We start from the raw sequence: 57,671 nt of genomic DNA, 5'->3' as shown, positions 1-57,671 counted from the left end.
TACAACTTTTGTAGTAGTGTGACCGGACTAAAATCTTGCAATGAATTTTCTTTTTGTGTGGGCATTTTGGCCTCACTGGAAGGGCTAGATGCCCTTCCTACAAGAATTTGCTAACGCACAATTTTAGCTCTGTCACGCTAATACTAAACAAAAGTTTAGTACTTTATTTAATCCACATTACTGAGACTGTTATGAGATCTACCAATAATTTTGTTATCCAACGAGCGTTATTTCATAATTTTTCCTATTTTTCAAGTTTTGTTTTCACTGGTTTATATTTACGTAAGTATGTATTTTTGATACTCAGAAAATAAAAAATTACCCACAATATTGTTGTAGTTTAGATATTTTTATCTTTAACATAAAGCTTCATTTAATATTATATGGCAAATTAAAGATCGGTTGTTTGATTGGCATAGGTATAAATCTGTAGATAGAATAAGTCAACATATGACTAATAGTTACAATATTTAATTTTTATTTGTAAAGATAGCAATTTTTTATGTCAACCCCTGATGTGGCAGATTTAAGATTGTCCATAACTCTAAAGGTTATATTTGTCACAACTTATTTTTTATAGATATTAATGTAAAAAAGGTAAAAAGTCAGAGGCAAGTTTTTGCCTTTTTACCTTTTACCTTGTTGCTAATCTTCGTCGTGTAAAGAAAAGCAGCTAGCCAACATCATCGTGGGCAAAGCGGTTAAAGAGAAAGTCTAGGGCATAGTTACGCAGTTGGTAATATTGTGGATCTTCCATGATGCGGGCGCGATCGCGGGGACGCGCAAAGGGTATTTCCATGACTTCACCAATCTTTGCATGTGGCCCGTTGGTCATCATCACCAATTTGTCTGCTAAAAATAGCGCTTCATCAATGTCGTGGGTAATCATCAACACTGTACAGCGATTTTCATTCCAAATTTTCAGCAGTTCTTCTTGTAACTCTTCTTTGGTGATGGCGTCTAACGCCCCGAAAGGTTCGTCTAAAATTAAGACTTTGGGGCGAATTGCCAAAGCACGGGCGATGGAAACTCTTTGTCTCATACCGCCGGACATTTGCATTGGTTTCTTTTCCATCGCATCAGCCAGTCCCACCATTGCTAAATGATCGCGCACGATCGCTCTTTTTTCAGCTTGTGGTTTATTGGGATAAACGGCGTTCACAGCTAAGTAAATATTTTCAAAAGCAGTCCGCCACGGTAGCAAGGCATAGTTTTGGAAGACAACCATTCTGTCTGGGCCTGGTTTGGTAATGGGCTGTCCTTCCAGTAATACTTGCCCGGAGGTGGGAAAGTTAAAACCGGATACCATGTTTAATAGCGTGGATTTACCGCAGCCAGAGTGACCGATGACACAAATAAACTCGCCTTGTTCGACGTTGAGGTTAACGCCATCGAGTACGGTGAAAGGGCCTTTTTTTGTGGGATAGACTTTGGTAACGTCTTTGATTTCTAAAAAGGGCTGGCGGGTGGTGGCTGTATTTCCTAATGGCTTTCTGAGGTCGGTAACTGTTGAGTTGCGGTTTTGCATGGTGATTTGGTTATTGGGTATTGGGGATTAGGGAGTGGTAAGGTTCAAAGACTTTAGCACTTAGGCAAAAACTCTCTGAAATTTTTATTTCTTTGCGTTCTTTGCGTCCTTTGCGGTTCGTTTTTCGATCGTTTTGCGTAAGTCTTGAGTTGCGAATGGAGTTCAGAGGTTCATTAATGGAGTTCAAAGAATTGTGGGTAATGTCCTACTTCTTCCACTGCCTCTTTCTCTCACCATTGTTTTATGAGGCGAGTTTTCTTCTTGGCGCATCAAGAATAACTTCGGCAACTGAAAAATCACGTTTAATTTTCAAGCTGTTGAGATAGGCAATTGGGTCGTCGGCGTTGAAGGGAGTACCATCGAACAGTTGGATGGGTTGGCGGATGTAGCTAATATCTAAGCCTAATTCCCGTGCGGCTGTGCTGAAAACTCGGACTCGACAGACGCGTTCGACAACTTCCACCCAATTTCTGGGGAAGGGAGTGTCACCCCAACGCGCTAATTGACTCATAATCCAAATTTGTTCGGTGCGGCTGGGGCGGTTAATGGCAGACTCGGAATAAAACTGGTGGTGGGCGTAGTCTCGCAGGGGATGGTTGATGTCGCAGGTGAGGCTGTCTGGATCTTCGAGTTGGATGTATTCTAAATCGGTGCTGACATACTCTCGCCCTGCTAAAATTTGCCGAATTTCTAGCGCATTGTCGGGATTTGCACAGTATTGACAAGCTTCTAGCAACGCTTTGGTTAAGGCAATGTGGGTATTGGGATAAGTTTCTGCCCAGTCTTCCCGCACTCCCAGAACTTTACCGGGGTGTCCTAGCCAAACTTCCAAGTCGGTAGCGATTGTAAAGCCGACATTTTCGGCAGCGGCGCGATAGTTCCAAGGTTCGCCGACACAGTAACCATCAATGCTTCCGGCTTGCAAGTCAGCAACCATCTGGGCTGGGGGAATGGTCTTCATGTCTACATCGCCGTCGGGGTCTACTCCACCAGCGGCTAGCCAGTAACGCAGGAGTAAGTTGTGCATAGACGCGGGATGCACTACTCCCATTGTGTGTCTTTGGTCGCGGGTACTCAGCAGATATCTCTTGAAGTCTGATAAGCTTTGCACGCCTTGGTCGTAAAAGCGTTTTGCTAAGGTAATGGCGTTACCATTGCGGGTCATGGTGAGGGCGGTGACAACGGGGAAAGGTTGGTTGTTGTTTCCTCCCAAAGTTAGCCACATGGGCATTCCTGAAGGCATTTGCGCCGCATCCAAATAACCGCCAGTCATGCCGTCAACGATACCACGCCAGCTACTTTCGCGCACGAGGTGAACTTCATCTAAACCATGTTTGGTAAAGAAGCCTTTTTCTTTGGCAACTGCTAAGGGGGCGCAAGCGGTGAGGGGTAAAAAGCCGATTTCTAAGTTAACTTTTTCTAAGCCGTGACGGGAAATGTCGGCAGTTTTTCTGGCGCGAATTTTCTTAATGCGTTTTTGCTGATTCAGGAAGTAAATCATCTCACTCCGCAAGCTGTAGTAGCTGGGATGTTCTACAACTTCCATGCGCTTGCGGGGTCTGGGAATATCTACTTCTAAAATGTCACCAATTTTCGATTCGGGGCCGTTGGTGAGCATGACAATTCTGTCAGATAATAGCACCGCTTCGTCTACATCATGGGTAACCATGACAGCAGTAACTTCATTTTCTTCGCAGATTTGCATGAGTTGTTCTTGCAAATTACCGCGAGTGAGTGCATCTAAAGCGCCGAAGGGTTCATCCAATAATAATAACTTGGGGCGAATCGCTAAAGCGCGGGCGATCGCTACACGTTGCTTTTGTCCCCCAGATAACATTCCCGGCTGTTTGTCAGCATGGGGACGCAAGCCTACCATGTCTATATGTTTTTCGACAATAGCGTTGCGTTCGGCTGCGGGTACGCCTTTCATTACTGAGTCTACCGCTAGGGCGATATTTTCTCTCACTGTCCGCCAAGGTAATAGCGAATAGTTTTGAAAAACTACCATTCTATCGGGGCCAGGTTGGCTGATTCTTTGCCCTTCTAGAGTGACAATACCTTCGCTAGGCAAATCCAAGCCTGCAATCATATTTAATAATGTAGATTTGCCGCAACCGGAGTGACCAATTAAAGAAACAAATTCTCCTTTTTTAATTTCGAGGTCAATTCCTTTGAGGGCAATGTATTTACCACCACCGGTTAATTCAAAAACTTTATCAATGCGATCGACAGCAACAAATGTAGACATGGTAGTTTGGCTATTGAGGGTTGAGTTTTAAACGCAAAGGAACGCTGAGGTTGGCGCAAAGGAGCGCAAAGTTTTAGGGTTAATAATAGCTGCCGGATTTACGATATTCGAGGGCGGTTAAGCCATCGGTTTCTAATACTTCTCCTTTATCGACTACGGCGTAAATTAACCATCTGTCACCACATTTCATTTGATTTTGTACGGTACATTCTAAATAGGACAATGCTTCGCTGAGAATCAGGCAACCATTCTCAGCAGTTTGTGTGGAGAGATTAATAAAAGGATTGTTTCCTAAAACGCTATTACGAGAAAAATAGCGGCGGACATTTCTGCCTTCTTTGAGAATATTCAATACAAATTGATCGCCGGGATGACACATTAAATCTGCATTTTGTTCGTCAGCAATGGCAATCATAATTCCCGGTGGATTAAAAGTTGCTTGAGATACCCAAGAAGTTAAAACCCCTTTGTGACTTTCTTCGTCACGAGTTGTTAAAACACATAAAGAACCAATAATTCGCCCCACAGCTTGTTCTGTGCGATCTACTTTGGCTTCTGTGACAACTTGACGCGCAGTCCGCAATTTTTTAGTTTTCTTCAAGTTTTGGGCAAAGGCAGCGCCCGCTTCTTGACACTGTTGCAGAATTTCAGATGTAGGTGTAAAACGGACTCGAATTGTTTCAAATCCTAAACGATAATTGGCATCTTTGAGCTTACTTTCAAGTAAATCAATTGCTTCTCCACTCCAGCCAAATGAACCGAAAACTCCTGCTAATTTTGTTTTCGCTGCTGTGGCTAGAACTATTCCTAAAGCAGTTTGAATTTGGGTTGGTGCATGGCCGCCCAAGGTGGGCGAACCAATAATAAATCCGTCGCAAGCTTCAATAATGCGGGTAATTTCTGTTGGTTCTGCGAGTTCGCAATTAATGGATTCTACATTGACGCCATTTTGAATTAAACCTTGAGCGATCGCATTAGCTACAATTGCCGTATTTCCATAAGCGGAGGCATAAAGTAAAGCAACACTCAATTCTTGTAATTTTTGTCCTTGGCACCATTGACGATAATCAAAATTAAATCGGCTGAGGCTGTAACGAACAATGGGGCCATGGGCAGGAGCATAACATTTTGCGGGGAAAATTGAAAGCTTTTCTAAAGCAACTTCGACTTGTTTGGCTTGGGCTGCGTGGAGACAATCAAAATAGTAATGACGTTCAGCATCTAAACGTTTCCAGTCTTCATCGAAGAGGGTATCCTCGCAAATGTGAGCGCCAAAAAATTTGTCTGTATAGAGAATTTTGGTAGCAGAATCATAGGTACACAATCCATCTGCCCACCGAGGAGTAGGTACAGTAATAAATGTGAGATGATGTCCTTGTCCTAAATCCAGAGTATCCTCTGAGCGCACAGCTTGAATGCGCGATTCCCATTCTGGAAAAGCAATTTTGAGAGCGTTAGCAGCGGGGCGAGAACAAATTAAAGTAGCTTGAGTAGCTTGAGAAAACAATACTTGTAGGGTAGCTCTGCGGTTCGGATTTACATGACCGAGAACAATGTAATCTAAGGTAGTTAAATCTAGATGTTGTGCTAATTCTTGGAGATAAATTTCCGTAAAAGATTCCCCAGGAGGATCGATTAAAGCTTTTTTATCAGCTTGAATTAGATAAGAATTTGCCGTAGTTCCGCGTTGGCGGGAATACTCAACTTCAAATTTTAGTCTCTCCCAAGTCCGCGATCGCAAAACCAGCGTATCTTTACCAATTTCAGCAACCTGCACGTCTCTCGGACGGCTGGTAATTAAAGTATTAGCAGACATAGTAACCTCTCTTTGGGTATGGGCATGGGGTATGAGGCATTGGTAATTAACAATCTCTCCATTTCCTTATTTCCTCATCACCCCATCTTTCCTTTCTAGTTGCCGTTGCTTTCGATTAATTCGGATTTGGATCGATTTTTATAGCGTTTAGATATTGCTTGTTCGGGGTCGATACCATCAAAGGTGGGAGGTAGCCAAACTCGAACAACTAGTATTACTCCTAAAACTAATAAAAAGGCACAAGTGGCTAAAATTTGACTCCAATTAGTTTCTAAAACTCCTTTAACAATGACTTCTCTTAAGGCAGAAACAATGGAAACTTCGACGGCTACACCAATAGATATTCGTTGTTCTTGTAAGTAAATAATCAGCAGTCGAAATAACTCAACTAAAATGAGTAAAAAGAGAATATCGGCAGTAACAACATGAAAATCCAGTGGAGGAAGCAGAGAGAAAAACATATCTCTCACCTGAATTACCATGAAGCAAAATAAACCGAGACACAGAGAAACGACAATCAAATCTTGAATCAATTCCAAGCTTTTTACGATGCGTTTCCGATGGATTTCATAGGTGAGAATTGGGCTATCTTGAGCAGGTTTATACATAGCTTTGTGTGTGGGGAGGGGAGGGGGGAGACGCGGGGACACGGAGACGCGGGGACGCGGAGAAAGACCAATGACTAATGACCAATGACCAATGACAAATTTAGTAATGATTGCCAATTTTGCGGTGATGGACAGCGGTGAGTCCGTTGACTTTGGCGACTCTTCCAGTTTGGACGGTGCTATAAATAACCCAATGGTCGCCACAATCCATACGGCTAGTAATTTCACATTCGAGATAAGCCAGGGCTTCGGCTAAAATGGGGGATTCGTTGGTAGCAGCCGGATAGGTTTTGACGCCGGCAAAGCGGTCTGCACCGGGAGCAAAACGCTTGAGGAAATGTTTCATTAATCCTTGATATCTGCCTTCTTCTAAAATATTTAGAACAAAGCGATCGCCAACGTGCATCAATGATTCTATTGCCCGATCTTTAGCTACAGCTATCGCTACACCTAAAGGATTCAAACTTGCTTGCGTTACCCAAGAAGCCAGCATTGCACTTTGAACTTCTTCTTTTTTGGCGGTGATAATATACAATCCTGTGCTAATCCGCCCCAAGGATTTTTCTAATTCGTTATCAATGGATTTGATTTGTTTGATTGTGCGATCGCGGTTCAACCATTGACCCATATCTGTCCCCGCTTCATCACACAATTGTTCTGTAACTTTGGTGGGAGTTTCCTTAACTAAAATTGGCGTAAAGGCTTCAATTAATCCCAATTCTTGAAACTTATTCCGCAATGGGAAAACAGGTTCGTCTTCTCCTCCTCCCGACTCTAATAAACCAATGGCTTGTTTATTATGAGCAGCAGCTAAGATAGTCTTTAAAGCTGCCTGAGGAACATCTGATGATTGGGGAGGCATTCCAATAACTAAACCAGCAGCTTGGTCAACTAATTCTCTGACTTCTTGAGGCTCAGCATTATTCAAAGCTACTAATTCTACTGCCACACCTGTTTTTGCAATTCCATGTGCGATCGCTCTTACTAAATACTCGCTATGCCCGTAATCTTCAACGTAAAATAAAGCTACTAGTGTCTCAGTTTTGGCTTGTTCTGAACTCCAATTTTGATAACGTCCCAGCCATTCGGAAATATACTCTTTTAGTAAAGGCCCGTGTCCTGTAGCAACTGTTTTGATTTCTAACTTTTCAATTCGCTTTAAAGCTGCCAATACAGACCGAGCATTAGGAGCCATCAGGCAATCATAGTAATATTTAAAATCTTCTTCGATGATGGCGAGATTTTCATCATAAGTATGGTCATCACAGTAGTGCATTCCAAACACATCGCAGGTATAAAGAGTGCCTGTTTTGCGGTCATAAGTCAAGATTGTATCGGGCCAATGTAAGTTAGGAGCCGAAATAAATTCTAATTGATGCCCGTCGCCTAAATCTAATAATTCTCCACTTTTTACCAGCTTTGATTTAAAAGGCTGGTGAATCATATTTCCCAAAAATTGAATCGCTATCTTCGCACCAACAACGGTAATCTCAGGAGCTAGTTGTAAAATATTTTTGACTAAGCCACTATGGTCTGGCTCGGTGTGACTAATAATCAAGTAATCTATCTTAGTTGGGTCAATTAATCCTGTCACTATCTCCAGATATAACTCCTCAAACTTGCCGTGAGAAGTATCAACTAAAGCTACTTTTTCTCCTTGAATTAAGAAAGAATTATAGGTCGTGCCATTCCGTAAACCAAACTCCACATCAAAACGTTCTCTATCCCAATCGAGACAACGAATAGCAGTTGTTTCAGGAGCAATTTCAACAGTTTCAATTGTTAAACGTCCTGTGTTGGGAATAACTTGAGTAGGCTGTGTGAGTGCGACCATTGGGTTTCTCCTATCAAGGGATTATCTAGAGCAAGTTTGCTTATTTCTTATATTTACTTGAAACGTTTGATTAGTAAAATGCCAATTTCTAAAGCTAGCTATCAAAAATATTTATTGTTATTTTTTCTTGATTTATCATTGAATAATTAAATGGTTATCATTATTTTTTTAACAAAGTTTGCATCTACTGCAAGAAAAATACACTTGGGTTAGTGATATTTAGCCTCGGAAGAGTTCCCCAGCTTCCTTTAAAAGTGAGACTTATATTTCTTCCTTTTTAAGGAAGCTTTGCTAGAATCAAGCCTTAACCCAAGCGTATTAATTTAAGGAGCGGTGAAAAATTTACAACGGATTGCAATTATTGAACTACGAACCTAAATTTGGTAACTCGGTGCAAAGACTGTTTGACTTCCAATTCTGAGTTCTGACTCCTGAATTCTGAATTTTACCGCTCGTTACTTCTATTCTGCTGGTAAAATCTTGTTTTGCAGCCAAGCCATAGCTTTATCTAGAAGTAAGCCAACGACACCGATATAAACTAGAGCCAAAATCACTTCGCTAACGTTGTTATTTTGATACGCATCCCAGATAAAGAAGCCAATTCCCACAATACCAGACATGACGATTTCAGCAGCAATAATCGCTAACCAAGCTAAACCGATCGCAATTCTCAAACCTGTGAAAATATAAGGTAGTGCCGCAGGAATCAAGATATTAGTAAAGTATTCTTTGCGGCTAAGTTGTAGAACTTTGGCGACGTTATTGTAATCTTGGGGAATTTGAGTAACACCGACAGCAGTGTTAATTAAAATCGGCCAAATTGCAGTAATGAAAATTACGAATAATGCGGCGGGTTCGTTTTGTCGTAAAGCTGCTAAAGAAATTGGCACCCAAGCTAGAGGAGGTACTGTCCGCAGTAATTGAAAGATAGGATCTAAAGCTTTGGACATGGTTTTATTCACACCAATTAAAATGCCCAAACCAATACCTGCAACTGCCGCTAAACTATAACTAATAGCGACTCGTTGCAGACTAGCTAAAATCTGCCAAAACAAACCTTTATCAATACCACCCCGGTCATAAAATGGCCAGAAAATGAGTATCCAAGTGTCTTGTATAACCTGTATCGGCCCTGGTAATGTTGCGCCGGGAGTCCAAGCAAATAATTGCCAGAGAACGAGAAAAATAATGATGGCAATAATTGGTGGTACAAGGTCAGGAAATTGCTTTTGCAGACGAGATATAAAACCATTATTAAGTCTAGGGGTTGCAGGGCGCTTTTGGGCTAATGTCATAATTGGCGTTCTCCTCAAATTTTTTGTTGTTAGTTATTAGTCACTACTTATTGGTCATTAGTCATTGGTCATTCTCTCTTAATACCCAATGCCCCATGCCCAATTAAATATTTACCTTCTTGATTTTCAAACTCTTGAGATATTCTTCTGGCTTTTCGGGGTCGAATTTCGTGCCATCAAAAAACTCTTCTACACCACGGGATGTATTTGTGGGAATGTCAGCAGTAGCAATACCAGCTTCTTTAGCTGCTTCTTTCCAAATATCTTCGCGGTTGACTTTATTAATTAGTTCCTTAGCTTTAGCAGCATTATTGGCAACGTAATCTTTGGGTAAAAATCCCCAACGAACATTTTCCACTATGAACCATAAATCATGGCTCTTGTAGGGATAAGAAACATTACCTTTTTCATCTTTCCAGTATAAAGCTGCCATTGATTTATCATCAATTTTGCGACCATCACCCATGTCATATTTACCTTGGAATGGATCTGCAAGAATCTCAGGTGACGCAAGATTAAAATAATTTCGTCCAGCAAGAATTTCAGCTGCTTCTTTACGGTTGTCAAAATTATCTAACCATTGTTGGGCTTCTATAATGCCTTTTAAAAGTGCTTTGGTTGCTTTAGGATTTTTATCAACCCAGTCAGCTCTCATGGCAAGATATTCTTCAGGATGATTCTTCCAAATTTCTGCGGTTAATGCTGCTACGTAGCCAATTTTGTCTTGAACAAGGCGATAAGGCCAGGGGTCACCTGTACTAAAGGCATCCATTGTTCCTGTTTTCATATTGGCAACAGTTTGTGCTGATGGTACTGTGAGCAATTTCACATCTACATCTGGGTCTAAACCACCTGCTGCTAACCAGTAGCGAATCCACAAATCTTGGTTAACGTGGGGAAAGGTGAATGCTGCGGTGAAGGGTGTTGAGGATTTGAGTTCGGTGAACAGAGATTTAGCGCTAGCCAGTTGTAAACTGATACCTTTGCCTTGGTGCTTGCTGGCGATCGCAATTCCATTTCCATGTGTAATTAATTGGCATAATACATACATGGGAATTTTTTGATTCCCTTTGGTAATTAAACCTTCTGTAATTAAATGTGGCATTGGCATTTGCCATTGACCACCATCAATACCACCACCCGCAGAACCAATTTCTACGTTATCTCTAGCCGCACCCCAAGAAGCTTGCTTAGAAAGCTCAACTTTTGTCATGCCATATTTAGCAAAAAAGCCTTTTTCTTTAGCAATAATTAAAGGAGCCGCTTCTACAATCGGAATATATCCAAGCTTGACTGTAGTAGTTTCTGGTGTTTGTTCGGGACTAATATTAACAACTGACTGAGCTGTTGGTGTCGTTTGAGTGCTATCACCAGTCAAGTTCTCAGGAGGATTGCCCAAACAGCCTTTGAGGAATACAGTACCCGCAGAAGCCCCAGCTGTTAAGATAAATTTACGGCGGGAAAATTGATGAAATAATTTTGTCATCATATCTCCTAAAAACGGTATTTAAGTTTTTGTAAGCACAATAATTAAGGCAAGAAAAACATTGTTTTCTTGCATCAGCAATGAACATTTAAAGTTATAACTAGTCAACAAAACTAGCTTTATAATTGAAAAAAGCTAGTTCTGGTAACTGGAGCTTAACTTTGATGAATTGATGACTTTAACTTGGCTGTGATGTCGATGTATCTCTCGATTGGATTGAAATTAGTTTACAGGTTTTAAAGCTAAAGTGGTTAACTTTTAGTCAGAAAGTCTTAAATAAATATTAGATTAATCCTATAAGTAAATACTTATCATTTGGCTTGAAGTTAGCCAGCATTTTTGAATATATCAATGATAGTTGATAATAACTATTATATGAATACAATGATTGACTAGACTTTAGACTAAATGAGGAATGAACAAGAAAAAAAGGGGAGTCTGATTGAACACAGACCCCCTTTTGGCAGAAGCTGAGAGAAGAACTACCTACCCTCACCTGCCAAATAGCACCATTGCTTGGATACCAGAGGATTCAGGTAGTTGGGCATTACCCTTAAGGCATGAACGAATTACCAGTTGGGAAAACCCGATACAGAGAGCAACTTGGCAACTACAACAAGTGTGTGAGAATTTACCAACCAGACCAATTTCAGTTTGGGATAGTGAGTATGGCTGCGCCCCTTTCGTTTTGAAGACGGCCAATATCAAAGCAGACATCCTTGTGCGTTTGCGTTCAAACCTGTGTTTGTGGGGTCCACCGCCACCATATTCAGGCAAGGGGCGACCCAGCTGGAGTTTTTACCAACTTGAAATCCGCTGTCAAAGCATTTTTTATACCTCTTTGCAGTCGAAAGTGAAACTTGATAATTCACGCGCTCTGCTTCTGTCAGAGGTAGGATGAAGGGAATAATGAATTAAGCTTTGCTCGTAATGACTCTGGCTGAAACTCCCAACCACCAAAATTCTCACAATCCACTTCTCACCCTTAACTACGAACCAGCTTTGGAATCTTTGGGTGATGATTACTACGACGAAGTTGCAGCAGAGGAATTTCCCCAACACATTCTGCGCTGGCGCAATGATGCACTGTTACCTTATTTAGGACTAGACCCTCAAGCAGTTGCAGACGAACATTTTATCACCGCTTTTAGTAAATTTCAGGGACGTAAACCATTGTTAGCACTGCGTTACCACGGCTATCAATTCGGTGAATATAATCCTAATTTGGGTGATGGTAGAGGTTTTCTTTACGGGCAAATACGTGCGACTAATGGCGAACTGTACGACTTTGGCACGAAAGGTTCTGGTAGAACACCCTACTCTCGTGGTGGCGACGGGATGCTTACACTCAAAGGCGGAGTGCGAGAAGTTCTGGCGGCAGAAGCACTGCACCAGTTGGGGGTTCGCACTTCCCGCTGCTTAAGCATGATTGAAACTGGTTTATCTCTCTGGCGCGGTGATGAACCTTCGCCTACCCGTTCATCTGTCATGGTCAGGATGAACAGTTCTCACATTCGCTTTGGTACTTTTGAACGCTTGCACTATCTCCAGCGTCCAGATTTAAGCAAAAAGCTGTTAGACCATGTAATTGAATATTACTATCAACACTTAGCCAAAGAACCAGATAACTATGCTTTATTCTATGCAGAATTAGTCAAACGGGTCGCAGAACTAGTAGCACAGTGGATGGCAGCGGGTTTTTGTCATGCAGTCCTCAATACTGACAATATGTCGATTACTGGGGAGAGTTTTGACTATGGCCCTTACGCGTTTATTCCTACTTATGACCCATACTTTACAGCTGCATATTTTGACTATTACGGACGCTACTGTTACGGCCATCAACCAAGTATTTGTCAGTTGAATTTAGAAATGCTCCAAGAACCGCTCAAGACGATTATTAATAAAGCTGACCTAGAAGTGGGATTAGCAAGTTTTAATGAACATTATCATGCTAAATACCGCTGTTTAATGTTAAAAAAACTGGGTTTTGAGGAGTTGTCGTATCCCGAAGCCAATGAACTTTTACATCTAACTATTCAATTTTTACAAGATAGCCAAGTTGGATATCACCAGTTCTTCTATGAGATGGCTTGTACCTTTTCACCCAAATGGCGAGACGAGCCAGCATTTGTAATGAATTCTTCAGATATTGTACCAGTACCCGGAGCATCAGCAATTTTTGATAACTGGTGCATACTGTACCATAAGATTTTAAATAATTTTGATCGCGATCGCCTGGATGCCATTGCCAAAACTTTAGCTGAGAATAACCCCAAAATAGCGTTATTAAGACCCGTCATTGAATCGATTTGGGAACCAATATTCCAGGAGGATAATTGGCAACCTTTTTATGAGTTAGTTCAAATGATTCAGTCTCGGAGTTAGTTGTCAGGTGTCAACTGCTATTTTCCTCTAGTGACTTGCTCCCTTGTGCTTCCGCCTCCTCATCCTTAGCAATCATCTCCAAACTAGTGAATCAATATGATGGCTTAACAATCAAATAGATTCTACTGGTTAAACTCATTTAATTAGTAACTCATTTGTAGACATAGCAATCCAATTTGATTCTTGAAATTTCTTGCGTAGGGAGGGAATAGGGAACAGAAAAAAAGGGGACAGATCTTTACTGAGTTTTTTCAAAAATCAAATATGAGTCCTATATAGCAATCCTAAATTATTTGTGAGAATTTGAGATTGTTGTGACCCCCTTGTCTTTTCTGTTGGTAATGACGACCACTGCGTCCTGGCGGTTCTCAAGGTATTCCTTTGGACAGCCTTGCTGACAGTCGGGCAAGTGGCCTGGGGCAGCGTTAGCTGGGGAGTGAATTTTCTAACAACTTATTTAAGATTCTTCTATTTGACTTGTGAGAATTGCAATTTACAGATTCTTCACTTCTTTAAGAAATCATACCGTTTCACTTTGAGGTTGATACACTTAGGCAAGCAGGGGAGCAGAGGGGCAGAGCAGAAATTATTTGTATCTTTTATTTGGTGAAATTGTATCAAGGATATTTATTCTAACGAATAATTTTTCATTGCTATATATTTCCAGCACATATATTATTTATTTTAGCTCTAACTCAGCATGTTAATAACAACATGCATATTTATAAACAACATATTTGCTTGATTTATTTGGTTATAAATAGATAGATTTAATAGTTTAAAAAGTATAGCTACTTTAAAGATATATAAAACTTTCTTGCTATATTTTTACATATAATTTAATCTAGCTTTTACAGAAAAGCTGGGCTGCTTAGGGCAAATTTTAATCTATGCAAATCAATCGATTCAGGAGAGCTTATATCTAATTTGAGAATTTTTGCTTAGAAAAATCTTTTCCGTAATTGCCCCATGGTAAATGATATTTTAATTACTTATTTTAAATATTTGCAAGTAACAGTTATTACGATGATTACTAATAGTGCTGGAGGACGAATCAGTGGGTAGACAGCACAGATATCATCGGTTCCGATCTGTGAACCTTTTGAGCAAACGAGTGTTGCTGCCATTTTTTGTTGGTATTTTAGTCTCGATCGCGGTAGTTATACTTTGGCAGAGACTACTAATAGAAGAAAAGACCGACATCAAACAGCTAATTCAACAGCAGGCGATCGCAATTAAAACAGAATTAACCAGCGAACTGAATTCTCACATCATGGCATTGGAGCGAATGCAAAGACACTGGGAACTGCATGACGGCATTCCGCAAAAGCAATGGGAAGCGCAGGCAGCAGACCATGTCAAAGATTACAAGGGATATCAGGCAATCGAACGAGTTGACTCATCATTGCGAGTACGCTGGATTGTACCATTAGCCGGGAACGAAGCTGCTCAAAATCTCGATTTAAGCCAGGAACCTCGGCGACGGGCGGCATTAGAAGTAGCACGCGATCGCCATCAAATTACTTTGACTCACACAATCAACCTCGTCCAAGGTGGCAAGGGATTTTTAGCATATCTCCCTGTATTTGTAGAAAACAAGTTTGATGGATTTATATTAGGAGTTTTTCAGCATCAAGCTTTGCTAGATGCAGTTGTACACATACCATATGGGTACAAAATTAAAGTCTTTGACAATCAAGAATTAATTTACAGCAATAATTCACCAGAGGTAGAGGGGCAGAGGGGAGGACACTTCCGTGCGGGGGTTCCCCCCGTTGAGGAAAGTGTCCATCGCAGAGGGACAGGGGGGCACAGAGGCAGGGGAAAAGCACTCAGCACTCCAGAATCTCTTTGGCAGCAAGAAGTAAACTTAGACTTGTATGGAATTAATTGGCGAATACAGGTTTACCCGACTCCAGAGTTATTAACAAATTTACGCTCACCCTTACCAAGGGTCGTATTAGTTGCAGGACTTTTGGTTGCTGGGATGCTGACTTTATCTATCTATTTTGCCCAAGCTACAAAATTGAGCAACCAAGTGATAGCAGCAATAAATCAAGAGCTAGCTCAAAAGATTTTGGAGCAAGAACAGACAGAAATTGCTCTGCGTGCCAGTGAAACTCGCCTGCGGCAGTTACTGGAAACGGTCAAAGTTATTCCTTGGGAAGTAGACTTAAAAACTTGGCGATTTACCTATGTCGGGCCGCAAGCAGAAGCCTTGCTAAATTATCCCATTGAAGAATGGTATCAGGAAAATTTTTGGCTCGATCGCGTGCATCCACATGACCGAGAAAAGTCTCTGAAGTTTTGCTTAGAAGCAATTGCAAGGGGCGAGAATCACGAATTTGAATACCGCATGTTAGCTGCCGACGGGCGAGTGATTTGGCTGCGAGACATTGTAAGTGTAGTCCAAGAAGCAGGAACTCCTAGCATACTACGGGGGTTCATGTTTGACATCACCGATCTGAAACTGGTTGAAGAAACCTTGAGATTAAGAGAAAGGGCACTTGCTGCTACCAATAATGGAATTGTAATTGCCGATGCCAGACTTGCCAATAATCCAGTTATTTACGTCAACTCTGCCTTTGAACAAATCACAGGCTATAGTGCTACTGAAGTAATTGGGCATAACTGTCGATTTTTGCAAAGCACAGATATTCAGCAGCAACCAATAATCAATGAACTGCGCTCAGCTATCAAAACTGGAAAGAGTTGCAAAGTTATTCTGCGTAACTACCGTAAAGATGGCATCTTATTCTGGAATGAATTGAGTATCTCTCCGATTCATGACGAAAATGGCCAGTTAACCCACTTCATTGGCATTCAAAATGATATTAGCGATCGCGCTTTTGCAGAAGCAGCCTTGAGAGAAAAAGAGGAGCGTTGGCAACTAGCACTCCAAGGCAATAACGATGGTATTTGGGACTGGAACGTCAAAACACAGGAAGTATTTTTCTCACCTCGCTGGAAAGATATTTTGGGGTATGAAGAACACGAAATTTGTCACCATGTGGAAGAATGGGCAAAGCGAGTTCATCCAGATGACATGGAAACGGTTCTTTTGCTGATTCGAGATCATTTCGCCAAAAAAACCCCTTTCTACATTAGCGAGCATCGAGTGCGGTGTAAAAACGGTAGCTATAAATGGATACTGGATCGGGGACAGGCACTCTGGGATGAACAAGGAAATGCTGTGCGGATGGTGGGATCTTATACTGATATCACCATCCGCAAACAAATGGAAGAAGCATTAAAAGAAAGCGAAGCCCGATTTCGCACTATGGCAGACAGTGCCCCCGTATTATTGTGGGTTTCTGACACGAATGCACTGCGAACCTTTTTCAATCAAACTTGGCTAAATTTTACTGGACGAACCCTAGAACAAGAACTAGGTCATGGTTGGGCAGAAGGAATACATCCCGAAGACTTGCAAAACAGCCTAGATAACTATTTCAGCGCCTTTGCTGCCAGACAACCATTTGAGATGGAGTTGCAACTGCGTCGTGCTGACGGAGAGTATCGTTGGATTTTAGATACTGGAGTACCGCGATTTAACCCTGATAGTAGCTTTGCGGGGTTTATTGGTTCCTGTGTAGATATTAGCGATCGCCAAGCCGCACTGCGCGATCGCAAACAAGCAGAAGCATCTCTGCGTCGCCAAGCCCTCACCTTTGAAAATATGTATGATGGCGTAATCATCACCGATTTGAGAGGAAATATTATTGACTGGAATTCTGCTGCCGAGAGAATGTTTGGCTATACCAAAGCAGAAGTTTTGGGTAAAACTCCTAGTATCTTGCATAAACCCGAACAAGCCGCAACACTAACTTCCACAATTCTCGAAGAAATCAGTCAGCAAGGACGCTGGTCAGGTGAAATAATCTTTATTCGCAAAGATGGGAATGAGGGCATTTGCGAAACAACAATACTAGCCTTGCAAGATGAATACGGTGAAACTTTTGCTACCATTGGTGTGAATCATGACATTACAGAACGCAAACGCGCGGAAGTAGCACTACGCGAAAGTGAAGAGCGTTGGCAACTAGTCATCGAGGCCAACCAAGATGCAATTTGGGATTGGAACATCATCACAAATCAAACTTTTCACTCTGCCAAGTGGGCTGAACTGGTAGGAGAACCAGCGCATCAACTCATTAGCGATGATGATTGGTTCAACCACATTCATCCTGATGATTACGACTGGGTAATGGCTATTAGGCAAGAATATCTCAATCGGCAAATACCTAATTATATTGTTGAGTATCGTCTGCGCTGTCATGATGGCAGCTATAAATGGGTACTAGTACATGCCATAGCTCAATGGGATGAACAGGGCAATCCGGTGCGGATGGTTGGCTCAACTAAAGACATCACCGAACGCGTACAGGCACAGGAGGCACTGCGACGACAATTACATCGCACACTGCTGCTCGAACAAATCACTCAGAAAATTCGTCAAAGTCTCGACACCAGAGAAATTTTTGAAACTGCTGCCACCCAAATTGGACGGGCGTTTGGTGTTAGTCGCTGTTTGATCCACTCTTATATTAGCAGCCCAACACCACGAATACCCATAGTGGCAGAGTATGTTGTCTCTGGTTACTGCTCCATGCTGAACATGGAGATTCCTATGACTGATAATCCCCATATTCAACAGTTGATGGCACAAGATACTGCCATGTCTCACGATCAGCCCTGTGGGTTCGGGGGTGACGCTCCTAACGTCGCTAACGCTACGCTAACGACGGGAACTGCCAAGACTGCGACCCCCTCACCGCTTTGCGTCTATGCCTCTCCAGATGTGTGCGTTGATGCTTTACGCCCAGCGACCGACCCAAGCTGCCAAGAAATTGAGCTGAAGTCCATGCTGTCAGTCCGCACTTCCTATCAAGGACAACCCAATGGAGCAATTAGCTTACACCAGTGCAGTTATGTTCGCCAGTGGACTCCGGACGAAATTGAATTACTAGAGGCAGTTGCTATTCAACTAGGCATCGCTCTAGTACAAGCTCACTTGTTAGAGCAAGAAACTCAGCGACGAGAAGAACTCACCTGGAAAAACTTTGCCTTAGAACAGGCAAAACGCCAGGCAGAAGCCGCAAATCGGGCAAAAAGTGAGTTTTTAGCAATGATGAGCCATGAAATTCGCACCCCCATGAATGCCGTTATTGGCATGACCGAACTGCTACTGGATACTGACCTGACTCCCCAACAGCAAGACTTTGTGGAAACAGTGCGTACTAGCGGCGAAGCTTTGCTCACAATCATCAACGACATTCTGGATTTCTCCAAAATAGAGTCGGGTAAATTAGATCTGGAAAAACAACCGTTTGATTTGAGAGATTGTGTAGAGCAAGTAATTGACCTCTTAGCCCCGAAAGCAGCCCAAAAAGATATTGAATTAGCTTATTTGATTTATCCCCAAGTACCCGTGCAGATTGTTGGTGATTTGACCCGTCTGCGTCAAGTTTTAATGAACCTTCTCAACAATGCTATTAAGTTCACCAAAGAGGGAGAAGTTGTACTTTCTGTGCGTGCCCAGCAACTTGCAAGCAGGAGAGCAGAGAATTTTACAGAAATTCTATTCAGTATTGAAGACACAGGCATTGGCATCGCACCAGAGAAAATGGAGCGGTTATTCCAACCCTTCACTCAGGCAGATGCTTCTATGACTCGACAATATGGTGGCACAGGACTAGGACTGGTAATTAGCAAACGCTTAGGTGATATGATGGGCGGCAGCCTTTGGGTTAAAAGCCAAGGTTGTGTCGGAGGTAATCCCTCTCCCAGGTGGCAAGGTGAACAGCTAGTCTCATCAACTCACTCTTCTTGTGGTTCTACCTTCTACTTCACTATTACTGTCCAAGTGGCTGCTAATCAAGACTCAGGTGAATTTTACACTTCCACATCTGAGCTTGTTGGTAGACGCTTGTTGATTGTGGACAACAACCCCACCACTCGTAAAATACTGAGGATGCAAGCCGAGTTTTGGCAGATGCAAACTTGTACTGCCAAATCTGGGGAAGAAGCTTTAGCTCTACTTAACAAGGGAATGCAGTTTGATATTGCCATTGTGGACATGCAGATGCCCAAGATGAACGGCTTAACCCTAGCTCGGAAAATCCGTAAGCATGCTGGCTATCAAAATATACCCCTAGTCATGTTGACTCCCTTGGGCAAACCAGATGGCTCAGACTTCTATGATGTGGAATTTGCTACTTGTTTAAGCAAACCTATCAAACAATCTCAACTCTACGATGTTCTAGTCCATACTTTAGGCAATCAGCCATTGCGAGCTAGTATCTCTCGTCCTCATCCACCTGTAGTTACTTCCCATGCATTAGAGCAACTGCCACTGCGGATTCTTCTAGCAGAAGATACAATCATTAATCAAAAAGTTGCTTTGTTAATGCTACAGAAAATCGGTTACCAAGCAGATGTAGTAGCCAATGGTTTAGAAGTACTCAAAGCATTACAACAGCAGCCATACGACGTAATATTAATGGATGTCAACATGCCGGAAATGGATGGACTGGAAGCAAGTCGGAGAATCTGTCAGGGATGGGAAATCAGTTCTCGTCCTTATATTATCGCCATGACAGCCAATGCAATGCGGGGCGATCGCGAATCCTGTCTGGCTGCTGGTATGGACGACTACATTAGCAAACCCGTTCAGATTAAGGACTTAAGTCAAGCACTCAGCAAATGCCGCCCCCGAATTAGTTCAAAATTAACTTCTATAAACAAGCAAAGTACAAAAAGTTTTCAAAATATACTATGGGAAGGGCAAAACCCCACAAAATCTCAAACTGACAATTTAAAACTTGCCACCATTGATACTAAAGTTCTGCAATCTTTGCGCGACATGGTAGGAGGAGAAGTAGCATTTGCAGAACTGCTAGACTGTTATCTTATAGAAACCCCTAAGCTCATACACAATATTAACGCAGCAGTCACTAATCAAGATGCCCAAACTTTATGGAAAACCGCCCATAACCTCAAGTCTAGCAGTGCCTCAGTGGGAGCAACTAGCCTAGCTCAGCTTTGCAAGCAGCTAGAAACACAAGGACGAAGTAACAATCTCCAAGGATGTGTAGAAATTTACTTACGACTTCACAACGAATTTGAGCAAGTCAAAATTGCTTTGCAAACAGAACTGGAGAAAGAGGTATAATGAACACCATTCTTCAAGCAGACCAATCTTTAGTTCTAATTGTTGATGATGAACCATTTATTCGGACGCAGTTGCGACTTTCCCTACAGTGTGAAGGCTATCAAACAGCAGAAGCTCAAGATGGCAGAGAAGCTTTAACTGTTTTTGACCAGTTGCACCCTGATATAGTATTACTTGACGCAATCATGCCGGATATGGATGGATTCGATTGTTGCACGCAGTTGCAGTCTCTTGATTCGGGTAAAAATACTCCAATTTTGATGATTACAGGATTGGAGGATCAAGAATCAGTAGACCGTGCATTTGAAGTAGGTGCAATCGATTATGTAACCAAACCAATTCATTGGCCGGTTTTGCGTCAGCGGGTAAGACGTTTGATTCAGCAATCTCAGTTGCAGCAACAGCTAGAAGCAGCTAACCGAGAGTTGCAGCGATTAGTTACTATCGATGAGTTAACTCAAGTAGCTAATCGCCGCCGCTTCGAGGAGTATTGTGCCCAAGAGTGGCAACGCATGGCACGGGAACAACTGCCTCTGTCTCTGATTCTTTGCGACGTTGATTTCTTCAAATCATACAACGATACTTATGGACATCAAGCAGGCGATCGCTGTCTTCAAGAGATTGCAAAAGCTATTAGAAATACCGTTAAACGTCCAGCGGATTTAGTTGCCCGTTATGGAGGAGAAGAATTTGTTGTGATTTTGCCGACAACAAATTCTGAAGGTGCTATTGTCCTAGCTGAGACAATTTGCTCTGCTGTCAAAATCTTGGCAATTCCCCATAGGAACTCACAAGTCAGTTCTTATGTGACGATTAGTGCCGGGGTATCTACAGAAATTCCTGGGACAGATTCGGACTTTCAAGCAATGATTACCGCCGCCGATCGCGCATTATATCAAGCAAAGACAGAAGGACGCGATCGTGTTAAGCCCTACAGTAAGCAATCATCCTCTACAATTCCCATCTACCCTTTTCTTCCTTAATTTTCAACAATTAAATTTACAGAATTCCAAAAAATAAATTATCCTGCTTGAAATTCTTGACAGTCATCAAGAGCCAGTGCGTTGCGGAGGACACTGTGTTGGGTGGTGAGTCCAGTGCTGCAAAGAGAAGTTGCCATAGCGTAGCATTAGCGAGTCATTGAGCGTCGGAGGGGTTGTCCCCGTTATAAGCCGAAGCCTTCCCACAAGATAGCAACTGGCGTTCATCCATCAAAAATTACTCTATTTATAAAAAAAAGTCAGACTACTTGTCTGACCTTAAGAATTTAAATAAAACTCTTGAGTTTTAAATCTTAATAACGCTTACGGAAGTTATTGTTGCTTCGGCTACCACCAAACGAACCTCTGTCTTCTTTAGGCTTAGCCTTATTTACTTTGAGATCGCGACCCATCCACTCAGCACCATCAAGAGCTTCAATGGCAGCTGCTTCTTCAGCCTCTGAACTCATTTCCACAAAACCAAAGCCACGTAAACGACCCGTTTCACGGTCGGTGGGTAGCTGAATCCGTTTTACAGAACCATATTCTGCAAAAACAGCATTCAAGGCATCTTCAGTAACTTCGTAAGAAAGATTGCCTACATAAACTGACATAGATTGTCTCCGAGTTCATAACTGTGTAGAGATTTAGATTTCGGAGAAAAGTCTGTAAATACCAAAAGGAAAAAGCCTATCAATACTAAAAACAAACGCCGTCACCGAATTCACTCTCACATACCAGTGTGACATATCAGCCGAATATTAGAGGACAAAGTTTGAAAAACGTTATAAAAAGTCATGTTAGCAATTCATAATTAAGTATGCAGCGTCATAACCTAGCAGTATCAGGTTAAATTGCACTCTGCGGAACTCCTAAAAAATAAACCTCCCGCAGCAAGAAACTAAGCAAAATCATCTGGGATTGCAATAAACCCGACCAAAACTGCGATCGGGATGAATCTCAATCACTAAATCAACTGCTGAGGGAGATTGAACCAATGGCTTGATGAATAATTCCGGGTGAAGCGATCGCCAAAAATAATTGACAAATTCCTCAACTTGTTCGTCAGTCATCCCCGATTTGCCAGCAGCAATCATCTGTTGTTCGGCTTGTTTGCGCCATGGCAAAGAACAACGGTAATCAGTGGGACATAACACAATTAAGCTGTCTAATCGCTCCCATAGTGGTAAATAATCATTTAGTTGACGATTTAGATCGCGGGCAAATGCTCTATCTTCATCTGTGATAATTGGTGGCGGTGCGTTATTAAATGTATTTGGGTCAATTGGTCGCACACCCACAAACCAACCTTCAAATAGCACAATATCCACATTTGTGACGATTTCTGGAGTAGTGCGATCGCCAGCACCGCCGTAAGCAGATTTATCAAAGCGAGGAACCATCACAGGACTCTCGCCTTGGCGAATCCCATCCAGTAGATTTAAGCCTAAGTTTATATCATGGGTTCCTGGAGGGCCGCGCCAAATCAAGCGGGGATCTTGCTGAGTTAAAGCGAGGCGATCGCTATAAGTTTTATATAAATCATCTAAAGACAAACTCAAGGTGCGGTATCCCAACTGCTGAAGAATCAAGGTGAGAACTTTGCACATTGTGGTTTTACCTGTTCCTTGTCCTCCTAAAATTCCCTGAATTAAGGGATGCCCTAATCTTTGGCGATGTGATGCTAGTCTCAGACCCAGAGGTAGCCATAAATCCCACAACACCTCTAGCATTTCTTGGGGTGGTCTGTGAAGACTAGTTTGGCAGAATTGGCTAAAAGCTGGCAGAACAGATTTGAGTAAACGCGATCGCATCTGTATGACTTCATCTACATTTGTCGATGTGATGCCAAAAGCTTTCGCCTTTAAAGTATCTGCTAACGCCGCTTTTCCTGATTGCTGTTGCCAAGTAGTGTCTGCCGTATCCGTTACAAAAATCTCACTTAGCCACGAATTCATCTGTTAACCTCTGTTAGAGAAATTACGAACCCAGCTTAAAGGCTTCGATAAACATGCTGTAGATTAAACCTACTTTCAGAATGTTTAGTGATTCTATGAGGAGCGATCGCCTAGCAAAAAAGCTACTACTGTAAAATATCCTGCTAGTAACCTCTGTGAACAGCACTAAAATTGCAGCTGCCCAGATGTCCAAGTCCGCCCTTTGTCCCGCTGAAGTAGAAATAGCCGATCCGAGAAAAAAGCCAAACAAAAAACTAATTATTAGTAGCGATAGCCGCCGCCAAGGATTTGCCAACCATTGCCCTAAACTTCTAGCAATGGTATCAAACAAGTTATTGAGACGAGTATTTTGCATTATTTAAAGGCTAAAGTATGAAGTATCAAACGACTCTAAGTGTCAAAGCATGAAGCACTGTCAGTCACTTATAGTCAAAATTTCATGAATTATTTTTATACTGAAGCTGTTCATTTTAGCGTAATCTTAATTTAGATAGATATTGTAAATATTTGCTGATTCTTCCTTGTTTATCAAACTCTATACATTTTTTTATCCCGATATTGGAACAAAGTTCTACCAGGTAGATTTTTATGCCTAGTAACTAGACACACCGAACTAAATAGCAAAGAAATTGTTAAGAAATATTAAGAATATCCAGCGGCTAAACCTGGAAGTTTGACAAAAGACACCTTGTTGCTCATATTACGTGACTCACAAAAATCTTTTTTTGTGTTTCTACGAATCAATTTGCTATTTATGTATCAGATTTTTCTGCTTGTTTCATCATAGTCAGCAAAAATCTACGAAAAATCAGGAATTTATGCTTGTTTTTAGTCGAGCAGTAAGGTAACTATTCATGCTAATCATTTCTCTGAAAAATGATATTTATGATACATTACATACCTTAATTATACGAGAGCCTAGAGTAGGCGAGTCAGCAAATTTCCATGATTGCCACTTTTGAATAATAGGCTACTATTTGGTCAAGCCTAAACAAATTCTTATTTCTAATAACTATCAATATGAAATCCTCAGTGTATCGCAACGCTGCTATTACTGCTTGTTCATTAGGGCTGCTTGGGTTACTATCTGGATGTTGGGGGCTAAGTGTATCTTTTGAACCCACGAATCCAGATACAGCTTCCTCAGTATCCAATGACGCACTTGAGATAGAGAGCAATCCACCCGCATCGACTGGTTCACCTGAAATAGGTACTTTAGCTAGCGTCTCCAGTCCAGCAACTACTCTTAGCAACCCCGTTGAACTTAGTAGTAGCAAGACTACTCCAATCTTGGCAGTCCGCCAAGGAACGGCTGGAAATGCCAAGCATCAGGGAACTTTGCGAATGAGCAATCAAACAGATCAGCCTGTGCGGCTGGCCTTACTGGCGCGGCAATCAGCGGTGAAAGGCGTTGCAGTAGCAAAAACTAACTACGATCTTCCAGCTCATTGGGATTTTGATCCCCAAGAAGGTAGTAACAAGGGATTGATTCTTTCTTTACCTAATGGGAACTTAAAGCTGGAGAAAGGAGATATTTTAGTTGCATTCGCACAGGACGGTACCCGACGCTACTGGGGGCCATACGTTGTTGGAGAAACTCCTTTACCTAGCTGGAATTCTCAAAAGCAAGAATGGATATTGGTACTTAGTCAGTAGTTAGTTTTGAGTCAATGTGGTCTTAGGGGTTTCCACGCCACTTGCTACAGCGGAGGGAACCTCCGCAACACAGTGGCTCCCCATGAACAACTGACGTTAGTGCAGCGTTAGCGATAGCGAAGCGTTAGCGAGTCATCAAGTGTCGGAACGAGCATCACCCGAAGGGTCAGTTGTGAGGCAGTATATTGCGGAGCCAGGTGCGTGGATGGGTTTACCGACTTGAGCGAACTGGCATGAGGTTCCCTGCGTTGTTCGCTCTTGGCGTTCCCTTACCCTTGCGGGGAAGCAAGCTACGCGCAGCGTCTCCCTTAGGAGAAGGGTAGCAACTGCCGTCGTCTCCATAAGCAACTGGTAATAGTGACGCTACAAGCGTCATCCGTAGGGGTCAGTGGTCAGTTTTAGTAGTTTATGGTCAATGATTGAGCGAAAATCAGGAATGATAAAGAACAAAACCTTACTAGTCAACGACTATTGAATAGTGAGGCTGAAGGGGTGACGCTCCTGCGTCGTCAACGCTTGCGCTAACGCCAGTTGCTTATGGGGAGCCACTCCTTTGCGCCGCTATGCCGACTTGAAGGAAGTGGCGTGAAACTCCCAAGACCCTTGGGGTGATGCTCCTAACGTCGCTACCGCTACGCTAACGCCAGTCACCTGCTGAAGGAAATCTCCCGCAGTGCTGGACTCTCCGAACTGCCTCACCGCCAAGATAAGAGCTGCCTTACCGCACTGGCTTACTATTGACTGAGTAACTGATGAGAACGAAATTGAGTGTCCCCCGTAATGTTGGCCAGTGGTTCAACAATATAGTAGAGCGTCCAGCCCTTGCTGTGACTGTGTCAATTCTGTGGTTGATTCTGATTGGTTGGGTAGGTTATGGGTGGAATTTGGGTAACATTGGCTTGATTGATGAAACAGAGCCACTGTTTGCCGAAGCTTCCCGACAAATGTTTGTTACAGGTGACTGGATTACCCCTTTTTTTAATGGCGAAACTCGTTTCGATAAACCTGCTTTAATCTATTGGTGTCAAGCGATCGCCTATGCAATTATTGGGGTGAATGAGTGGGCGGTGCGTCTGCCTTCAGCGCTTGCAGCAATTGCAGTAATTAGTTTGGGCTTTTACACTTTACAGTGGCATCTGGCAAAACAAGACGAATTAGAGCAGGTTTCACGTCCAACTCGCCGCTTTTTAACCGCCGCTGTAGCAGCAGCAATGATGGCATTCAATCCTGAGATGGTTGTCTGGGGAAGAACGGGTGTCTCAGATATGTTGCTGACTGGGTGCATGGCATCAGCCTTGTTATGCTTTTTTTTGGGATACGCAGGGAAAAGAGAGCAGGGGGACAGGGGAATAATTACTCCTCACTCCCTACTCCCTAATAAGTGGTACTTGGCTTTCTATGTGCTGATTGCTGGGGCAATTTTAACTAAAGGGCCTGTGGGAATTGTTTTGCCTGGGCTAATAATCCTCGCGTTCTTAATGTATGTGGGCAAGCTACGAGAAATATTGCGGGAAATGCGCTTTTTCTTAGGGATGCTGATTATTGTAGGTTTATCAGTCCCGTGGTATTTGCTCGTGATTTGGCGCAATGGCTGGAACTTTATTAACTCCTTCTTTGGTTATCACAACTTGGAACGCTTTACAGAGGTAGTTAATGGTCACGCAGCTCCTTGGTTTTTTTACTTTATAGTCGTGCTGCTGGGCTTTGCGCCGTACTCAGTATACCTACCTGTGGCGCTGGTCAGACTGAAGTTGTGGCAGCGATCGCACTGGCGCGCTCAAGAACGCTCTCAGCAATTGGGTTTATTTGCCTGCATTTGGTTTTTAAGCGTCTTTAGCTTTTTTACTATTGCTGTAACTAAGCTCCCCAGCTACGTTTTACCTTTAATGCCAGCAGCCGCTATCCTCGTAGCCCTGTTGTGGAGCGATTTTTTCCAAGGTAAAAACGAGGTAACAGAAAGAACGGGAGAAAAATTAATTACCTCATTCCCCTCACTCCTCTGGAGTGGTTGGGTCAATGTCGTATTTTTATCAGCATTGGCGGTAGCAATGTTTCACCTATCACAGTTATTAGGTAGGGATCAAGCTGCGCCTGACTTCCGCCTACTCATTGAAAATTCCGGTTTACCAAGGCTGGGAGGTTTCTTGTTGCTCTCTAGTGCCGTTATCATTGCATTTTCAATTATTCTTCGCCGTTGGCACTCTATTATCAGCATGAATTTGCTGGTGTTCCTAGCGTTTTTGAGTTTTATCTTAATGCCTGCTGCATTTTTGATGGATCGCGAACGTCAGCTACCTTTAAGAGAGTTATCTGCGGTTGTAGTACAAGCACAACAGCCAAATGAAGAATTACTCATGGTTGGCTTCAAAAAGCCAAGTGTAGTTTTTTACTCTCAAAAGCAAATAAATTTCATAAAATTGACTAGAGATGCTGTGGCATTGATTAACAACCAAGCTGCCCAACAAATAAAGCCCCCCTCTTTGCTGATTCTAGCTGAGCAAACAAACATTATCAAAATGAATTTTCAGCCAGATGATTACGAGAATATAGCCGCTAAAGGTGCTTATCAATTGATTCGAGTTTCTTTTAAGAAAATGAAAAAGGAAAAATTAAGCATATCATGAACTGAAGCACGCATAAATTGCATAACTTTTTGCTTGAGGTTTCCAGTTCCAGGAGTTGTGATAGAGTGACCGAATTTTAGATTTGGGATTTTGAATTATTCAATCTAAAATCCAAAATTAAATCCGATTATTGGCATTTTTCATATTGTCCTTTAACAGCTAAAGCTTGATTGATCTGACTTAATAAGTCTTCCATGGATATCGAGCGAGGCAATATGTGAGTTGCAATCTGCTGTAAAACATTTTCTATTGACTGCAATTTTTCCTGTGACTCAGACCGGGAATTTATTTGTAGGCGATTTAATTTCTGGTCTATCACCACAATTGGCGGCAAATTGAAAGGTAAATCTCCCAATGCTTTCAGCGCTTTTAGCACTTCTTTATGAATTGCTGATTCTCCTAAGTAAATCAGCAGCAAATCAACACTTTGGTGGCGAATTTGTTCTAACACTTCTGCCCAACAGTTTCCCATTGCTGCTTTCAAACCAGCTGTTTGCAGGTACTGAATTAGAGCTTGAAACCATTCAGACCCCCGTTCGATAGTTTCACTACTAACTGAGGAGTTATTTGCTGTACGATAACTTTTAGCTTGTTTGCGCTTGCTCTGTGGTAAATCGCGTAGCATTGTCAAATCTACCACTAAAATACTGGGTGGATAACAGATTCCAGATGCGATTTGTAATACTGACAATAAGGCATCTGGTTTGTCAGTGCGATCGCTGTTGTCTTTATTAAAAGGCGTTAAGCAAGGATACACAGACAGTCCGGGGATTTGGGAAGCTGCCAAAGTAGTTGCGACATCACAAGTTACCAGTGGTAAAGCAATCAAGCGAGGATGCTGAGTCAACTGTTGTAAATGAATTTGTGCCAAGGAATGTTCTACATCCAACAAAACTACATCGAACTGCCAAACTCGAGCCAATAGTTCTGCTTGATCTAGGTCATCTACTTCTATTACCCGATGTTCTCGTAACGAGGGATAAGGATTAATTGACTCCAATGCCGGATTAACTAATCTTAGAATTCGCAGTGGGTTTTTAGTGGAGATGATTTTATTACTTTCAACACCTGGCTGCTGAATTGTTGGTGTAACACATAACTTTTCTAATAGTGGAGCCAAAGCCTGATGTTCGACTGGTAAACTCAGAAAACCATCGGCTTGGTTAGCAAATGCCTGCTCTTTTTCCGCTGCGGTAGCTGTCACAATCACAGAAATGTGGCGAGTTGCTGCATCTGATTTTAGTAATGTCAGCACATCCCAACCAGACAACAAGGGCAACAAGGGATTTAAGAATATAGCTTTCGGTTGCAAGCGGCGGGCTTTTTCGACTGCTTCTGTTCCTGACCGAGCAATTACTACGCGATAACCTAAACCTTTTAGTTCCTCCGTCAAATCTTCAATATATCTGGCCACTGCCTCAACTACTAGCACTAACCGTTGCGAGCAAGTGGGGTGATGTTGAGCGGTAGTGGTAACGCGCTGACGTGCTGAAGTAGGAATTTGTGTCCCAATATTTTGGGTTTCTTTATCTGCTGTTGTTCCCATTTCTGGCTCGGTGAAACCTGTTGTTGGCGGACTTGGCGGTAACAAAAGTGTAAACTGACTACCTTTGCCTTCACGAGATAAAAAGCTGACATCACCTCCGTGCAAGCGGGCAAGGGCCCTAGTTAGCACTAGTCCCAGACCGGTGCCTTCAAACTGACGGGTGAGGGGATTCTCCAACTGTTGAAATTTTTGGAATATTAAGTGTTGCTGGTGTTCGGGAATGCCAATGCCTGTGTCCCAAATTGTAAAGGCAATCCATCCTTCCCAACGACTTACCCGCAAACCAATTTCGCCAGATGTTTCGGTGAATTTAAAGGCGTTGGAAAGCAGGTGGATTAGCATCTGGCGCAAGCGCAACTCATCTGCCACAATCCGATCTAACCCTGGTTCAATGGAAAGGGTGAATTCCGGAGATGATGAACGTTCCGCTTGAAGTTCGCTGGGAGATGTAGCTTTGGTGCTTTGAGTGTGGACAGCTTTTGCTTCTGATAGGGCGCGATCGCACACAGAGCGAATTTTGACCGGTACCAGCGCCAACTCCATCTGTCCCGTCTCCATGCGGGTCAAATCCAAAATGTCATTGACCACACTCATCAGGTGGCGACCGCTTTGATGAATTAGGCCAGCATAACGGGCTTGACGCTCGTTGAGTTCTCCTAGCTGCTGATCCACTAGCAACCGCGATAATCCTAAAACTGCCGTTAAGGGAGTTTTCAATTCATGGCTGATACAAGCTAAAAACTCATCTTTTAACCGATTTAGTTGAATCAAATCAGCATTCTTAGCTGCTAGTTCTTTGCAAAGCTGCTGCTGCTCTGTCACATCAGTGGCTAATACTAACCAGAGGTCGGTGCTGAGTGCTGTAGACGCTTCTGCGGCTTCTCGCAGGGTGGAACCAATCGCGCGAGCGGATTTTCCAACTTGAGCGGACTGGCGTTGTTGAGGAGCCAACCGCGTGGGCGAGTTCCCCGAATTGAGCAGACTGGCGTTGTTGAGTGCAACTTCTAAATCAGTATTATCTAGGGGGATTTTGGCAAACTGCCAGACTCGCTCCTGACCGTTTTGGACTTCGACGACGCAGGTACAAGTACCCACCTCACTATCCAAAAAGCACCGAGTGGATGTAGCACCCACAGTTGCTGGTTGTTCGTCGTGCAAATTTGGCGATAGAGGTGGCGGGGCTTCATGCCTCAAAGAGAAGTTCTGTTCTCCAGGATGAAATTTAATTGGCGTGGCTTCTTCACCACCATGCTCGTAGCCTCTACTCTGAAGAATTTTGGCTGTGTTTTGACTGGCGTATTCTGGTTGTTTGGCACGGGCGGGAGCGAGTATCTCTTCCACCTGTCGCCGGACTCCTTCTGGATCTTTCAATACTCCCAGTTGCTGCCACCAGGCCGGGTTTTGGATTACAACCTCACCAGTACCTGTTTGCAACATTAAAGGCCAAGGCAATAGTTCTAAAAGTTGTACAAGTGGTTTATCTACCAATAGCTGACGTGGATTTGCCTTGGGCGATCGCCGATAAGTTTTTACCCCAGCATTACCTTTGCGGGAAGTACCTATTCTTTCAGACGACCTCTGGGCAGTTGAGTATGAGGTTTCCACTGCACCAATTGCTGCTTTTTCCTGAGTCCACAATCTCAACAGGCGTGAACTATCTAATAGCCCCAAAAATTTTCCATCTCTATCAATCAGCGCCCAATCTAGGTTATTGTTGGTATTGCTTTGTTGGTGACCTAAAAATAAGCTAAATTGCTCTACACAATAAGCTGCTGGTAATGCCTGGATTGGCTCAATCAGGTTTTGAAGCAAGGTTGACAGTGGTTGTTGTAATGTTAGAGGCTGCTCGCCACAAGCTGCTGCTAACAGTTTTCGGGTCAATCGGGCAGAGTACAGCAACCCCACGGGGTATTGTTGCTGGTTCACTACTACCAAGCGATCGCACTGCTCTTTCTCAAAAATCTCCAACACCACTGCCAGAGTAGTTATTTCTACGCAGCTAGGTACGGTTGCTAGAAAGTCATAAAGCGGACACTGTAGCATTGACATAAGGCTTCGGGGGTCATTCTTCCTTTGGCAGACTCCGGCATCACCACCAGCATTTGAGTAGATAGTTGTTACGCCTGAAGCAATATCCTTTAAGAAGACTCAATATAGGGAGGATTCTTGTTATAGCTTCAACACCATTGAAACAATTGGCTTGATTCTCAAGAGACATGGCTTGTTGGGTTCACTAGTTGTCACAGCAGCAGTTTCTTTTGCCGCTTTGAACTTTGGGGAAACATCTTGCCTGTGCCCTACTGGTGTTGAAACTCCTTGTCGATAGGTACGGCTAAAACAATTATGGCTCCAAAAATTCGCTTTAGAACCTTGAGGAATTATAATGATTTAAAATGCGACAATACTTTAAGTTGGTTTAAGTATCTTATTAAGGAGTTAAGCACAAAATCTGTATTGAGATAGATATGCATATGCAAACCACAAATTATGTAAGGTATGCTCTACAACGAACATCTCACAACGACCTACTAAAATCTTACTGCCCACTTGCTGCACTAAGTTGTTGAGTTTCCCGCTAGATTGATGTGCCGACACAGAACATTTTCTGGGGTAGACTCATAATTTTACTATGCGCCAAGTACTACCCAAAATAGATATACAAGTATTGGTCAGGGTGACTAACAAAATATATAGATATATAAATGTTACTACCCGTAGTTATTTTCCTGTCAAATGTTAAAAAAAATTTAGATAACCTGGCTAGGCTAGCCATCCAACCAAGATTAAGGGAGCAGATGTATAGCTCTAGGCAGTATAACACTGCTCTATTTTACTTTTCGCCTCTGGTTGCTGAGACTACTACGAAAAACCACCATTTACTGAGATGGTTAAAACCAGACTTTAATCAAAATTTTACTGACCAATATTTTTATGTATTTGCTTGCCAAGAGCAAAAACCACAGCAGATTTTTCAGCAGATGAGTCACGTCGATCGGCAGGTGTTGTTGCAGCAACTTAAATCAGATTATCGCAAAATTCTTATAGATTACTTTACTACAGACAAAACACTGAAAGAAAAAATTGATAAATTTATAAATGCGGTATTTTGTGCTAATATTCCTGTGCCCCAAATCATAGAAATGCATATGGAACTAATTGAAGAATTTTCCAAACAGCTAAAATTAGAAGGAAGGAGTGATGAAGCATTACTTGATTACCGACTGACACTCATAGATATCCTAGCTCATCTGTGCGAAGTCTACAGGTCTTCAATTTCCAAATAGATAGAATCTCTCACAGTTAGAACGTTCACAAGTAACAGTTGCATCTTCTTTCAAATTCACCGATTTATAATGTATTTTCATTTTTGTGCTTAAGCCTGTACCTTTATGAATAAAGCAAGAAAAACTTATGTTCTCAAGCTTTATGTAGCAGGGAACACGCCAAACTCTGTACGGGCATTAAAAATACTTAAAAACATCTTAGAACAGGAGTTTCAAGGTGTCTATGCTTTGAAAGTTATCGATGTACTAAAAAATCCGCAACTAGCTGAGGAAGATAAAATATTAGCTACGCCAACATTATCTAAAATTTTGCCTCCACCCGTTCGCAAAATTATTGGTGACCTTTCAGACCGAGAAAGAGTGTTGATTGGATTAGATTTGCTTTATGAAGAGCTGAGCGAAGAAGATTGGGAAGAGTAACACAACTCTCAATCATCAAAAATTGATGAAATAGCAACTACCATATAAAACTTGGGTTCAGCAACCGTTTATTATCCACCAATGAGCGAAAACGATCGAGAAAAAAACAGCACACCAATCGGGGGTGTAGAAAAAATTCGTACAATGATAGAGGGCTTTGACGATATTAGTCATGGAGGCCTACCTGTTGGTAGAACTACTCTAGTAAGCGGCACCTCTGGTACAGGTAAAACTTTATTATCTCTTCAGTTTCTCTTTAACGGAATTACCTACTTTGATGAGGCAGGAGTATTTGTTACATTTGAAGAATCCCCCAGTGACATTATAAAAAATGCCTACATTTTTGGTTGGAATTTGCAACGCCTCATTGATGAAGGCAAGTTGTTTATTTTGGACGCTTCTCCTGACCCAGAAGGTCAAGATATAGTTGGCAACTTTGACCTTTCAGCACTGATTGAACGCTTGCAATATGCCATTCGCAAGTACAAAGCGAAACGAGTTTCAATTGACTCGATTACAGCGGTATTTCAGCAATACGAAGCTATAGGAGTAGTGCGGCGGGAGATTTTTCGCCTTGTAGCACGTCTTAAACAATTAAATGTTACCACTATTATTACCACCGAACGTAGCGAAGAATACGGGCCGGTTGCCTCTTTTGGGGTGGAAGAATTTGTGTCGGACAATGTAGTAATTGTACGTAACGTTTTAGAAGGAGAACGCCGTCGTCGGACAATTGAAATTCTCAAATTGCGCGGCACAACTCATATGAAAGGAGAGTATCCTTTCACAATTACTAATGGAGGAGTTAATATTTTCCCCTTGGGAGCAATGCGTTTGACTCAAAGGTCTTCTAATGTGCGCGTATCTTCTGGAGTTAAAACCCTAGATGAAATGTGCGGTGGTGGTTTCTTTAAAGATTCTATTATTTTGGTGACAGGAGCCACAGGTACTGGTAAAACACTGTTGGTCAGTAAGTTTCTGCAAGATGGTTGTGTCAATGGTGAACGAGCGATTTTATTTGCTTATGAAGAATCACGCGCTCAACTATCTCGTAATGCTTACTCTTGGGGAATTGATTTTGAAGAATTAGAACGTCAAGGTTTACTCAAAATAATTTGTACGTATCCTGAGTCTACTGGTTTAGAGGATCACTTGCAAATTATGAAGTCGGAAATTGCGTTCTTTAAACCAGCTCGCATTGCCATTGACTCCCTCTCAGCACTAGCAAGAGGAGTCAGTAATAATGCATTCCGGCAGTTTGTCATTGGTGTTACTGGTTATGCTAAGCAAGAAGAAATAACTGGTTTCTTTTCTAACACAACTGAGCAATTTATGGGTTCTCATTCAATTACTGATTCCCATATTTCCACGATTACTGACACAATTTTGATGTTGCAGTACGTAGAAATTCGTGGAGAAATGTCGCGGGCAATTAACGTGTTTAAAATGCGAGGCTCTTGGCATGATAAAGGTATCCGCGAGTACAATATTACTGCTGACGGGCCCGAAATTAAAGATTCTTTCCGCAACTACGAACGAATTGTTAGCGGGGCTCCTAGCCGCGTTAGTATCGACGAAAAAGCAGAACTTTCTCGCATAGTCAGAGGTTTTGAAGACAAACAAAGTTCTGATTCTTGAATTTATTCTTGAATTTAGTATCGTAGTATATTCTCTCCTAAATTTAGTATCGTGCTATATTCTGTGGTGAAGAAGGGTTTTCTGCCGCTAGATTGATTTTTTGTGTGAGGGGATGCGGTGAAAGGACAGCAATTATTCCATAGTTTCTTACCTGGTGTCACAGCAGCAGTACTAACGACCCAGCCTGCTTTAGCAGAGCCGATGCAGGTAAGTAGTGTACAAGAAATGTCTTCTTTTAGTGTTTTGACTTCTACCGATAGTCAAACTCTAGTTGTAGATAATATTCATACACAACTGCCAAATACTGCAAGCAAGACTTTGCCAGCCCTAGTACCCAATCCTGGGTTGAAAAAGCTGAATATAAAGCCTTTAAGTAGTAGTAATAACTCAGTGATTTTGGCTGGAAATACTGAGGTATCCAGAGAACAAATACCTAAGAAAGATGAAGATCGATTTTCGAGTTTGATATCTGCCTTAAATTCTTCTCAGCAGCCAAAGCAGAATAATTTTACAAGTAATAAAAAACAGAGGAACTTAGCAACTTTTGCTCAGCAATCCCAGAAAATAATTGTTCCTACTTCTACCTCTAAAAACCATTCTGTTCAGAAAGCAACTTTTTCTCTATCTTCTTTACGGCAATTAGCAGTGCCAATAAAGCAGCCCCCAATTCAGTTGCCGACAGTTTTACAGACTACGGTTAGGGGAATAGGAATTGCAAAGCTGTTGGAGGTAGAGAGTTGCTCGCAGGAAAAGGGAATCTCGGCTTCTTTGCTGTTGACCTCAAGAGCCTGCCAACATCAAAATCTCAGTAGGAAACTGGTGGTTCAGAACAACACCCCCACTCCTGACGCGACCTCAACCCCTGCACCTGATGGTTTAGAGGTAAATCCTATTCAACCAGAAACAGTCACTCCTGCTCCTGCTAGTCCAGCCACAACTCCTACCCAACCAGAAACGATCGCTCCTGCACCTAATGGGGTTCAGCTAACTCCTACTCAACCAGGAACAGTTACTCCCGTGCCTGCTAATCGCGTGCAAATTCCTGAGAAGCTCAATCCCAACCCAAATCCTTTACAGTTTCCTACCAAACCAGAGGAAGTAAGATTTCAGGAAAATGAGCCGATTACTTTAGCACAGGCTTTGGAACTAGCACGACGCAACAATCGCAATTTACAAGTGTCGTTATTGGAGTTAGAACGCGCTCAAGCTGCTTTACGCGAGGCACAAGCTGCTTTGCTTCCTACTCTTGGTGTTAGTGCTGATATCACTCGCAGTCAGTCTGCTTCGTCTCAACTACAGTTGGAACAACAAGAACGAGACACAGGTATACCAACGCCCGGAGATGAACCCAGCACCTCTTTCTCGGGTCAAGCACAACTGTCCTATGACCTCTATACTTCTGGGAGACGGCAAGCGAGTATCAGACAAGCTGAAGAACAGGTGCGTTTTAATGAATTGGCTGTGGAAACTCAATCTGAGGAAATCCGCCTGAATGTCACTACTGATTACTACGATTTGCAACAAGCAGATGAACAAGTACGTATTGCTCAGTCCGCTGTAGAGAATGCCCAAGCTAGTTTGCGAGATGCACAAGCTCTAGAAAGAGCTGGGGTTGGTACTCGGTTTGATGTGCTGCGATCGCAAGTGAATTTAGCAAATTCTCAACAAGACCTGACTAATGCAGTCTCGCGCCAGCAAATTACCCGTCGACAGTTAGCAACTCGGATAAGTGTGGCGCAGTCGGTAAATATCAGTGCGGCAGACCCCGTGCAATTAGCAGGTCTTTGGAACCAAACTCTAGAACAAAGTATCATTCTCGCTTTTCAAAATCGTCCGGAACTGCAACAGCAGTTGGCACAACGTAATATTAACGAACAACAGCGTAGGCAAGCTCTTGCAAATCTGGGACCTCAGGTGAGTTTGGTAGCCAGCTACAACTTGCTAGATCAATTTGATGACAGCGTCAGCGTTACTGACGGTTATTCTTTGGCAGTTAGGGCCAGCCTGAATTTATACGATGGAGGAGCATCAAGAGCAAGGGCCGCTCAGGCGAAGGCTAATATTGCGATCGCAGAAACTCAATTTGGCGAGCAGCGTAACCAAATCCGCTTTCAGGTAGAACAAGCCTTTTCTAACCAGCAAGCTAACTTAGAGAATGTTCAAACCGCCAATACTGCATTAGAACAGGCGAGGGAAGCTTTACGTTTGGCACGTTTGCGATTCCAAGCTGGTGTAGGTACTCAAACCGATGTCATTAACTCCGAAAACGACTTAACAAGAGCTGAAGGTAATCGAGTTACAGCGATTTTGGATTACAACCGTGCTTTGGCTCAGTTACAAAGGTCTGTTACCTCCAGGGCATTACCTTAGTGCTGAATCAGGAGTCAGGAGGAGGCAGTGTGTTGCGGAGAACACTGCGTTGGGGAGACAGCGCCGTCTTGGGGAGGCAGTCCGTTGGGCGGCTAGCCTTCTAGGGGAGACGCTCGGTCGCTCTTAGCGTCTCCCTTTGGGAGAGGACTCGCTAACACGACGCTATCGCTAACGCTGCGCTAACGGTAGTCCCCCAGACGATCGTTCCTCGCTACCGCTAGCGCTAACAACGGGAACCCTTACGGGTAAGGTTCGTGACGCTCGGTCGCTCTTAGTGTCTCACGCCACATGACGACAGTTGCTACAACGGGGAGGCAGCCACGTGAGCGGGTTTCCCGACTTGAGCGGACTGCCGTGGGAACCCCAAGACCGCAGTGGCTCCCCATGAGCGACGCTAACGCCAGTCGCTCATGTCAGTCACCTGATGCCAATTTCCTCAACGGGGGAACCTCCACACAGCTGCATCCTTTTGACTAAGGACTCTTGACTATTTTTTGATTGCTTCTATACATAATATGTTTAGTATACTATTTAACCATAAAGTATTTTTTAAAAGTATTAATACTTAAAGCGATCGAGTCATTTAGTTGCTAAATGAATATCTTAAAAGGAGTTCCATGAAAATTTAATTGTTATACAAGATACTCATGTTTGAATAAGGGTTGTTAGCAGCAGAATTCCATTCAGAGTACAGAAATTAAAGCCCTAAAATAAGCAGTCAAAATTTGGAATAATATAGCTGAGCGATCAACTGCTCCGCTTGTAAAAACTCATGACTCAAGTTACATCCCAAGAAATTGCACTGTTTCGCTCTCAATTAGCAGATGATTCTATAGCTATGGAAGCATTGGATTTGATTGAGGACTGTGAGGGAGATTTGGAAGATGCAGCGATGACGCTAGCCATTCGGTCAGGACAAGAACCAGAAAGAGCAAATTCAGAATGGTTAGATGCTTTGGCTAGAAAATGGCGTGCGGTTATTTGTGAACAAGAATATCGGAAAGACTTAGTGAATAGCTCCCTTCAGGGGATGATGGAACACCTAAAAACAATACCGACGTTTCCTAAGATGTTGGCAACGCCAGTATTAATATATGTCCTCAAGCAAGGTGCGAACAATTTTTGTGAGCCATTGGACTCGCTAAAGTAAATAAGTGATGACTGATGAACACCAGTTGCGTCAACGGGGGAAACTCTGCAAGGCACTGGCTCTTGATGACTATCAACAACTACGAGCGGGATGATTTATCTTTTGGAGTTGCCTAAGTAGTATTGTTTGGGATTCCCAGAACAGCCTTGTACTAAAGACTTTTAATCCAAAATCTAAAATTGATACGATCTCTTAACCTGGGGATATGCGAGGATAAGGCAAAACTCTATTCAGACAGCCATTGTTAAATAATGAATTATCTTGTTGCAGTATTACCAGACCGTATCCAAGCCGAAGCTGCTTACCTAGCCTTAGAAAAAGAAGCCATAAAAAGTACTATCCTGGGAAAGGGGTATAAAACTGCTGACGAGTTCGGCTTGATTGACCCCAAAGAGCAGGCCAAAAAGCAAGCAAAGCTAATGGCATTCTGGCTTGTACCATTCGGCTTTTTCGCGGGTTTTACTTTCAGCGTCATTACTGGTTTAGATACCTTTGCTTGGGCAGGTGAAATTGGTAATCACATCGTCGGGGGATTGCTAGGCGCTGCCAGTGGTGCTATGGGTAGTGTGTTTGTCGGTGGTGGAGTTGGTCTAGTTGTGGGCAGTGGTGATGCTTTACCCTATCGCAACCGCTTGGATGTAGGTAAATACATTATTGTCATCCAGGGTTCTGAAACTTTGACTCGACAAGCAACCCGAATTTTACGTCAGTTTGAGCCAGAAAATATTCAAGGTTATTCTGAACAGAACTAGTACTCTATCAATCCACAATAACAAAACGAGGTTGAGGAGTGGGGAGTTAAAACCTGCCTTCATGTAATAACGTGTAGCGAATGAATAATTGCTTGCAAATTAAAACACACCGCCTTGAGTTACTTCCATGTTCTTTGGAGGTGGCTCAAAGTACTGCGACAAAAAATCAATTGCAAGTAGAGCAGCTTTTGGGTGTCAGAGTTCCTGATGATTGGTATAAATCTGAGGTGCTAGATTTTTTACCAACGTATGCTCAAATGCTAATTAACGATCCATCTCATCTCGGTTGGGGTGTGTGGCTAATGATTAATGTTGACGATGCTACCCTGATTGGGGATTTGGGGTTTGGTGGCAAACCTGATGAGCAAGGAACTGTAGAGTTGAGTTGGGTTATGAACTGCTGTCGGCGTATCGCAACCAAGATATGCTTTTGAGGCTGTTCAAGCATTGGTCAATTTTGCCTTTACTCAGCCGGAACTCAAGAAGATTATTGCTCATTCTTCCGATCGCCATACTGCTTAGATTCGCATTCTGGAAAAACTGGGAATGCAACAAATAGGTAGAGATGAAAGCCTGCTGAGATGGGAACTGAAGTTAGAATCAAGAAGCTTGTAGTACATTAATTGTTAATTCATAACTTATAACTTTTTGTAATGTTGCCAAGAGAAGAACTTTTAAAGGGTGTAGAAAATCGAGATAGTGTAGCTCGTGTGATCGATCAGGCAGAACAAGCCATCAAAACTTGGGAAGTGGTTTTGACGGATTTTTTGTCTCCTCCGGAATTGGCAGAAATTCAACGAGTTTTTAGTCGGTTAACAGAGGTGCAATTAGTTTCATGGGGCGGATATCCGCAAGCAGAACGCCAAAGAATTGCGATCGCCCGTTCGGAAATGCCTCTAGATCGCTCTCAAGTTGCCCTTGTCGCACTTGAAATTGCTGGGAATTTTCTGTTTGATACCGCCACTCACCGCGACTTTTTAGGTGCAATGTTGGGAACGGGAATTGTCCGCGAAAAGACAGGAGACATTATTGTTCTGGGAGAACGAGGAGCGCAGGCGATCGTAGCACCAGAGTTGGCGGAATTTTTAGAAATGAATCTAAAACAGGTGCGATCGGTGCCTGTGAAAACTCAGCCCATTGATATCAATGAGTTAAAAGTTCGGGAACCAAAGAAAAAAGAACTAACTACTGTTGAGGCTTCTTTGCGATTAGATGCGATCGCATCTGCCGGTTTTGGCATGTCTCGCAGCAAAATGGTTGATTTAATTGATAGTGGCGATGTCCGCGTCAACTGGAAGGAAGTCACCCAAGCTAGTTCTCAGGTGAAATCAGGCGACTTAATTGCCATTCGTAGTAAAGGACGTTTAGAAGTTGGCGAAATAGCAGTTACCAAAAAAGACCGTTACCGAGTTCAATTAACAAGGTATATGTAGATCGGTCAACATTCTTAAGCTTTAAACTTTTTGGCTAACATATTCAGCAGAATCTTTCGTGGTACTATGCGGGCTAATATAGTTCTAAGTTGAGTGGTAGTATCACCAATAACAACGTTTGGCTGCCATTCTTCCAAAGCTTTTAGAGATTCGCGTACCACTTCTTCAGAAGTAGACATTTGTTTTGTGCTTCCTGCCAAAGCTGGAGGAAAATTAGCTTCCGCAAAAAAGTTGGTTTCTATTGGCCCTGGACAAGCAACCAGGACGCGAACACCATAAGAACGATTTTCTGCCCATAATGCTTGACTAAAACTGACAATAAAAGCTTTGCTGGCAGCATAAACAGAAAGGTATGGCATTGGTTGAAATGCAGTAATTGAAGATAAGTTAATAATGCTACCAGAACGGCGTTGTCGCATTAGCGGTAGAAATTGATGGGTTAAATCTACTAATGCCACAATATTTAATTGTACAATTTTGATTTGCCGTTCTCTGTCGTTTTGGGCAAAGTCTCCATAGTCGCCAAAGCCAGCGTTATTGATCAACAAATCAATTGTTAATTGTTTGGCTTTAGTCGCATCAAATACAGCAGCGGGTGCGTTAGGTTCTGTAAGGTCTTTAACTATAACGTCTACTTGAATTTTGTATTGTTCTTGTAGTTGTTTCGCTATTTGATTAAGTTTCTCTTCAGAACGAGAAACTAGAACTAGATTTGTTTGACGTGCAGCTAGTTCTTGGGCAAAGGCTTTACCGATACCGCTAGAGGCACCGGTAATTAGAGCAGTTGGCATTCTATTTATATAAAGTATTTTTTATTTACCTTATAAATATTAACTATAATTTGTTGCGATTTTAAACTCACCAGAGTTATATGCCAATAGAAGTAAAAGTAGTACACAGTAGTTTGCGTAAATTTCTAGTCTTCAAGCTAATAAAAGTAATAGTTAAGTATAATTTTTTTCATTAAAAATCGGAGAAAATTTTAGATTTCTATCTGCATTTGAGGAAAATATACTAAATAAAGAAGCTTCAACAGACAAAAAAACATATTAGATGAGTTGCCGATTTAGTCGATCGATGATTGGTTAGAACCGCTATAAGCTAGTAAACGTTTGGTGTTGTTTGCGGGAAATCAGTGAGTGAAACAAACAGATGTAGTCGTCATTGGTAGCGGTATTGGTGGTTTGAGTTGTGCTGCTGTTTTGGCACGCTATGGCTTTGATGTGACAGTTTGTGAGAGTCACTCTATCCCTGGTGGTGCGGCGCACGCTTTTGAGCGTAACGGGTTTAAGTTTGACTCAGGGCCGTCACTCTACTCTGGATTGTCTTACAGTCCCTCTACCAATCCTCTGCGACAAGTACTAGACGCAATTGGCTCTGACTTGCCGTGGGTGACATACGATACTTGGGGTTGCTGTTTGCCAGAAGGTGATTTTGACACCTCAGTTGGTGCTGAACAATTTTGTGAGGTGCTGAAGAGATTTCGCGGTTCTGATGCGGTAGCTGAATGGCAGCAATTGCAACGGGTGATGGAACCGCTAGCTCAAGCTGCGATCGCTATTCCTCCAGCAGCATTACGCTTCGATCTGGGTGCAGCTATCACTGTCAGCCGATTTGCCCCATCTCTAGCTAGACATGCGGCAAATGTCCTAAAACTTACGGGGCCTTTTTCCCGGATTATGGACGGTGTGATTCAAGACCCTTTTATCCACAACTGGCTAAACATGTTGTGTTTTCTCCTCTCCGGGCTTCCGGCTTCTGGAACGAGTGCCGCAGAGGTAGCATTTATGTTTGCAGATTGGTATCGGCCAGGGGTAGTGCTTGATTATCCAGTTGGCGGCAGTGGTGCTTTGGTTAACGCTCTTTTACAAGGATTGGAGAAACACGGTGGTCAGCTGATACTTGGCGCTCACGTCGAGCAAGTGCTTGTAGAAGGCAAGCGGGCAGTAGGTGTACGCCTGCGTAATGGCAAAGAGATCCGAGTGCGTCGGGCAATTGTATCTAATGCATCGGTTTGGGATACGCTGAAGTTGCTGCCGCAGGGAGCTGTATCAAAACAGTTTCGCGCTCAACGACAGGCGACACCAGAGTGTGATAGTTTCATGCATCTCCATTTAGGCATTGATGCCCAAGGATTGCGCTCAGACTTGGCGTGTCACTACATCGTGGTCAACGATTGGGAAATAGGAATCACAGCTCCGCAGAATCTCGTTTTAGTGTCGATTCCATCGGTTTTAGATTCATCGTTAGCACCACCAGGCAAGCATGTAATACACGTCTATACTCCTGGTAATGAACCGTATGCTCTTTGGCAAGGAATGGACAGGAGAAGCCAAGAGTATGAGCTACAAAAGCGATCGCGTGCAGAAGTGATGTGGCAAGCACTAGAGCGCATCATTCCCGATATTCGCTCGCGTTGCGAAGTCACACTTGTAGGCACACCCCTAACCCATGAACGCTTTCTTCGCCGTCACCGAGGTTCTTACGGCCCGGCAATATCGGCAGGAGTAGGTTTATTTCCTGGTCCAAGCACACCTCTACCAGGACTAATGTGTTGTGGAGACTCGACATTTCCTGGTATAGGTCTACCAGCAGTTGCCGCCAGTGGGATGATCGTTGCGAATACCCTTGCACCTGTTCGGCAGCATTTAGAAATGCTGAAGGATATAGCGGTTATTACTTCTAAGTAGAGATATGCCATGTCACGTCTCTACTTAGGTTATCGGTTGTGCAAAATATTTTATCTGAAACAGATTGTCTTATAACGAACCGCAACATATATAAATTGTGAAATATTTATGGGGAGCAAGATCCTTACCAGTTTAATTTTTGAGAATAAAACGCACAGTTAGCATACCAGTCAAACTGCCATCAGAAAAGTTTCTATTTTTGATGGCTCAATGTGCGGAAATATTTAACGCACATATTGACTGGGCTATTGCTAACAAAACTTACAACAAAAACAAGGCACACAAAGCGCTGTATCACTCGCTAAGAGAACAGTACTGCTGTGTGTCTTCTGCTTTGGTGCAAACTATTCGAGACAATGCACTAGAAGCAATCAAAGCAACCAAGTTTAAAAACATTCCCAGGAAAAAACCGACATCAGGATTGCGTTACGATAAACGCACCATGACACTAAGAGGAAAGCAATTAACCCTTAGTTGCATTGGCAAGCGAGTTAGTTTAATTCTTGATGTACCTGATTATTTCAAAGAAGTTTTTGAAACTTGGGAGTTTTGCGGAGCAACTGTCACTTATACCAACAACACCAAACAATTCTGGGTGAGGTTGGTTTTTGAGACAGAAGATCCACAACAAATAGAAGGACAAATTCAAGGAATTGACCGAGGCTTGTATCACCAAGCTGTTACCAGCGATGGTCAATTTTTCAGTTCTTCTAAAGTTAGAGAAGTACAAAGACGTTACTTATTCAATCGGCGTAAACTCCAGCAAAAAGGCACTCGTAGCGCCAAACGTCGCTTAAAAGCGATGTCTGGTCGAGAGAAGCGGTTCATGCGGGATACAAACCATTGTGTAAGTAAAAAGTTAGCCAACCAACCCTTAATTGCGGTCTTTGTACTGGAGGACTTGTCTAGTATTCGCACCCAGCGACGTGGCAAGAAAATGAATAAATGGTTGGGTAGTTGGGCGTTCTATCAACAAGAACAATTCCTGACTTATAAAGCAGAGGCTCTGGGTAAACGAGTAGCCTATCAAGATGCTCGTTATACCTCTCAAAAATGCAACATTTGTAAGCATATCCGCAAGACAAATCGGCACAAGTCCAAGTTCTGTTGCAAAAACTGTGGGCATTGGACACATGCCGATTTTAACGCTGCTAAAAATGTCCGTGATGACTATATTCTCTCCTCTACCTACGGGACGGAGGAGCAGGGGTCAGTCAATACCCTGTATGTTTCAGCCAAGTTTTTCGGCTAGTTACAAGCCCCATCCCCTCGTGGGTGGGGCGATTGACTCTCGCTATCTTTATTTTGAAAATTAATGAGAGAAGCATACGGCGATGCCAATGCTTTTGGCATCGCGGATTTTAGATCGATTCTAAAATCCCAAATCGATTTACCGATTTACTGCCGCAGCTTCCCGCGCCGCAGCTGCCTGATCTGGGTGGATACCCAAGCGTGTGAGATTAATCCGTCCTTTATTGTCTATCTCGCGCACTTTGACAATCACTTCATCTCCGACTGCTACTTCATCTTCAACTTTGCCAACCCGGTAGTCAGCTAATTGAGAAATGTGGATCATGCCTTCTTTGCCAGGCAGAAATTCCACAAATGCACCAATAGGTATAATCCGAGTCACACGCCCTACATAGACATCACCTTCATGTAGCTTGCGGGTCATGCCTTGGATGATGTTCCGCGCTTTCTTCGCCTTGCTTTCATCCACAGCAGAAATTGTCACGGTGCCATCATCTTCAATGTCAATTTTGGCTCCAGTTTCCTCGGTAATACCCTTAATTGTCTTGCCTCCGGGGCCGATGACTAAACCGATCGTGTCTGGATCGATCTTAATGGTCAACAGACGTGGGGCATAAGGTGATGTTTCTGTGCGTGGTTGCTCGATTGTTTCGAGCATTTTCTCCAGAATGTGCAACCGGGCTGATTTAGCTTGGTGGATCGCTTGAGCAATCACATCCAAAGACAAACCGGAAATTTTCATGTCCATTTGCAAGGCGGTAATTCCGGTATCTGTCCCGGCAACCTTGAAATCCATGTCACCTAAAAAGTCTTCAATGCCTTGGATATCAGTTAAAACTCTGACTTCTTCTCCTTCTTTGATTAAACCCATAGCCGCACCGCTGACGGGTTTAATAATTGGTACGCCTGCATCCATCAATGCCAGGGTGGAACCGCACACCGAACCCATTGAGGTAGAACCGTTGGAGGAAAGAACTTCCGAAACGACACGAATTACGTAGGGGAATTGTTCTTTTGGTGGTAACACAGGTAAAAGCGATCGCTCTGCTAAAGCACCATGACCAATTTCCCGTCTTCCTGGCGCACGCAACGGCTTGGTTTCCCCAACTGAGAAGGGTGGGAAGTTGTAATGATGCAAATAACGTTTGGATTGGTCTGTTTGCAAATCATCGTTGAGGTTTTGGGCATCTCCAGGGGTACCAAGGGTACAAGCAGATAATACCTGGGTTAGTCCGCGGTTAAATAAACCACTGCCATGAACTCGCTTGGGTAAGACATCAACTAAACAAGAAACAGGGCGGACTTCATCAAGTTTGCGACCGTCAACGCGAACGTTGTCTTCGACGATTTGACGGCGCATGAAGTATTTGGTGATGTCTTTAAAAGTGTTACCAAGTGCCTTGCTGTTTGTGGTTGCGGCAACTCGAATCGGGTCTTCTTCTGGAAGTTCGGCGATCGCAGTTGCAATTTGTTCTTTGACGACATCCAAAGCTGCATCGCGTTCGGGTTTACTCAACTCAAATTGAGACAGGATTTTTTTAATCTCATCGCTAGCGCGATCGCGGATATAATTTTCCAGAGTTTGGTCTACTTCTGGTGGTGCTTCTTGCACTATTGTCAGACCCAGTTCTGCTACTAAATCTAGCTGCGCCTTAATTAAGTCTCGCACCGCTTCGTAGCCAAAATCGATCGCCTCGATAATATCTCGCTCTGGCAACTGATTGGCTCCTGCCTCCACCATGATTACGCCATGGGGTGAACCTGCTACTACTAAATCTAAGTCTCCAGCTTCGATTTCTGCGTAGGTGGGATTAATAACGAAATCATCTCCCACTAAACCAACTCGCACTGCTGCCATCGGCCCATCAAAGGGAATTTGAGCAATTAAAGTAGCGATAGAAGCACCAGTAACAGCTAGTACATCGGGCGGTACTAGCTCATCCATCGACAAAGTTAAGGCGACAACTTGCAGGTCATCCCGCAACCATGAAGGGAACAAAGGACGCAGGGGACGGTCTATGAGACGGCTGGTGAGAATTGTTTTTTCTGGTGGACGACCTTCCCGCCGCATGATTCCTCCGGGAATCCTACCGGCGGCATACAGCCTTTCTTCGTAATCTACTGTGAGGGGAAGAAAATCAATGCCTTCTCTGGCTTGCGATCGCGTAGCCGTCACCAAAACAGCTGTATCCCCTGATTCTATCAAAACCGACCCACCAGCTTGGGGAGCTAGTAGGCCTACCTTCAGTCGAATATCCCGTCCATCGAAGGATATTGACTTATCAACTTCTGCCATTCAGTTTTTTTTCCTTCTCTTTTTCTATTCTCTCTCTGTGGCAATCCTAACATTTATGCCCTCTGGCTGGCTTCTATTACATACAAAGGTAAACAAGCTGTTTAACGCAAAGCACGATACATCTATGACAATAAAGCGACAGAAAATCTGACCGTTTTTTACATCATCAGCGCCTTTACACCCGCCCATCAGCTAGCTTTGCTACATGGGGAATGCTTCTAATGATATCAAATCCCAAGGATTGCCAAAGTTTTATTGAAGGTATATTAGTTTCAAATACTAGGTTGAACATCACTAGCTCGTAGCCAAGGTTTGCTGCGATCGAGAGCATCGCCTTTTCCATGAACCGCCCTATACCGTGACTTCGCAACCCAGGTTGTACAATAAAACCAGCGTTGCAAATATGGCTACACTGACCTGGAAAATTTGGCTTGAGATAAAAACGCCACCAATACTTATTTTGGCTTGGATGTAGCTTCTTGAACAGATGCCCTGACCACAAAGGCATCGTGACTCAATCAGTAAGTTGAAGATTCTGCCTGAGAGAGGGGTAGCTGTTGGCGTAGCTCTTACCTTCAATAATGACAAGATTTTAGTAATATCCTTACAACCTCTTGCTTTTGAGGATGTATATAATCTAGATTTTACTGTCGTCCCATACTTTAAAATTTTATCAAGGGGAAAATGCATCATTACTAATGTTGATGAATCTGTTCAATTTAATGTATTTTTTATATTCAATATTTGAATTAAGAATCTTTGTGAACAGGTGCTATAAGTAGAAAATCGACTATCTTTTAATGCTTTAATTTGGGAAAAACGTGAGTATTTGGCAATGGCAATTTTACACGCTAGTTGGTTACTAAAAAATCAAAATAGTTGTTTATTTATTTGGGGTGAGAGTTGGCGATCGTCGCGGGTGAATTTTGATGTCAGTGCGTCCAGAGATATACCATTAAATCCATTGGCGATGACACCAGTTGAGTTATGTGAGTGGTTGCATTTACAGAAAATCACAATTCCCAACTTCACACCGGAATCTCAAGTTGCTGTAGCTGCCACTGGGCGAACGCGCAAAGGTGTAAGTGTGACTAAAATCAGTTTGCCAACACACTCCCAAATTATTGCTTTACCAACTTATTTTTTAGAAAACAGTGAAGAAGGGATAATATCCATTTCGCCCGTGCATTCTGCTAGTTTGGGGTTGGAAATAGACTCGCCGCAATATCTACAATCGTGGCAAGTCGAGGGTTTTTGTCTCAACTCTAGCGAAGCGATTAAATTTCTCACGTCTATCCCTCTAAATGCTGCTGATGGCGAAGATGCATTTTTGGGTGGAGATTTACGCTTTTGGTCGCAGGTTGCCCGTTGGAGTCTCGATTTAATCTCGCGGTGTAAGTTTTTACCAAACATCCAACGGCAATCCGATGGTTCTATGATTGCTAGGTGGCAAGTATTGTTAGATAGTGCTGTGGACAGCACCCGCCTGGAAAAATTCTCTGCGAAGATGCCACTGGCTTGTCGTACATGTCAGGGACTAGGGACTGGGGAACTCGGGGCCCCCTCTGGGGATAAGGGGCAATGGGGACTGGGGGAAGACAATACTACCTCATCCTCCTTATCCCCTCACCTAAAAGTAGACTTGCCAATTGAACCTCAAGAGTTGTTGTTGGGGTTTCTCAACAGTACGATAGATGCCCAAGTGCGGGAAATGCTGGGTTCTCAACCTGCCATTGAAACTAGGGTGATGGCATCGTTACCGTCTGCGGTGCGACAGTGGTTACAAGCTTTAACTAGTGCATCTAACACAGTCAATGCAGATGCAATGGAAGTGGAACGACTGGAAGCAGCCCTGAAAGCTTGGACTCTACCGTTGCAATACCAATTAGCTGGGAAAACGCTGTTTCGTACCTGTTTTCAGCTGCTGCCTCCGGAAGAAGGGGAAACAGATTGGATATTGGCGTATTTTCTGCAAGCGGCTGACGATCCTGAGTTTGTGGTGGATGCGGCAACTATTTGGAATAATCCTGTTGAGCAATTAATTTATCAAAATCGCACAATTGCCCAACCACAAGAAACATTCTTGCGGGGTTTAGGGCTAGCTTCTCGTTTGTATCCAGCGATGTCTGGCGACAAGGCGCAGAACGCCTACGCACCCAGTTTGGAAACCGAATCTCCCCAATCTTCTCGCCTCAACCCGTTACAAGCATACGAGTTTATCAAGTCTGTGGCTTGGAGGTTTGAAGATAGTGGTTTGGGAGTGATTTTGCCTCCCAGTTTGACGAACCGCGAGGGATGGGCAAATCGTTTGGGTTTGAAAATTAGCGCTGAAACCCCCAAGACAAAGCAAGGACGTTTGGGTTTGCAGAGTCTACTAAATTTTCAGTGGCAATTAGCTATTGGCGGACAAACGATGTCTAAAGCCCAATTTGACAGGTTAGTAGCGTTAAATAGCCCACTAGTAGAAATTAATGGCGAGTGGGTGGAGTTGCGCCCCCAAGACATCAAGACAGCCCAAGCCTTTTTTGCTTCTCGCAAAGACCAAATGGCACTTTCTTTAGAAGATGCTTTGCGTCTCAGTACAGGGGACACCCAGGTAGTAGAAAAGTTACCAGTAGTCAGCTTTGAGGCATCTGGGGCATTGCAAGAGTTAATTGGCGCACTCACAAATAATCAAGCGATCGCACCTTTGCCCACACCAGCCAGTTTTCAAGGGAAGTTGCGACCCTATCAAGAACGCGGCGCGGCTTGGTTGGCTTTCCTGGAACGTTGGGGCTTGGGTGCATGTCTTGCAGATGATATGGGATTGGGTAAAACGATTCAATTTATCGCCTTTCTCTTACACCTTAAAGAACAAGACGCACTAGAAAAACCAACTTTATTAGTTTGTCCAACTTCCGTTTTAGGTAACTGGGAACGGGAAGTTAAAAGATTTGCCCCCACACTCAAAGTTTTGCAATATCACGGTGACAAACGACCTAAAGGTAAGGCATTTTTAGAAGCAGTTAAAAAGCATGATTTAGTTATCACCAGTTACTCATTGATTCACCGTGATATTAAGTCATTGCAAGGTATTTCATGGCAGGCGATTGTTTTAGATGAAGCCCAGAATGTGAAAAATCCGGAAGCAAAGCAGTCGCAGGCAGTGCGGCAATTAGAAACAACATTTCGCATTGCTTTGACGGGGACACCAGTAGAAAATCGTCTGCAAGAGTTGTGGTCAATTTTAGATTTCCTCAATCCTGGTTATTTGGGAAATAGGCAATTTTTCCAACGGCGCTTTGCCATGCCAATTGAAAAGTATGGTGATACAGCTTCTTTGAATCAATTGCGTTCCTTAGTTCAGCCTTTTATTCTACGCCGTCTGAAAACAGACCGCGACATTATTCAAGACTTGCCAGACAAGCAAGAAATGAATGTTTTTTGTGGACTCACTCCTGAACAAGCTGCACTTTATCAACAAGTGGTAGAAGCATCGTTGGCAGAAATTGAATCTGCTGAAGGATTGCAACGTCGGGGAATGATTTTAGCTTTACTAGTCAAACTCAAACAAATTTGTAATCACCCAGCCCAATATTTAAAAGCAGCCACATTAGAAAAACACCATTCGGCAAAACTACAACGGCTAGAGGAAATGTTAGATGTGGCTTTAGCAGAAGGCGATCGCGCTTTAATCTTCACGCAATTTGCCGAATGGGGCAAGTTACTCAAACCTCATTTAGAAAAACAACTAGGAAGAGAAATATTGTTTTTATATGGCAGTACTAGTAAAAAACAACGTGAGGAAATGATTGACCGTTTCCAGCACGATCCTCAAGGCCCTCCAATTATGATTCTTTCTCTAAAAGCAGGTGGAGTAGGACTAAATTTAACACGAGCAAATCATGTATTCCACTTTGATAGATGGTGGAATCCTGCTGTGGAAAATCAAGCTACAGACCGAGTATTTCGTATCGGTCAAACTCGCAACGTACAAGTACATAAATTTGTCTGTACGGGCACTTTAGAAGAGAAAATTCATGACATGATTGAAAGTAAAAAACAACTTGCCGAACAAGTGGTGAGTGCAGGTGAAGAATGGTTAACTGAAATGGATACAGACCAACTGCGTAACTTACTAATACTTGACCGTAATGCAGTAATTGATGAGGATGCAGAATAAACAGCAGTCAGAATACAGAATACAGAATACTCTACCCAGTAAATCGCTGACTGCGATCTTCGTAATATTAATGAGATAGTTGCTTATATTAAATGTGCGATATTAGTGAAAAATATCACACATGCATCTTTAGTTTGTGCCCTCATGTCGAATTATTTTACCCATGGTTATGCCTTATTAATTGGGGTTGGCAGAACAGCCGAATCCCGGTGGTCATTGCCTGTCACAGTTAAAGATGTGCAAGCTCTGAAGACGGTGCTGATTGACCCAAACTTGTGTGCTTATGTGGATGATTCAGAACATATTCGCTTATTGCAGAACGAGCAGACGACACGCAACGCAATTTTGGATGGATTAACGTGGTTAAAGGAAAAGGCTGCTGCTGATCAAGATGCAACAATTGTAGTTTTTTACTCTGGGCATGGGTGCTTTGACTTATCGAGCCAGTGTTACTATCTACTTCAACATGACTTTAAATATACAGACATTCCTAACACCGCCCTATCAGCCCAAGAATTTACTCAAGCCCTGCGGCAGATTCAGGCAAAGCGGTTGTGGGTGGTAATTGATAGTTGCCACGCAGAAGGTATGGCTACTGCTAAGGGAGAACTACCTGCTGACTTTATCGCCACGGCATTGCCCAAAGGGGTGGTCGATGCCTTGAAGCAGGGCGAAGGACGAGCGGTATTTACCTCCTCCAGAGGCAATCAGGTTTCTTGGATACGTCCTGATGGCAGCATGAGCCTCTACACTTATCATCTAATTGAGGCATTGCGAGGAGCAGCTAATCAACCAGGGGATTCCACAGTCATGCTCTCAAATCTGATCAATCATCTGGGTAAAACCGTGCCAGAGAGCGCCAGAACCCTATGTCAAAAAGAACAGACCCCGTTTTTTGATACGGCGATGGAAGATTTTCCGATTGCCATGCTGCGGGGAGGGAAAGGATTGCCAAACTCAACCCCAGTCTCGGACTTGCCCCAAATTATGAGCGATCGAGAAGTAGTAACGCCTGCACTAGCAAGAGCAAAACGAGCCTTAGCCATCTTAGAAGAACAAGCTGCTTCGTTTGGAATTCGTATTCCAGTAGATTTGCAGATTGAATTGGAAGAAAAACGCCGCCAAGTAATTGAATTAGAGTCTCGGCATAAAAAACAGAATTAGATTAAGCAAATATAGCCCAAATTCATTCATGTAGAGACGCGATTCATCGCGTCTGAAATACCAGTTTTCCTTGCCAATAAACCTTAACTGAACCGTATTGAAATATAGCCGACGATGATTTTTATCGTTTCGAGTTGCGAACACAAACTGCCGAGTCCTGAACACAAACCGCCGAGTCCCGAACACGAACTTCCGAGTTCAGAACACAAACCGCCGAGTCCCGAACACCAAATTTCAAGTTGCGAACACCAACTTCCGAGTTGCGAACACAAACCGCCGAGTTCTAAGCACGAACTTCCAAGTTCTGAACATGAACTTTCGAGTTCTGGGGATACCCTGAAAAAATCATACAATCTTGTGAAGTGCAGAGAAGTCTAAGCATAGACTACCGACAAACAAAACTGCGGAGCATCTTGCCCGTCCTGGAACTCGGACAGACTAAAGAGTTTATCCCACAAGCATTAATTAGATATTTTTTTATTTTTTATATAACCTTATGGATAATCAAGAAGCACTACAGCGAACTCTCAACCGCGCTCGTCGCGCCCTCCAAATATTAGAGGAGGAAAAAGCTAGTTATGGAATTCGAGTTCCAGTAGATTTGCAGATCGAACTAGAGGAAAAACAAAAAGAAGTCACTAGCCTAGAGGCGCGATTAAGCCAGTTACAGGAAAAGCACCCGGAAAGTGTGCCCGATAACCTACCCCGCTATACCCATGTGTTTGTCGGACGGAAACAAGAAATCGCCCGTTGTTTTGAGGCACTGTCACCAGAGGAACGCGGTTGGGGTGTGGCGATTGATGGTATTGGTGGCATGGGTAAAACGGCGTTAGCGCTGGAGGTAGCACACCTGGCCCGTAAACAAGCGATGTTTGATGCCTACCTGTTTGTTTCTGCTAAGACTACCTGGCTTTCGGCTGAGGGAGTGCGGCAAGAAACCCTCGCCCTGTCTTCTCTCGATAGCTTCTGCCGGGAATTTGCCAAAGGCTTAGGGCAGACAGATATTGTGAAAATGACTGATGCCACAGAACGCCGCCGCGCCCTTCTCGATGCCCTGCAAGGACGGCGCACCCTGTTGATTTGGGACAACTTGGAAACGCTGAATGCAGAAGAACGCGAGATGATTGCCGAGTTTCTACGGAAGTTGCCCACCCCCAACAAAGCCATCATCACCAGCCGCCGCCGCACTGGCGAAAGCGCCCTTACCGTCCGCTTAGATCGTCTTTTGGAAGCAGAGGCTTTGGAATTAATGCAGGCGAAGGGAAAGTCGCACCCCCGTCTAGCCCAGGAACTAAACGCAACCAAGCCAGAGATATTGACGGCTTTATATCAAGCGTCTGGTGGCAACCCTCTAGCGCTGGATTGGACATTAGGACATGTGGCACACAAAGGTTACTCCATCAGTGTTGCCTTAGAGCGGTTGCGGAATGCTGCCAGATCCGCCGATCTTTACGGGTTTCTGTTTGCTGATGCTGCCCAAACTCTTTCTGAAAATGAGCGCACAGTTTTGTCTGCCCTGGTTGTATTCCTGACACCAGCAAGAACCGCAGCACTGGCAGATGCTACAGATTTAGCCATCACCGAAATCCAAGTTTCTTTGGAGCAGTTGGTCACTCTATCTTTAGTGAATGACTTGGATGGAGAACGGTTTGGACTGCACCCCCTCACCCGCACTTATGTCCGGGCAGCTGTGGGCGGAACGGATACCGTTGGAACTGCACCCCTAGCGAGTGGAATTCAGTTTGACTCTGCTGCCCAACGAAAAGTTCTGCGGTACTGGGTGGACTTTGCCCAAAAGTACGGGGGTTACAGCAAAGATGCCTATAAAACCCATGACAAGCTGGAAGCCGAGTGGCAGAATCTAGAGGGCGTGGCGACAACCCTGCGGGAGATGGCAGGTATCCCTAGTACGTTGAAAGACGGACAGGCTGCCCAGATGCTCATCGATTTGGAAAAGGCTTTGTATAATTTCCTCTTCTTTCGAGGCTACTGGGATGAGGCGGTGCGTTTGGGTGAGTGGCGTTATCAGGCGGGAAAGGCGCTGGGTCAGTGGAGTGATGCTGGTTGGGGTGCCTATAGTGTTGCCTGGATTTACTACAATCGCGCCGATACTGATAGGGCAGCAAGTTGGGCGGCTCAGATAGCGGAGGCGATCGAGCGGGGCGGCAGCCATCGGGATAAGGCTAGTGCAATTCATTTGCAAGGACATATTGCAAAGCAACGCCAGCACTGGGCAGAGGCAGAGCGAATGTACCAGGAGGCATTAGCAATTTACCGAGAGTTGGGGAATGAAGAAGATGAGGCGATCTCCCTCAACGATCTGGGAGCAGTTGCCCAACAGCAAGGACACTATGATCGCGCCGAGTCGTATTACAAGCAAGCATTGGCGATAGAAGAAAAACTAGGAAATAAAGAAAAACAAGCAACTTATTGCAGCAACCTGGGACTTCTAGCCCTTGACCGCAACCGCCCTTCGGCAGCCCGCCCCTGGTACGAGCGTCAGTTAGCCCTGGCGCAAGAAGTGGGACAGCAAGACTCGGTAGCTTATGCTCAAGCGGGACTGGCGCGAGTTCTGGAGAAGGAGAGGCGCTACGTAGAGGCGCTACCCTTGGCACAGGCTGCCCTGGAAATCCGAGAGCGCCTGCGCCATCAGGACTTGGATTGGACGCGCCAATTAGTTGAGCGGTTGCGGCGCAAAGCGGGGATGGAATAATTTGTAATTCGTAATTCGTAATTCGTAATTCGTAATTCGTAATTCGTAATTAATTCAAGGTTTTACGCCCCTGTGTAGTGCCATTCCAGTCTGTAGGCTGAATAGTTGCGAAACTGATATGCTCTCAAAGATAAACGCTATAGTCTGAGGTAACTATCACAAAACAAGATTAACCCATCTATTCGATAATTTGAAATTGACTTATGACCAATGACACATTACAAGCAAGCCGAGAATGGTGGTCGCAGAGGTGGCTTGATTTACTAGATTCCTATCGCTTTAAAAAACGCTTAGAACGTGCGAGAAACTATTCTCGTCAAGGAAATGTTTTAAGCATTGAATTTAAAGGTGCAAAAGTATTAGCTAGGGTGCAAGGTAGTGAAGCAGAACCTTACAAAGTTTCTCTTTCCCTTGATGCTTTTAGTGATGAAGAATGGGGCTACGTTATAGAAACAATGTCCCACAAGGCGGTGTTTGCTGCCAAATTATTGGCGGGAGAAATGCCACAAAATATGGAAGAAGCATTTACAACGAATGGTCTTTCGTTATTTCCTTTTACCCTTAGTGACGTTCATAGCAAATGCTCTTGTCCTGATAAAGCCAACCCTTGTAAACATGTAGGTGCAGTTTACTATCAATTAGGCGATCGCTTCAGCGAAGATCCATTTGTACTGTTTCAATTGCGCGGACGCACTAAAGAACAAATTATCAGTGATTTACGTAAATTACGCAGTGCTAAAGTTAAAGCCACCACACCTGAGACATCTGAGACTCAAACACCTATCCTCAGTACGCAATACTCTGTAAAAATTGGTGTTTTTTGGCAATATCATGAGCCACTAGAGTCATCTCTAGTAGTTATTGCACCGTCAAGTAGTGAAACAGTGTTAGATGTATTGGGAGCAATTCCCCTAGCAAAAGCAGAAGAAAATGTAGTAAATTTAACCTCAAGTGACGTGGTAATGAAATATTTGGACACTATTTACAAAGAGGTTAGTCAGAAAGCTGTTTTAGCAGCAATGAATGTAGGAGCAGGTTAAATAAGCAATTCTTATAATTGTATTCAGTCTTAGTATCGATTTGCTAAAGCAGATCAAAAGCCGAGACCTTTTTAAATAAGTAAGTAGCTGGACAAAAATATTTACTGTCATTGCGAACAAAGTGAAGCAATCCCAAAACCTTGCGATTGCTTCGTTTCACTTCGTTGCACTCGCAATGACATTGTGTAATTAATTCTGTTCGATTACTTAGTTCTGTTTATTGCCAGTAATTGAATGTTATGAAAGGAACAATCCAGTTAAACCCACATGGAAATCCAAAGCAGAATTATTTCGTTAGAACTTACTGATGGTACAAGTATCAAAGTTGAAGCTACAGCAATTGACGAGCGCAAAGTAAGCGTTCAACCTCGGCACTTTCACGAAATAACCATGGCTATTGAATCTCTTACTAGGGACATTGCAGAAGCAATACAAAATGTTAAGCCAGATAAAGCTAGCGTGAAATTTGGTATAGAAATAGGCATTGAATCGGGCAAACTCACACCTTTACTAGTCAAAGGTACTTCCACAGCCAATTTAGAGATTACTTTGGAGTGGGTAAATAAATAAGCTAAAACATCTAAAAAAAGCTCTTGTTTTTACACAAGAGCCATTAAAGGATTTGATTGTCAGTGATGAAAGAAAATTTGCAACCTAGTCAAGGTCGTTCATGAACATGACTGGCTCAGACTCACGGTCAATGCCTTTCTCAAAACCACCAGCAGCAGCGCGGGCGCGACCGGCGTGCCACAAGTGGCCAATTAAGAAGAAGAAGCCTAACACGAAGTGAGAGGTTGACAACCAAGCGCGAGGAGACACGTAGTTGAAGGAGTTGATTTCAGTAGCAACACCACCCACTGAGTTCAGAGAACCCAAAGGAGCATGTGTCATGTATTCAGCAGCGCGCCGAGCTTGCCAAGGCTGAATATCTCTCTTGATTTTGTCTAGGTCAAGACCGTTAGGACCGCGCAGAGGCTCTAACCAAGGGCCGCGGAAATCCCAGAAACGCATGGTTTCACCACCGAAGATAATTTCACCAGTGGGAGAGCGCATCAAGTATTTACCCAGACCTGTGGGGCCTTGTGCAGAACCGACGTTAGCACCTAAGCGTTGGTCGCGGATTAGGAAGGTCAAAGCTTGAGCTTGAGAAGCTTCAGGGCCAGTGGGACCGTAAAATTCACTGGGGTAAACGGTGTTGTTGTACCAAATCATACAGGAAGCGATGAAGCCCATTAAGGACAAAGCGCCCAAGCTGTAGGAAAGGTAAGCCTCACCAGACCAGATCGATGCACGACGTGACCAAGCAAAAGGCTTAGTGAGGATATGCCAAATACCACCAGCAATACAAATCAAGGCAACCCAAATGTGACCGCCAACAACGTCTTCCAAGTTATCAACGCTAACAATCCAGCCCTCGCCACCGAAAGGAGACTTGATTAGATAACCGAAGATGACCGCTGGATTGAGTGTTGGGTTGGTAATGACGCGAACATCACCACCTCCAGGTGCCCAGGTGTCGTACAAACCACCAAAGAACATTGCCTTCAATACCAACAGCAGCGCACCTAATCCTAAAATGATTAAGTGGAAACCGAGGATGTTGGTCATCTTATTCTTGTCTTTCCAGTCATAACCAAAGAAAGAGGAGTACTCTTCTAAGGTTTCTGGGCCGCGGACGGCATGATAAATACCACCAAAACCCAGTACGGCTGAAGAAATTAGGTGGAGTACACCAACAACAAAGTAGGGGAAAGTGTCGATAACTTCACCACCAGGGCCGACACCCCAACCTAAAGTTGCGAGGTGAGGCAGCAGGATTAGACCCTGCTCGTACATGGGCTTTTCAGGAACGAAGTGAGCGACTTCAAACAAAGTCATCGCTCCAGCCCAGAAGACTATTAAACCAGCATGGGCAACGTGAGCGCCCAGCAGTTTTCCAGATAGATTGATTAAGCGAGCGTTACCAGACCACCAAGCAAAACCGGTGGACTCTTGGTCACGTCCCCCACCGATGACGGAAGATCTATTAGAGAGCGTTACCACGTGGTAGTACCTCTTCAGGGAATACAAATTGTTCGTGAGGCTGGTCTTGAGGAGCCATCCAAGCGCGGATACCCTCGTTCAGCAAAATGTTTTTGGTATAGAAGGTTTCAAATTCTGGGTCTTC

At 43.4% G+C, this 57,671-nt stretch carries 38 protein-coding genes and 2 pseudogenes; 22 read left to right on the top strand and 18 right to left on the bottom strand.

Going from position 1 to position 57,671, the window contains the following annotated elements:
- Positions 1–673: 673 nt before the first annotated feature.
- From RMY31_RS23160 to RMY31_RS23130, 7 genes are all read right to left on the bottom strand, one after another.
- Positions 674–1,528: a nitrate ABC transporter ATP-binding protein gene (locus RMY31_RS23160; protein WP_409878204.1), complete on the bottom strand. Its 855-nt coding sequence runs from the start codon at positions 1,526–1,528 to the stop codon at positions 674–676.
- A gap of 241 nt (positions 1,529–1,769) precedes the next feature.
- Positions 1,770–3,776, bottom strand: coding sequence for a nitrate ABC transporter ATP-binding protein (locus RMY31_RS23155; RefSeq protein WP_322662835.1), 2,007 nt, complete (start codon positions 3,774–3,776; stop codon positions 1,770–1,772).
- Between the two features lie 79 nt (positions 3,777–3,855).
- Positions 3,856–5,592, bottom strand: a complete 1,737-nt coding sequence (locus RMY31_RS23150) for a diflavin flavoprotein (RefSeq protein ID WP_322662833.1) — start codon at positions 5,590–5,592, stop codon at positions 3,856–3,858.
- 95 nt (positions 5,593–5,687) lie between these two features.
- Positions 5,688–6,200 carry a phosphate-starvation-inducible PsiE family protein gene (locus tag RMY31_RS23145; RefSeq protein WP_096540903.1) on the bottom strand — a complete coding sequence of 171 codons (513 nt, stop codon included), beginning with the start codon at positions 6,198–6,200 and terminating at the stop codon, positions 5,688–5,690.
- A 100-nt stretch (positions 6,201–6,300) separates the two neighbouring features.
- Complete coding sequence (locus RMY31_RS23140) at positions 6,301–8,034, bottom strand: diflavin flavoprotein (RefSeq protein WP_322662831.1); 1,734 nt, start codon at positions 8,032–8,034, stop codon at positions 6,301–6,303.
- 461 nt (positions 8,035–8,495) lie between these two features.
- A complete protein-coding gene (ntrB, locus tag RMY31_RS23135) occupies positions 8,496–9,329 on the bottom strand; it encodes a nitrate ABC transporter permease (protein ID WP_322662828.1) in 834 nt (277 codons plus the stop codon).
- Between the two features lie 103 nt (positions 9,330–9,432).
- The gene (locus tag RMY31_RS23130) at positions 9,433–10,815 is read right to left on the bottom strand and encodes a CmpA/NrtA family ABC transporter substrate-binding protein (protein WP_322662840.1); all 1,383 of its coding nucleotides are present in this window, start codon (positions 10,813–10,815) and stop codon (positions 9,433–9,435) included.
- 442 nt (positions 10,816–11,257) lie between these two features.
- Between RMY31_RS23130 and RMY31_RS23125 the strand changes: the two genes are divergently transcribed.
- From RMY31_RS23125 to RMY31_RS23110, 4 genes are all read left to right on the top strand, one after another.
- On the top strand, positions 11,258–11,716 hold the full coding sequence (locus RMY31_RS23125) for a hypothetical protein (protein ID WP_322662826.1): 459 nt from the start codon (positions 11,258–11,260) through the stop codon (positions 11,714–11,716).
- Between the two features lie 29 nt (positions 11,717–11,745).
- Positions 11,746–13,203 carry a protein adenylyltransferase SelO gene (locus RMY31_RS23120; protein ID WP_322662824.1) on the top strand — a complete coding sequence of 486 codons (1,458 nt, stop codon included), beginning with the start codon at positions 11,746–11,748 and terminating at the stop codon, positions 13,201–13,203.
- A 1,093-nt stretch (positions 13,204–14,296) separates the two neighbouring features.
- A complete protein-coding gene (locus RMY31_RS23115) occupies positions 14,297–20,377 on the top strand; it encodes a PAS domain S-box protein (protein ID WP_322662822.1) in 6,081 nt (2,026 codons plus the stop codon).
- Complete coding sequence (locus RMY31_RS23110) at positions 20,377–21,360, top strand: PleD family two-component system response regulator (RefSeq protein ID WP_322662820.1); 984 nt, start codon at positions 20,377–20,379, stop codon at positions 21,358–21,360. The genes RMY31_RS23115 and RMY31_RS23110 overlap by 1 nt, the downstream gene beginning before the upstream one ends.
- Positions 21,361–21,671: 311 nt before the next feature.
- Here RMY31_RS23110 and RMY31_RS23105 read toward each other — a convergent pair whose 3' ends face one another.
- The 3 genes from RMY31_RS23105 to RMY31_RS23095 form a co-directional block, all read right to left on the bottom strand.
- On the bottom strand, positions 21,672–21,971 hold the full coding sequence (locus tag RMY31_RS23105; RefSeq protein WP_322662818.1) for an RNA recognition motif domain-containing protein: 300 nt from the start codon (positions 21,969–21,971) through the stop codon (positions 21,672–21,674).
- Positions 21,972–22,268: 297 nt separating this feature from the next.
- A complete protein-coding gene (locus tag RMY31_RS23100) occupies positions 22,269–23,315 on the bottom strand; it encodes a glycerate kinase (protein ID WP_322662816.1) in 1,047 nt (348 codons plus the stop codon).
- Between the two features lie 22 nt (positions 23,316–23,337).
- Complete coding sequence (locus tag RMY31_RS23095; RefSeq protein ID WP_322662814.1) at positions 23,338–23,670, bottom strand: DUF565 domain-containing protein; 333 nt, start codon at positions 23,668–23,670, stop codon at positions 23,338–23,340.
- Between the two features lie 665 nt (positions 23,671–24,335).
- Between RMY31_RS23095 and RMY31_RS23090 the strand changes: the two genes are divergently transcribed.
- Complete coding sequence (locus RMY31_RS23090) at positions 24,336–24,971, top strand: hypothetical protein (RefSeq protein ID WP_322662812.1); 636 nt, start codon at positions 24,336–24,338, stop codon at positions 24,969–24,971.
- 211 nt (positions 24,972–25,182) lie between these two features.
- Here the strand turns inward: RMY31_RS23090 and RMY31_RS23085 are convergent, their stop codons facing one another.
- Together RMY31_RS23085 and RMY31_RS23080 are read right to left on the bottom strand one after the other, a co-directional pair.
- Positions 25,183–25,347, bottom strand: coding sequence for a hypothetical protein (locus RMY31_RS23085; RefSeq protein WP_409878203.1), 165 nt, complete (start codon positions 25,345–25,347; stop codon positions 25,183–25,185).
- A 185-nt stretch (positions 25,348–25,532) separates the two neighbouring features.
- Positions 25,533–25,670 carry a hypothetical protein gene (locus RMY31_RS23080; RefSeq protein WP_409878202.1) on the bottom strand — a complete coding sequence of 46 codons (138 nt, stop codon included), beginning with the start codon at positions 25,668–25,670 and terminating at the stop codon, positions 25,533–25,535.
- 53 nt (positions 25,671–25,723) lie between these two features.
- Here RMY31_RS23080 and RMY31_RS23075 point away from each other — a divergent pair, with 53 nt between their 5' ends.
- Complete coding sequence (locus RMY31_RS23075) at positions 25,724–27,595, top strand: glycosyltransferase family 39 protein (RefSeq protein ID WP_322662806.1); 1,872 nt, start codon at positions 25,724–25,726, stop codon at positions 27,593–27,595.
- Positions 27,596–27,722: 127 nt separating this feature from the next.
- Here the strand turns inward: RMY31_RS23075 and RMY31_RS23070 are convergent, their stop codons facing one another.
- Positions 27,723–31,190: an ATP-binding protein gene (locus RMY31_RS23070; RefSeq protein ID WP_322662805.1), complete on the bottom strand. Its 3,468-nt coding sequence runs from the start codon at positions 31,188–31,190 to the stop codon at positions 27,723–27,725.
- Positions 31,191–31,843: 653 nt separating this feature from the next.
- Here RMY31_RS23070 and RMY31_RS23065 point away from each other — a divergent pair.
- From RMY31_RS23065 to RMY31_RS23025, 9 genes are all read left to right on the top strand, one after another.
- The gene (locus RMY31_RS23065; RefSeq protein ID WP_322662803.1) at positions 31,844–32,425 is read left to right on the top strand and encodes a KaiA family protein; all 582 of its coding nucleotides are present in this window, start codon (positions 31,844–31,846) and stop codon (positions 32,423–32,425) included.
- 105 nt (positions 32,426–32,530) lie between these two features.
- The gene (gene kaiB / locus RMY31_RS23060) at positions 32,531–32,845 is read left to right on the top strand and encodes a circadian clock protein KaiB (protein WP_214430437.1); all 315 of its coding nucleotides are present in this window, start codon (positions 32,531–32,533) and stop codon (positions 32,843–32,845) included.
- 81 nt (positions 32,846–32,926) lie between these two features.
- A complete protein-coding gene (gene kaiC / locus RMY31_RS23055; RefSeq protein WP_322662799.1) occupies positions 32,927–34,483 on the top strand; it encodes a circadian clock protein KaiC in 1,557 nt (518 codons plus the stop codon).
- 117 nt (positions 34,484–34,600) lie between these two features.
- On the top strand, positions 34,601–36,853 hold the full coding sequence (locus RMY31_RS23050) for a TolC family protein (RefSeq protein ID WP_322662797.1): 2,253 nt from the start codon (positions 34,601–34,603) through the stop codon (positions 36,851–36,853).
- A 288-nt stretch (positions 36,854–37,141) separates the two neighbouring features.
- Complete coding sequence (locus tag RMY31_RS23045) at positions 37,142–37,330, top strand: hypothetical protein (protein ID WP_322662795.1); 189 nt, start codon at positions 37,142–37,144, stop codon at positions 37,328–37,330.
- 295 nt (positions 37,331–37,625) lie between these two features.
- Positions 37,626–38,003, top strand: coding sequence for a hypothetical protein (locus RMY31_RS23040; protein ID WP_322662792.1), 378 nt, complete (start codon positions 37,626–37,628; stop codon positions 38,001–38,003).
- 251 nt (positions 38,004–38,254) lie between these two features.
- Entirely contained in the window at positions 38,255–38,755 is a 501-nt protein-coding gene (locus RMY31_RS23035; protein ID WP_322662791.1) for a hypothetical protein, read from the top strand.
- A gap of 80 nt (positions 38,756–38,835) precedes the next feature.
- Entirely contained in the window at positions 38,836–39,189 is a 354-nt protein-coding gene (locus RMY31_RS23030; protein WP_322662788.1) for a hypothetical protein, read from the top strand.
- 219 nt (positions 39,190–39,408) lie between these two features.
- A complete protein-coding gene (locus RMY31_RS23025; protein WP_322662786.1) occupies positions 39,409–40,188 on the top strand; it encodes a photosystem II S4 domain protein in 780 nt (259 codons plus the stop codon).
- A gap of 14 nt (positions 40,189–40,202) precedes the next feature.
- On the opposite strand, the gene RMY31_RS23020 is transcribed toward RMY31_RS23025, so the two are convergent.
- Entirely contained in the window at positions 40,203–40,979 is a 777-nt protein-coding gene (locus tag RMY31_RS23020; RefSeq protein WP_322662784.1) for an SDR family oxidoreductase, read from the bottom strand.
- A gap of 348 nt (positions 40,980–41,327) precedes the next feature.
- On the opposite strand from RMY31_RS23020, the gene RMY31_RS23015 reads away from it, so the two are divergent.
- On the top strand, positions 41,328–42,878 hold the full coding sequence (locus RMY31_RS23015) for an NAD(P)/FAD-dependent oxidoreductase (protein WP_322662782.1): 1,551 nt from the start codon (positions 41,328–41,330) through the stop codon (positions 42,876–42,878).
- Between the two features lie 139 nt (positions 42,879–43,017).
- On the top strand, positions 43,018–44,130 hold the full coding sequence (locus tag RMY31_RS23010) for a transposase (protein WP_322662781.1): 1,113 nt from the start codon (positions 43,018–43,020) through the stop codon (positions 44,128–44,130).
- 138 nt (positions 44,131–44,268) lie between these two features.
- Here RMY31_RS23010 and RMY31_RS23005 read toward each other — a convergent pair whose 3' ends face one another.
- Both RMY31_RS23005 and RMY31_RS23000 read right to left on the bottom strand, forming a co-directional pair.
- On the bottom strand, positions 44,269–46,425 hold the full coding sequence (locus RMY31_RS23005; RefSeq protein ID WP_322662777.1) for a polyribonucleotide nucleotidyltransferase: 2,157 nt from the start codon (positions 46,423–46,425) through the stop codon (positions 44,269–44,271).
- A 175-nt stretch (positions 46,426–46,600) separates the two neighbouring features.
- Positions 46,601–47,115, bottom strand: a pseudogene (locus RMY31_RS23000) (N-acetyltransferase family protein).
- Positions 47,116–47,260: 145 nt separating this feature from the next.
- Between RMY31_RS23000 and RMY31_RS22995 the strand changes: the two are divergent.
- The 5 genes from RMY31_RS22995 (at position 47,261) to RMY31_RS22975 (ending at position 56,074) form a co-directional block, all read left to right on the top strand.
- Entirely contained in the window at positions 47,261–50,587 is a 3,327-nt protein-coding gene (locus RMY31_RS22995) for a DEAD/DEAH box helicase (RefSeq protein WP_322662773.1), read from the top strand.
- A gap of 144 nt (positions 50,588–50,731) precedes the next feature.
- Positions 50,732–51,751 carry a caspase family protein gene (locus RMY31_RS22990; protein WP_322662771.1) on the top strand — a complete coding sequence of 340 codons (1,020 nt, stop codon included), beginning with the start codon at positions 50,732–50,734 and terminating at the stop codon, positions 51,749–51,751.
- 496 nt (positions 51,752–52,247) lie between these two features.
- The gene (locus RMY31_RS22985) at positions 52,248–54,464 is read left to right on the top strand and encodes a tetratricopeptide repeat protein (protein ID WP_322662769.1); all 2,217 of its coding nucleotides are present in this window, start codon (positions 52,248–52,250) and stop codon (positions 54,462–54,464) included.
- A 203-nt stretch (positions 54,465–54,667) separates the two neighbouring features.
- Positions 54,668–55,504 carry an SWIM zinc finger family protein gene (locus tag RMY31_RS22980; RefSeq protein WP_322662767.1) on the top strand — a complete coding sequence of 279 codons (837 nt, stop codon included), beginning with the start codon at positions 54,668–54,670 and terminating at the stop codon, positions 55,502–55,504.
- Between the two features lie 267 nt (positions 55,505–55,771).
- The gene (locus RMY31_RS22975) at positions 55,772–56,074 is read left to right on the top strand and encodes a CU044_2847 family protein (protein ID WP_322662766.1); all 303 of its coding nucleotides are present in this window, start codon (positions 55,772–55,774) and stop codon (positions 56,072–56,074) included.
- 84 nt (positions 56,075–56,158) lie between these two features.
- Here RMY31_RS22975 and psbC read toward each other — a convergent pair whose 3' ends face one another.
- Both psbC and RMY31_RS22965 read right to left on the bottom strand, forming a co-directional pair.
- On the bottom strand, positions 56,159–57,547 hold the full coding sequence (gene psbC / locus RMY31_RS22970) for a photosystem II reaction center protein CP43 (RefSeq protein WP_322662838.1): 1,389 nt from the start codon (positions 57,545–57,547) through the stop codon (positions 56,159–56,161).
- A pseudogene (locus RMY31_RS22965) lies at positions 57,531–57,671 on the bottom strand (photosystem II D2 protein (photosystem q(a) protein)); the annotation flags it as partial. The gene psbC and the pseudogene RMY31_RS22965, both read right to left, overlap by 17 nt.

The organism is Dendronalium sp. ChiSLP03b (assembly GCF_034531165.2).
GTDB classification, from domain to species: domain Bacteria; phylum Cyanobacteriota; class Cyanobacteriia; order Cyanobacteriales; family Nostocaceae; genus Dendronalium; species Dendronalium minutum.
The sequence above is the reverse complement of the archived record's forward strand: the minus strand, read 5'-3'. Positions and strand labels throughout refer to the sequence as shown.

Coding starts and splice junctions, on each gene's coding strand:
- RMY31_RS23160 (WP_409878204.1), bottom strand. CDS start 1,528: ATGCAAAACCGCAACTCAACAGTTACCGACCTCAGAAAGCCATTAGGA.
- RMY31_RS23155 (WP_322662835.1), bottom strand. CDS start 3,776: ATGTCTACATTTGTTGCTGTCGATCGCATTGATAAAGTTTTTGAATTA.
- RMY31_RS23150 (WP_322662833.1), bottom strand. CDS start 5,592: ATGTCTGCTAATACTTTAATTACCAGCCGTCCGAGAGACGTGCAGGTT.
- RMY31_RS23145 (WP_096540903.1), bottom strand. CDS start 6,200: ATGTATAAACCTGCTCAAGATAGCCCAATTCTCACCTATGAAATCCAT.
- RMY31_RS23140 (WP_322662831.1), bottom strand. CDS start 8,034: ATGGTCGCACTCACACAGCCTACTCAAGTTATTCCCAACACAGGACGT.
- ntrB (WP_322662828.1), bottom strand. CDS start 9,329: ATGACATTAGCCCAAAAGCGCCCTGCAACCCCTAGACTTAATAATGGT.
- RMY31_RS23130 (WP_322662840.1), bottom strand. CDS start 10,815: ATGACAAAATTATTTCATCAATTTTCCCGCCGTAAATTTATCTTAACA.
- RMY31_RS23120 (WP_322662824.1), top strand. CDS start 11,746: ATGACTCTGGCTGAAACTCCCAACCACCAAAATTCTCACAATCCACTT.
- RMY31_RS23110 (WP_322662820.1), top strand. CDS start 20,377: ATGAACACCATTCTTCAAGCAGACCAATCTTTAGTTCTAATTGTTGAT.
- RMY31_RS23105 (WP_322662818.1), bottom strand. CDS start 21,971: ATGTCAGTTTATGTAGGCAATCTTTCTTACGAAGTTACTGAAGATGCC.
- RMY31_RS23100 (WP_322662816.1), bottom strand. CDS start 23,315: ATGAATTCGTGGCTAAGTGAGATTTTTGTAACGGATACGGCAGACACT.
- RMY31_RS23095 (WP_322662814.1), bottom strand. CDS start 23,670: ATGCAAAATACTCGTCTCAATAACTTGTTTGATACCATTGCTAGAAGT.
- RMY31_RS23090 (WP_322662812.1), top strand. CDS start 24,336: ATGAAATCCTCAGTGTATCGCAACGCTGCTATTACTGCTTGTTCATTA.
- RMY31_RS23085 (WP_409878203.1), bottom strand. CDS start 25,347: ATGACGCTTGTAGCGTCACTATTACCAGTTGCTTATGGAGACGACGGC.
- RMY31_RS23075 (WP_322662806.1), top strand. CDS start 25,724: ATGAGAACGAAATTGAGTGTCCCCCGTAATGTTGGCCAGTGGTTCAAC.
- RMY31_RS23070 (WP_322662805.1), bottom strand. CDS start 31,190: ATGTCAATGCTACAGTGTCCGCTTTATGACTTTCTAGCAACCGTACCT.
- RMY31_RS23065 (WP_322662803.1), top strand. CDS start 31,844: ATGTTACTACCCGTAGTTATTTTCCTGTCAAATGTTAAAAAAAATTTA.
- kaiB (WP_214430437.1), top strand. CDS start 32,531: ATGAATAAAGCAAGAAAAACTTATGTTCTCAAGCTTTATGTAGCAGGG.
- kaiC (WP_322662799.1), top strand. CDS start 32,927: ATGAGCGAAAACGATCGAGAAAAAAACAGCACACCAATCGGGGGTGTA.
- RMY31_RS23045 (WP_322662795.1), top strand. CDS start 37,142: ATGACGACAGTTGCTACAACGGGGAGGCAGCCACGTGAGCGGGTTTCC.
- RMY31_RS23040 (WP_322662792.1), top strand. CDS start 37,626: ATGACTCAAGTTACATCCCAAGAAATTGCACTGTTTCGCTCTCAATTA.
- RMY31_RS23035 (WP_322662791.1), top strand. CDS start 38,255: ATGAATTATCTTGTTGCAGTATTACCAGACCGTATCCAAGCCGAAGCT.
- RMY31_RS23030 (WP_322662788.1), top strand. CDS start 38,836: ATGAATAATTGCTTGCAAATTAAAACACACCGCCTTGAGTTACTTCCA.
- RMY31_RS23025 (WP_322662786.1), top strand. CDS start 39,409: ATGTTGCCAAGAGAAGAACTTTTAAAGGGTGTAGAAAATCGAGATAGT.
- RMY31_RS23020 (WP_322662784.1), bottom strand. CDS start 40,979: ATGCCAACTGCTCTAATTACCGGTGCCTCTAGCGGTATCGGTAAAGCC.
- RMY31_RS23005 (WP_322662777.1), bottom strand. CDS start 46,425: ATGGCAGAAGTTGATAAGTCAATATCCTTCGATGGACGGGATATTCGA.
- RMY31_RS22995 (WP_322662773.1), top strand. CDS start 47,261: ATGGCAATTTTACACGCTAGTTGGTTACTAAAAAATCAAAATAGTTGT.
- RMY31_RS22990 (WP_322662771.1), top strand. CDS start 50,732: ATGTCGAATTATTTTACCCATGGTTATGCCTTATTAATTGGGGTTGGC.
- RMY31_RS22985 (WP_322662769.1), top strand. CDS start 52,248: ATGGATAATCAAGAAGCACTACAGCGAACTCTCAACCGCGCTCGTCGC.
- RMY31_RS22980 (WP_322662767.1), top strand. CDS start 54,668: ATGACCAATGACACATTACAAGCAAGCCGAGAATGGTGGTCGCAGAGG.
- RMY31_RS22975 (WP_322662766.1), top strand. CDS start 55,772: ATGGAAATCCAAAGCAGAATTATTTCGTTAGAACTTACTGATGGTACA.